The sequence below is a fragment of the Streptomyces sp. NPDC097640 genome (assembly GCF_040302705.1).
GTDB lineage: Bacteria > Actinomycetota > Actinomycetes > Streptomycetales > Streptomycetaceae > Streptomyces.
The window spans coordinates 114,271-170,460 of sequence record NZ_JBEOSB010000016.1 but is presented as its reverse complement, the minus strand read 5'-3'; the positions used below and the strand labels follow the sequence as shown (position 1 = coordinate 170,460).

Annotated in this window: 53 protein-coding genes (2 of these 53 cut by a window edge); 30 read left to right on the top strand and 23 right to left on the bottom strand. The window is 71.6% G+C overall.

All coding sequences use genetic code 11. The annotated features are described in order from the left end of the window. The 3 genes from qcrA to ctaE all read right to left on the bottom strand — a co-directional run. On the bottom strand, positions 1-702 hold the 5' portion of the coding sequence (gene qcrA, locus ABTY62_RS25355) for a cytochrome bc1 complex Rieske iron-sulfur subunit (RefSeq protein WP_352131726.1). It extends 354 nt beyond the left edge of the window; only the first 702 of its 1,056 coding nucleotides appear in the window; it begins with the start codon at positions 700-702; the stop codon falls past the left edge of the window. Then, on the bottom strand, positions 699-1,508 hold the full coding sequence (qcrC, locus tag ABTY62_RS25350) for a cytochrome bc1 complex diheme cytochrome c subunit (protein WP_352131725.1): 810 nt from the start codon (positions 1,506-1,508) through the stop codon (positions 699-701). Before qcrC ends, qcrA begins: the two co-directional genes overlap by 4 nt. Positions 1,509-1,576: 68 nt before the next feature. Further along, complete coding sequence (gene ctaE / locus ABTY62_RS25345) at positions 1,577-2,197, bottom strand: aa3-type cytochrome oxidase subunit III (protein WP_311724678.1); 621 nt, start codon at positions 2,195-2,197, stop codon at positions 1,577-1,579. Positions 2,198-2,444: 247 nt separating this feature from the next. On the opposite strand from ctaE, the gene ABTY62_RS25340 reads away from it, so the two are divergent. After that, on the top strand, positions 2,445-2,846 hold the full coding sequence (locus ABTY62_RS25340) for a hypothetical protein (protein ID WP_352131724.1): 402 nt from the start codon (positions 2,445-2,447) through the stop codon (positions 2,844-2,846). Positions 2,847-2,879: 33 nt separating this feature from the next. Here ABTY62_RS25340 and ABTY62_RS25335 read toward each other — a convergent pair whose 3' ends face one another. From ABTY62_RS25335 to ctaC, 4 genes are all read right to left on the bottom strand, one after another. Beyond that, complete coding sequence (locus ABTY62_RS25335; protein ID WP_352131723.1) at positions 2,880-4,133, bottom strand: L,D-transpeptidase; 1,254 nt, start codon at positions 4,131-4,133, stop codon at positions 2,880-2,882. 166 nt (positions 4,134-4,299) lie between these two features. Continuing rightward, positions 4,300-4,698, bottom strand: coding sequence for a cytochrome c oxidase subunit 4 (locus ABTY62_RS25330; protein ID WP_311724675.1), 399 nt, complete (start codon positions 4,696-4,698; stop codon positions 4,300-4,302). Beyond that, entirely contained in the window at positions 4,695-6,437 is a 1,743-nt protein-coding gene (ctaD, locus tag ABTY62_RS25325) for an aa3-type cytochrome oxidase subunit I (RefSeq protein WP_352131722.1), read from the bottom strand. The genes ABTY62_RS25330 and ctaD overlap by 4 nt, the downstream gene beginning before the upstream one ends. Continuing rightward, positions 6,434-7,396, bottom strand: coding sequence for an aa3-type cytochrome oxidase subunit II (gene ctaC / locus ABTY62_RS25320; protein WP_352131721.1), 963 nt, complete (start codon positions 7,394-7,396; stop codon positions 6,434-6,436). The genes ctaD and ctaC overlap by 4 nt, the downstream gene beginning before the upstream one ends. Before the next feature lie 243 nt (positions 7,397-7,639). Here ctaC and ABTY62_RS25315 point away from each other — a divergent pair, with 243 nt between their 5' ends. Beyond that, positions 7,640-9,049 (top strand): cysteine desulfurase/sulfurtransferase TusA family protein, encoded by a 1,410-nt coding sequence (locus tag ABTY62_RS25315; RefSeq protein WP_352131720.1) that lies wholly within the window; start codon positions 7,640-7,642, stop codon positions 9,047-9,049. 78 nt (positions 9,050-9,127) lie between these two features. Here ABTY62_RS25315 and ABTY62_RS25310 read toward each other — a convergent pair whose 3' ends face one another. Next, the gene (locus ABTY62_RS25310; RefSeq protein ID WP_352131719.1) at positions 9,128-10,105 is read right to left on the bottom strand and encodes a carbohydrate kinase family protein; all 978 of its coding nucleotides are present in this window, start codon (positions 10,103-10,105) and stop codon (positions 9,128-9,130) included. 239 nt (positions 10,106-10,344) lie between these two features. Here ABTY62_RS25310 and ABTY62_RS25305 point away from each other — a divergent pair, with 239 nt between their 5' ends. Beyond that, positions 10,345-11,850, top strand: coding sequence for a hypothetical protein (locus ABTY62_RS25305; RefSeq protein ID WP_352131718.1), 1,506 nt, complete (start codon positions 10,345-10,347; stop codon positions 11,848-11,850). Positions 11,851-11,933: 83 nt separating this feature from the next. Here the strand turns inward: ABTY62_RS25305 and ABTY62_RS25300 are convergent, their stop codons facing one another. Beyond that, entirely contained in the window at positions 11,934-12,287 is a 354-nt protein-coding gene (locus ABTY62_RS25300) for a HesB/IscA family protein (protein ID WP_311724667.1), read from the bottom strand. A 227-nt stretch (positions 12,288-12,514) separates the two neighbouring features. Between ABTY62_RS25300 and nadA the strand changes: the two genes are divergently transcribed. Further along, the gene (gene nadA, locus ABTY62_RS25295) at positions 12,515-13,714 is read left to right on the top strand and encodes a quinolinate synthase NadA (RefSeq protein ID WP_502997513.1); all 1,200 of its coding nucleotides are present in this window, start codon (positions 12,515-12,517) and stop codon (positions 13,712-13,714) included. Positions 13,715-13,811: 97 nt separating this feature from the next. Here the strand turns inward: nadA and ABTY62_RS25290 are convergent, their stop codons facing one another. Genes ABTY62_RS25290 through ABTY62_RS25275 form a run of 4 tightly spaced genes read right to left on the bottom strand, consistent with a single transcriptional unit; the run spans position 13,812 to position 16,880 of the window. Then, entirely contained in the window at positions 13,812-14,492 is a 681-nt protein-coding gene (locus ABTY62_RS25290; RefSeq protein ID WP_352131716.1) for a response regulator transcription factor, read from the bottom strand. Continuing rightward, on the bottom strand, positions 14,489-15,775 hold the full coding sequence (locus ABTY62_RS25285) for a sensor histidine kinase (RefSeq protein WP_352131715.1): 1,287 nt from the start codon (positions 15,773-15,775) through the stop codon (positions 14,489-14,491). Before ABTY62_RS25285 ends, ABTY62_RS25290 begins: the two co-directional genes overlap by 4 nt. Positions 15,776-15,804: 29 nt before the next feature. Then, a complete protein-coding gene (gene pspAA / locus ABTY62_RS25280) occupies positions 15,805-16,083 on the bottom strand; it encodes a PspA-associated protein PspAA (RefSeq protein ID WP_352131714.1) in 279 nt (92 codons plus the stop codon). A gap of 29 nt (positions 16,084-16,112) precedes the next feature. Continuing rightward, positions 16,113-16,880 (bottom strand): PspA/IM30 family protein, encoded by a 768-nt coding sequence (locus ABTY62_RS25275; protein WP_352131713.1) that lies wholly within the window; start codon positions 16,878-16,880, stop codon positions 16,113-16,115. 254 nt (positions 16,881-17,134) lie between these two features. Between ABTY62_RS25275 and ABTY62_RS25270 the strand changes: the two genes are divergently transcribed. Together ABTY62_RS25270 and ABTY62_RS25265 are read left to right on the top strand one after the other, a co-directional pair. Beyond that, entirely contained in the window at positions 17,135-17,731 is a 597-nt protein-coding gene (locus ABTY62_RS25270; protein ID WP_311724661.1) for a DUF3043 domain-containing protein, read from the top strand. A gap of 53 nt (positions 17,732-17,784) precedes the next feature. Continuing rightward, complete coding sequence (locus ABTY62_RS25265) at positions 17,785-18,519, top strand: class I SAM-dependent methyltransferase (RefSeq protein WP_352131712.1); 735 nt, start codon at positions 17,785-17,787, stop codon at positions 18,517-18,519. 23 nt (positions 18,520-18,542) lie between these two features. Here ABTY62_RS25265 and ABTY62_RS25260 read toward each other — a convergent pair whose 3' ends face one another. Continuing rightward, on the bottom strand, positions 18,543-18,752 hold the full coding sequence (locus ABTY62_RS25260) for a hypothetical protein (RefSeq protein ID WP_352131711.1): 210 nt from the start codon (positions 18,750-18,752) through the stop codon (positions 18,543-18,545). Positions 18,753-18,870: 118 nt separating this feature from the next. Here ABTY62_RS25260 and ABTY62_RS25255 point away from each other — a divergent pair, with 118 nt between their 5' ends. Beyond that, the gene (locus ABTY62_RS25255) at positions 18,871-20,070 is read left to right on the top strand and encodes a bifunctional adenosylcobinamide kinase/adenosylcobinamide-phosphate guanylyltransferase (protein ID WP_352131710.1); all 1,200 of its coding nucleotides are present in this window, start codon (positions 18,871-18,873) and stop codon (positions 20,068-20,070) included. 13 nt (positions 20,071-20,083) lie between these two features. Here the strand turns inward: ABTY62_RS25255 and ABTY62_RS25250 are convergent, their stop codons facing one another. Together ABTY62_RS25250 and ABTY62_RS25245 are read right to left on the bottom strand one after the other, a co-directional pair. Continuing rightward, on the bottom strand, positions 20,084-20,716 hold the full coding sequence (locus ABTY62_RS25250) for an NAD(P)-dependent oxidoreductase (RefSeq protein ID WP_352131709.1): 633 nt from the start codon (positions 20,714-20,716) through the stop codon (positions 20,084-20,086). Continuing rightward, the gene (locus ABTY62_RS25245) at positions 20,713-21,621 is read right to left on the bottom strand and encodes an EamA family transporter (RefSeq protein WP_352131708.1); all 909 of its coding nucleotides are present in this window, start codon (positions 21,619-21,621) and stop codon (positions 20,713-20,715) included. Before ABTY62_RS25245 ends, ABTY62_RS25250 begins: the two co-directional genes overlap by 4 nt. Positions 21,622-21,701: 80 nt before the next feature. Here ABTY62_RS25245 and ABTY62_RS25240 point away from each other — a divergent pair, with 80 nt between their 5' ends. Genes ABTY62_RS25240 through ABTY62_RS25230 form a run of 3 tightly spaced genes read left to right on the top strand, consistent with a single transcriptional unit; the run spans position 21,702 to position 25,573 of the window. Continuing rightward, entirely contained in the window at positions 21,702-22,592 is an 891-nt protein-coding gene (locus ABTY62_RS25240; protein ID WP_352131707.1) for a LysR family transcriptional regulator, read from the top strand. A 49-nt stretch (positions 22,593-22,641) separates the two neighbouring features. Further along, the gene (cobT, locus tag ABTY62_RS25235) at positions 22,642-23,751 is read left to right on the top strand and encodes a nicotinate-nucleotide--dimethylbenzimidazole phosphoribosyltransferase (RefSeq protein WP_352131782.1); all 1,110 of its coding nucleotides are present in this window, start codon (positions 22,642-22,644) and stop codon (positions 23,749-23,751) included. A gap of 43 nt (positions 23,752-23,794) precedes the next feature. Beyond that, positions 23,795-25,573, top strand: coding sequence for a phosphatidylglycerol lysyltransferase domain-containing protein (locus ABTY62_RS25230; RefSeq protein ID WP_352131706.1), 1,779 nt, complete (start codon positions 23,795-23,797; stop codon positions 25,571-25,573). A gap of 42 nt (positions 25,574-25,615) precedes the next feature. Here ABTY62_RS25230 and ABTY62_RS25225 read toward each other — a convergent pair whose 3' ends face one another. Beyond that, entirely contained in the window at positions 25,616-26,359 is a 744-nt protein-coding gene (locus ABTY62_RS25225; RefSeq protein WP_352131705.1) for a hypothetical protein, read from the bottom strand. Between the two features lie 33 nt (positions 26,360-26,392). Here ABTY62_RS25225 and ABTY62_RS25220 point away from each other — a divergent pair, with 33 nt between their 5' ends. The 6 genes from ABTY62_RS25220 (at position 26,393) to aceE (ending at position 36,294) form a co-directional block, all read left to right on the top strand. Then, the gene (locus ABTY62_RS25220) at positions 26,393-27,340 is read left to right on the top strand and encodes an adenosylcobinamide-GDP ribazoletransferase (RefSeq protein ID WP_352131704.1); all 948 of its coding nucleotides are present in this window, start codon (positions 26,393-26,395) and stop codon (positions 27,338-27,340) included. Positions 27,341-27,628: 288 nt separating this feature from the next. Beyond that, the gene (locus tag ABTY62_RS25215) at positions 27,629-29,167 is read left to right on the top strand and encodes a leucyl aminopeptidase (RefSeq protein ID WP_352131703.1); all 1,539 of its coding nucleotides are present in this window, start codon (positions 27,629-27,631) and stop codon (positions 29,165-29,167) included. Positions 29,168-29,476: 309 nt separating this feature from the next. Beyond that, a complete protein-coding gene (gene lpdA, locus ABTY62_RS25210) occupies positions 29,477-30,865 on the top strand; it encodes a dihydrolipoyl dehydrogenase (RefSeq protein WP_352131702.1) in 1,389 nt (462 codons plus the stop codon). Between the two features lie 50 nt (positions 30,866-30,915). Next, positions 30,916-32,697, top strand: a complete 1,782-nt coding sequence (sucB, locus tag ABTY62_RS25205; RefSeq protein ID WP_352131701.1) for a 2-oxoglutarate dehydrogenase, E2 component, dihydrolipoamide succinyltransferase — start codon at positions 30,916-30,918, stop codon at positions 32,695-32,697. 124 nt (positions 32,698-32,821) lie between these two features. After that, complete coding sequence (locus ABTY62_RS25200; RefSeq protein WP_089506224.1) at positions 32,822-33,445, top strand: GntR family transcriptional regulator; 624 nt, start codon at positions 32,822-32,824, stop codon at positions 33,443-33,445. A gap of 173 nt (positions 33,446-33,618) precedes the next feature. Then, positions 33,619-36,294 (top strand): pyruvate dehydrogenase (acetyl-transferring), homodimeric type, encoded by a 2,676-nt coding sequence (gene aceE / locus ABTY62_RS25195; RefSeq protein WP_502997518.1) that lies wholly within the window; start codon positions 33,619-33,621, stop codon positions 36,292-36,294. 65 nt (positions 36,295-36,359) lie between these two features. Here aceE and ABTY62_RS25190 read toward each other — a convergent pair whose 3' ends face one another. After that, positions 36,360-37,481, bottom strand: coding sequence for a methyltransferase domain-containing protein (locus tag ABTY62_RS25190; RefSeq protein ID WP_352131700.1), 1,122 nt, complete (start codon positions 37,479-37,481; stop codon positions 36,360-36,362). A gap of 467 nt (positions 37,482-37,948) precedes the next feature. On the opposite strand from ABTY62_RS25190, the gene ABTY62_RS25185 reads away from it, so the two are divergent. The 3 genes from ABTY62_RS25185 to ABTY62_RS25175 all read left to right on the top strand — a co-directional run bounded on the left by ABTY62_RS25185 (position 37,949) and on the right by ABTY62_RS25175 (position 41,094). Next, positions 37,949-38,683 carry an alpha/beta fold hydrolase gene (locus ABTY62_RS25185; protein ID WP_352131699.1) on the top strand — a complete coding sequence of 245 codons (735 nt, stop codon included), beginning with the start codon at positions 37,949-37,951 and terminating at the stop codon, positions 38,681-38,683. Positions 38,684-38,787: 104 nt separating this feature from the next. Next, positions 38,788-39,969: a helix-turn-helix domain-containing protein gene (locus ABTY62_RS25180; RefSeq protein ID WP_352131698.1), complete on the top strand. Its 1,182-nt coding sequence runs from the start codon at positions 38,788-38,790 to the stop codon at positions 39,967-39,969. Between the two features lie 120 nt (positions 39,970-40,089). Next, on the top strand, positions 40,090-41,094 hold the full coding sequence (locus ABTY62_RS25175; protein WP_352131697.1) for a helix-turn-helix transcriptional regulator: 1,005 nt from the start codon (positions 40,090-40,092) through the stop codon (positions 41,092-41,094). Here the strand turns inward: ABTY62_RS25175 and ABTY62_RS25170 are convergent. Next, on the bottom strand, positions 41,085-42,005 hold the full coding sequence (locus ABTY62_RS25170) for an SDR family oxidoreductase (protein ID WP_352131696.1): 921 nt from the start codon (positions 42,003-42,005) through the stop codon (positions 41,085-41,087). The genes ABTY62_RS25175 and ABTY62_RS25170 overlap by 10 nt on opposite strands. A 160-nt stretch (positions 42,006-42,165) precedes the next feature. On the opposite strand from ABTY62_RS25170, the gene ABTY62_RS25165 reads away from it, so the two are divergent. Continuing rightward, positions 42,166-42,684 carry a DUF4240 domain-containing protein gene (locus ABTY62_RS25165; protein WP_352131780.1) on the top strand — a complete coding sequence of 173 codons (519 nt, stop codon included), beginning with the start codon at positions 42,166-42,168 and terminating at the stop codon, positions 42,682-42,684. A 36-nt stretch (positions 42,685-42,720) separates the two neighbouring features. Here the strand turns inward: ABTY62_RS25165 and ABTY62_RS25160 are convergent, their stop codons facing one another. Next, positions 42,721-43,206: a GNAT family N-acetyltransferase gene (locus tag ABTY62_RS25160; protein WP_352131695.1), complete on the bottom strand. Its 486-nt coding sequence runs from the start codon at positions 43,204-43,206 to the stop codon at positions 42,721-42,723. Between the two features lie 88 nt (positions 43,207-43,294). Here ABTY62_RS25160 and ABTY62_RS25155 point away from each other — a divergent pair, with 88 nt between their 5' ends. Continuing rightward, the gene (locus ABTY62_RS25155; protein ID WP_352131694.1) at positions 43,295-44,203 is read left to right on the top strand and encodes a TIGR01777 family oxidoreductase; all 909 of its coding nucleotides are present in this window, start codon (positions 43,295-43,297) and stop codon (positions 44,201-44,203) included. A gap of 188 nt (positions 44,204-44,391) precedes the next feature. Continuing rightward, complete coding sequence (locus ABTY62_RS25150; RefSeq protein ID WP_352131693.1) at positions 44,392-45,768, top strand: NAD(P)/FAD-dependent oxidoreductase; 1,377 nt, start codon at positions 44,392-44,394, stop codon at positions 45,766-45,768. Positions 45,769-46,041: 273 nt separating this feature from the next. Here ABTY62_RS25150 and ABTY62_RS25145 read toward each other — a convergent pair whose 3' ends face one another. Next, positions 46,042-47,523: an NsdA family TPR-like regulatory protein gene (locus tag ABTY62_RS25145; protein ID WP_352131692.1), complete on the bottom strand. Its 1,482-nt coding sequence runs from the start codon at positions 47,521-47,523 to the stop codon at positions 46,042-46,044. Between the two features lie 226 nt (positions 47,524-47,749). On the opposite strand from ABTY62_RS25145, the gene lipB reads away from it, so the two are divergent. The 4 genes from lipB to ABTY62_RS25125 all read left to right on the top strand — a co-directional run bounded on the left by lipB (position 47,750) and on the right by ABTY62_RS25125 (position 50,698). Beyond that, positions 47,750-48,532 (top strand): lipoyl(octanoyl) transferase LipB, encoded by a 783-nt coding sequence (lipB, locus tag ABTY62_RS25140; protein ID WP_352131691.1) that lies wholly within the window; start codon positions 47,750-47,752, stop codon positions 48,530-48,532. Positions 48,533-48,633: 101 nt separating this feature from the next. Next, entirely contained in the window at positions 48,634-49,584 is a 951-nt protein-coding gene (lipA, locus tag ABTY62_RS25135) for a lipoyl synthase (RefSeq protein WP_352131690.1), read from the top strand. A gap of 222 nt (positions 49,585-49,806) precedes the next feature. After that, a complete protein-coding gene (locus ABTY62_RS25130; protein ID WP_311729996.1) occupies positions 49,807-50,007 on the top strand; it encodes an SCO2195 family GlnR-regulated protein in 201 nt (66 codons plus the stop codon). Between the two features lie 10 nt (positions 50,008-50,017). After that, positions 50,018-50,698 carry a DUF4191 domain-containing protein gene (locus ABTY62_RS25125; protein ID WP_311729997.1) on the top strand — a complete coding sequence of 227 codons (681 nt, stop codon included), beginning with the start codon at positions 50,018-50,020 and terminating at the stop codon, positions 50,696-50,698. A gap of 100 nt (positions 50,699-50,798) precedes the next feature. Here the strand turns inward: ABTY62_RS25125 and ABTY62_RS25120 are convergent, their stop codons facing one another. Continuing rightward, on the bottom strand, positions 50,799-51,266 hold the full coding sequence (locus ABTY62_RS25120) for an RDD family protein (protein ID WP_352131689.1): 468 nt from the start codon (positions 51,264-51,266) through the stop codon (positions 50,799-50,801). A gap of 267 nt (positions 51,267-51,533) precedes the next feature. Here ABTY62_RS25120 and glnA point away from each other — a divergent pair, with 267 nt between their 5' ends. Together glnA and ABTY62_RS25110 are read left to right on the top strand one after the other, a co-directional pair. Then, complete coding sequence (glnA, locus tag ABTY62_RS25115) at positions 51,534-52,943, top strand: type I glutamate--ammonia ligase (protein ID WP_352131688.1); 1,410 nt, start codon at positions 51,534-51,536, stop codon at positions 52,941-52,943. A gap of 250 nt (positions 52,944-53,193) precedes the next feature. Then, positions 53,194-53,694 (top strand): molybdopterin-binding protein, encoded by a 501-nt coding sequence (locus ABTY62_RS25110; RefSeq protein WP_352131687.1) that lies wholly within the window; start codon positions 53,194-53,196, stop codon positions 53,692-53,694. 25 nt (positions 53,695-53,719) lie between these two features. On the opposite strand, the gene eno is transcribed toward ABTY62_RS25110, so the two are convergent. Then, positions 53,720-55,003, bottom strand: a complete 1,284-nt coding sequence (eno, locus tag ABTY62_RS25105) for a phosphopyruvate hydratase (protein ID WP_352131686.1) — start codon at positions 55,001-55,003, stop codon at positions 53,720-53,722. Positions 55,004-55,079: 76 nt separating this feature from the next. Between eno and ABTY62_RS25100 the strand changes: the two genes are divergently transcribed. Then, positions 55,080-55,943: a winged helix-turn-helix transcriptional regulator gene (locus tag ABTY62_RS25100; RefSeq protein ID WP_352131685.1), complete on the top strand. Its 864-nt coding sequence runs from the start codon at positions 55,080-55,082 to the stop codon at positions 55,941-55,943. A 122-nt stretch (positions 55,944-56,065) separates the two neighbouring features. Further along, positions 56,066-56,190, top strand: partial view of a SpoIIE family protein phosphatase gene (locus ABTY62_RS25095; RefSeq protein WP_352131684.1) — the 5' portion only. Its footprint extends 2,380 nt past the window's final position; the window shows 125 of its 2,505 coding nt (coding positions 1-125); the start codon lies at positions 56,066-56,068; its stop codon lies beyond the right edge, outside the window.

The following is a 56,190-nucleotide window of genomic DNA, read 5'->3' as shown; positions in this document are numbered from 1 at the left end:
CGCCTCGCTCATGCCCTCGGGCATGGCGAAGGTGAGCGAACCGACCGAGATGTCCTCGGGGCGCAGCGCCCCACCCGTGTTGTAGTTCATCAGGCGCTTGCCCTTGGCCCACTTGGTGTGCCGGAGCTTGTCGCCCGGCAGCGGGCCGAGGTCGCGCAGCAGCACCAGGCCGGAGAGCGGCACCAGGGCCAGCGCGCCGAAGAGGGTGTTGCGGGCCAGCTTCCGCCGGCCGAAGCCGGACTCTTCCGCGCCGGCCCGGAAGTCCTCCAGGACCTTGGCCTTGACCTCGGGCTCGGCCTCGATCGGGTGGCGCTCGTCGGCGATCTCCACGTCCGACATCAGCGTGCGGGCCCAGTGGACCGCGCCCGCGCCGATGGCGAAGAGGGCGATGCCGAGGCTCAGGCCGAGCGAGAAGTTCAGCGCGCTGATGTGGCCGAGCGGGAAGACATAGATGATCTGGTCTACCGGGAAGGCCACATACGAGGCGATGAAGGCGATCGTCGCCAGCATCGAGACCGTGAAGAACAGCGCGACCGTGCGCTCGGAGCGCCTGGCGACCCGCTCGTCGATGTCCTGCTGACGGTGCTCGTGCGGGGGCAGACCCGGGTCGGCGAACGGGTTGTCCGCCGTCTCTACCGCGCCGCCCTGTCCCTGCCCGTGTGGCAGGTTGTCTTCTGTTTGTGAAATGTCGTGGCTACTCATGACTTCTTGGCCTTTGCGGTCCGGGCGGCGACCCAGATGGTCAGGGCGATCATGGCCCCCATGCCGAAGACCCAGCCGAACAGACCCTCACTCACCGGGCCCAGGCCGCCGATCTCCATACCGCCGGGGGTCGCGGTCTTGTCGCTGTTGACCGTGTCCAGGTACGCGATGATGGCCTTCTTCTTCTCCTCCGGCAGCGTGGTGTCCGGGAAGGAGGGCATGTTCTGCGGGCCGGTCTGCATGGCCTCGTAGAGGTGCTTCGCGGACACACCCTCCAGGGACGGCGCGTACTTGCCGTTGGTCAGGGCGCCGCCCTTGCCGACGAAGTTGTGGCACTGCGCGCAGTTGGTCCGGAAGAGCTCACCGCCCTCGGCGATGTCCGCGCCGGCCGGGTTGTACTGCTCCTTGGTCGGAGTCACCGGGCCGGGGCCGAGCGAGGCGATGTACGCGGACAGCTGCTGGATCTCGGCGTTCGAGTAGATGTTCCTCTTCTTCGGCACCTGGGCGCCGGGCTGCTGCGCGGGCATACGACCGGTGCTGACCTGGAAGTCCACGGCGGCGGAGCCGACGCCGACCAGGCTCGGACCGTCGGTCGTACCCTGACCGCCGGTGCCGTGGCAGCTGGCGCAGCCGACGGCGTAGAGCTTCTTGCCCTCCTCGATGGCGAGGGACTGGGCGGAGCTGTCGTCAGCCTTGGCCTCGCTCGGCGAGAACGCGGCGTACAGCCCCCCAGTGACCGCCAGCGCGAAGAGTAGGACGACGAGCGCAGCCAGCGGATGGCGCCGTCGTGCGGAGAGCTTTTTCACGGATTACCCCGGTGTCAGGATCTTCTGCGTCGATGCGATGAGGACGTGGTGCCGGTGCGGCGACCGGTTTACTTGATCAAGTAGATCGTGGCGAAGAGGCCGATCCAGACGACATCGACGAAGTGCCAGTAGTAAGACACCACGATGGCCGCCGTCGCCTGCTGGTGGGTGAACCTCTTGGCCGCGTACGTCCTGCCCAGGACCAGCAGGAAGGCGATGAGTCCGCCCGTCACGTGCAGTCCGTGGAAGCCCGTGGTCAGGTAGAACACCGAGCCGTACGGGTCGGACGAGAGCGACAGACCCTCGTGCTTGACCAGTTCGGTGTATTCGAAGATCTGACCGCCGACGAAGATCGCGCCCATGATGAAGGTGATCACGAACCAGGTGCGCAGCTTCTTCACGTCGCCGCGCTCGGCAGCGAAGACACCGAGCTGGCAGGTGAGGGAGGAGAGCACCAGGATCGTGGTGTTCGTCGCGGAGAACGGGAAGTTCAGCGCGGACGCCATTTCCTTCCAGTGCTCTGCGCCGGTCACCGACCGCAGGGTGAAGTACATCGCGAAGAGGGCCGCGAAGAACATCAGCTCGGAACTCAGCCAGATGATGGTTCCGACGCTGGTGAGGTTCGGCCGGTTGACCGTCGGGTGCGCGTGCCCGGTATCTACTGCTGTTGCTGTCGCCACGACCGACATTATGTCGGTCGCTTATCCAGCCCTCACTCCCGGGGGTACCGTTCGGAGTGTCAAGGGCATCGATGCTGCTCGTACGGCCGGTTGTGGCCGGTGGTACGCCGGCTGTCCCCGCGGTGGCCGGACGGACCCGCGGCCGGTCCGCGGCCGGTCCCTCGAAGGAGGGAGGGGCTTGCACGCCCCCTCCTCCCCAGGGCTGTACGGGAGTAGCATCCGCGCCAGGAGTCCACCCATGTAACGCGGAGGAACGATGCAGCCGACCGCCACGGTGCTGGTCTACAGCGATGACTCGGGCACCCGTCAGCAGGTGCGGCTCGCGGCCGGACGCCGGCCCGCCCCCGACGTCCCGCCCGTGGAGTTCGTGGAGTGCGCGACCCTCCCCGCCGTCCTCTCGGCCCTGGAGGACGGCGGCATCGACGTGTGCGTGCTGGACGGGGAGACGGCTCCCGCGGGCGGCATGGGGGTCTGCCGGCAGATCAAGGACGAGATCTTCCGCTGCCCTCCGGTGCTGCTGCTGATCGGCCGCCCGCAGGACGCCTGGCTGGCCACCTGGAGCCGGGCGGAGGCCGCGGTCACCCACCCGATCGACCCGGTGGCCCTCGCCGACGCGCTGGCGGGGCTGTTGCGCAAGCGGCTCGCCGTGGACGCCTGACGGGTCGGCTGCCACCGGGTCGGCTGCCACCCGTCACACCTGGGGACGGAGCCTGGCCGACTCGGCCGGGGCGCTGCCGTCGGGCGGTGCGGTGGCCACGGCACTGCCCGCGCGCCACTTGTCCCAGCCCACGTTCCAGTCGCCGAAGCCGTTGTCGAACGCCGTCATCATCGCTCCGCGGCTGTTGACGACCTTGACGATGTCGCCGAGGCGCACGGTGTCGAAGAACCAGCGCGCGTTGTCGTTACTCATGCCGGTGCAGCCGTGGCTGACGTTGGCCGCGCCCTGCGAGCCGGTGGACCAGGGCGCGGCGTGGACGTACTCGCCGCTCCAGGTCACCCGGGCGGCCCAGTGGACCAGCAGGTCGTAGGAGTTGCCGAGGCCGATGCTGGCGCCGGTCATCCGTACGGAGGACTCCTTGGCGAGGATCACCTTGATGCCGTTGCGGGTGTCGAAGCCGGGCATGCCGGTGGTGATGGGGATGGTGCGGATCGCCTGGCCGTTCCTCAGCACCGTCATCTGGTGGGTGCCGGAGTCGGTGATGGCCTCGAGGCGGTCGCCGGTGGTCAGCCGCAGCGGCTTGGAGTCCGCGCCGTAGATGCCGCCTGCGACCCTGATGCCCTTGAGGTTGGCGTGCACGTTGATCGTGGCGTGCGCGGGCCAGTAGTCACGCGGGCGGTAGTGCAGGTTCCGGTCGTCCACCCAGTGCCAGACGCCGTCCACCGCGGGCTGTGAGTCCACCTTCAGTGCGCGCTCCACGACGGCCCGCGCCGAGGCGTCCTTGACGGGCGCGCTGAGCTTCGCCGTGATGGGCTGTCCGACGCCGTAGGTGCCTGCCTCGGGGCCGAAGGTGACCTTCAGCCTGCTCTTGGCCTTCGACGTGTCGAAGCCGATGGTGCGGCGCCCTGGTGCCCCGCCGGAGTCCTCGGTGCTCACCCGCAGCGTGTAGTGGGTGCCCGCGGCCAGCGGCACGGTGCTGCGCCAGCGCTTGCCGTCGGGCGTCAACTCGCCGCGTACATAGCGGCCCGCGGAGTCGGTGGCCGTGACGTCGGTGAGGCGGCTGTCGTCGCCCTTGGCCGTGACCTCGAGTGGCTTGTCGGGGTCCGTCTTACGGGACTCGCTGACGCCGCTGAAGGCGACCTGGTCGGCCGCGTCGTACGGTTTGGCCGCCAGCGGGTCCGAGGAAGGGCCGCCGCATCCGGTGAGCCCTGTCGCTATCAGGGGTGCCAGCAGCAGAGCGCAGCCGAGCACCGTCCGGGATCGGGGTGATCGAGGTGTGTGGCTCATGGTCACAAGCTAGAAAACCCGGTTCCGGACGGCTCGTGGAATGAGGCAGTCGGGTGAACCGGGGCCTGACGGCACGGGGAAACGACGCAGCGGGGCCCGGACACCTGGAGAAGGTGTCCGGGCCCCGCTCGGGCCCCGGCTCAGCGGGGCCCCGGCGGCCTGTCGGTCACTGGTTCTGGTTCTCGCCGCGGTAGTACTCGAACACCCAGCCGAAGAGGCCGATCAGGATGATCGGGGTCGAGAAGTACAGCAGCCACCAGCCGAAGATCACGCCCATGAAGGCCAGGGCGCCACCGACGGCCAGGGAGAGCGGCTGCCAGCTGTGCGGGGAGAAGAAGCCCATCTCACCGGCGTCGTCGGCGACATCGGCGTCCTTGTTGTCCTGCGCCCCGATGTCCACCCGGCGGGCGGTGAAGGCGAGGTAGTAGCCGATCATCACGCTCAGCCCGAAGGCCAGGAAGAGCGCGGTGGTGCCGGCGGGCTCCTTCGACCACACCCCATAGACGATCGCCATGATGAGGATGAAGACGGAGAGCCAGATGAACATCCGGCCTTGGACCTTCACTTGCCGGCCTCCTTGCCACCTGCGAGGGCCTTGTCATCGGACGAGACGGCCCCGTAGTTCTCGAGCTGGTCGAGCGCCGCGATCTCCGGGTGGTGCAGGTCGAACGCCGGGGATTCGGAGCGGATGCGGGGCAGGGTGACGAAGTTGTGCCGCGGCGGCGGGCAGGAGGTCGCCCACTCCAGCGAGCGGCCGTAGCCCCACGGGTCGTCGACCTCGACCTTCTTGCCGTACTTGGCGGTCTTCCAGACGTTGTAGAAGAACGGCAGGATCGACAGACCGAGCAGGAACGAGCTGATGGTCGAGATGGTGTTCAGCGTGGTGAAGCCGTCGGCCGCCAGGTAGTCGGCGTACCGGCGCGGCATGCCCTCGGCACCGAGCCAGTGCTGGACCAGGAACGTGCCGTGGAAGCCGATGAACAGCGTCCAGAAGGTGATCTTGCCCAGGCGCTCGTCCAGCATCTTGCCGGTGAACTTGGGCCACCAGAAGTGGAAGCCGGCGAACATCGCGAAGACGACCGTACCGAAGACCACGTAGTGGAAGTGGGCCACCACGAAGTACGAGTCCGAGACGTGGAAGTCCATCGGCGGCGAGGCCAGGATGACACCGGTCAGACCGCCGAAGGTGAAGGTGATCAGGAAGCCGATCGTCCACAGCATCGGGGTCTCGAAGCTCAGCGACCCCTTCCACATGGTGCCGAGCCAGTTGAAGAACTTGATACCGGTCGGCACCGCGATCAGGAATGTCATGAACGAGAAGAACGGCAACAGCACGCCGCCCGTGACATACATATGGTGCGCCCACACCGTCACCGAAAGGCCCGCGATCGAGATCGTCGCGCCGATCAGCGAGATGTAACCGAACATCGGCTTGCGCGAGAAGACCGGAATGATCTCGGACACGATTCCGAAGAACGGTAGCGCGATGATGTACACCTCTGGATGGCCGAAGAACCAGAAGAGGTGCTGCCAGAGCAATGCGCCGCCATTGGCCGCGTCGAAGATATGCGCCCCGAATTTACGGTCCGCCTCCAGGGCGAACAGCGCGGCGGCCAGCACCGGGAAGGCCAGCAGCACCAGCACACCGGTGAGCAGCACGTTCCAGGTGAAGATCGGCATACGGAACATCGTCATGCCCGGAGCGCGCATGCAGATGATCGTGGTGATGAAGTTGACCGAGCCGAGGATCGTGCCGAAGCCGGAGAAGGCCAGACCCATGATCCACATGTCGGCGCCCACGCCCGGCGAGCGGACCGCGTCCGACAGCGGCGAGTACGCGAACCAGCCGAAGTCGGCGGCGCCCTGCGGGGTGAGGAACCCGGCGACCGCGATCAGCGAGCCGAACAGGTACAGCCAGTAGGCGAACATGTTCAGCCGCGGGAACGCCACGTCGGGCGCGCCGATCTGAAGCGGCATGATCCAGTTCGCGAAGCCCGCGAACAGCGGCGTGGCGAACATCAGCAGCATGATCGTGCCATGCATGGTGAACGCCTGGTTGAACTGCTCGTTCGACATGAGCTGCGTGCCGGGGCGCGCCAGCTCGGCGCGCATGAACAGCGCCAGAAGTCCGCCGATGCAGAAGAACGCAAACGACGTGACGAGGTAGAGCGTTCCGATCGTCTTGTGGTCAGTGGTGGTCAACCACTTGACGACGACGTTCCCTGGTTGCTTACGGCGCACCGGCAGCTCGTCCGCTTCCGCGGCGGCTGCGGCGGCACCCTGAGGTTCGTTGAGGATGCTCATCGGTTCTTGGTCTCCGCGTTCCTGGCAGCGTCCGTCTGCTCAATGCCCGCCGGGATGTAGCCGGTCTGGCCCTTCTTCGCCAGGTCCTTCAGGTGGTCTCGGTACTCCTTGGGAGAGACGACCTTGACGTTGAAGAGCATCCGCGAGTGATCCTGGCCGCACAGCTCGGCGCACTTGCCCATGAAGATGCCCTCCTTGTTCGGAGTCACCTCGAAGCGGTTGGTGTGCCCCGGGATGACGTCCATCTTCATCAGGAAGGGGACCACCCAGAACGAGTGGATGACGTCACGGGAGGTCAGGATGAACTGGACCTTCTCGCCCTTCGGCAGCCACAGGGTGGGGCCGGGGCTGGGGTTGTCCTTGGTCCACTCGCCCGGGGTGCCGGCCTCGTACACGCCCTCCGCGCCCTTGGGCACGGCCGCGAGCATGCGGTCCGGGATCGAGGCGACTTCCTTGGGGGTCTTCGCGGGCGTGGACAGGTTGCCGTCCACGTTCTCCATGTAGTTGAAGCCCCAGCTCCACTGGTAGCCCACGACGTTGATCACGTGATCGGGCTTCTTGGAGACCTTGAGGAGCGCGTTCTCATCGCGCGCGGTGAAGTAGAACAGCACCGAGACGATGATGATCGGAACCACGGTGTACAGCGCCTCGATGGGCATGTTGTACCGGGTCTGCGCGGGAACCTCGATCTTGGTCCTGCTGCGGCGGTGGAAGATGACCGCCCACAGGATCAGCCCCCAGACCAGCACGCCCGTGGCGAGCGCAGCCGCCCACGAGCCCTGCCACAGGGAGAGGATCCGTGGCGCCTCTTCCGTGACCGGCTTGGGCATTCCGAGGCGGGGGAAGTCCTTGGATGTGCAACCGGTGGCGGTCGCCAGGACCAAGCCCGCGGCCAGCGCCTGCAGCAGCTTCCGCCGCACCGGGCGCCGCGACGAGCGGTCGGAGCCGTTGGGACTCACGTAGCGCCTTCCCGAGAGTCTCGCCCGCACGGCCGCGGCCGTCTCTCAGGTCGGTCGCCGCCCCGGTGCGGGCAGGGGTTTGGATGTTTATGCGGAGCAAACCCTACTGGACGCCATTTAGGGCCGCGCGGGGAGGGTGCCCAACGCGCCGAGGGCCTCCCCGAAGAGGTGGAGGAACCTGTTCGAAGCGGCTTTCAAGAGGCGGAGCAGATACTTCCGCAGACGGGGACTAGCGTTCTGTATGTGCCATATTTCGACGCCGCTTCGTCCGCCCCGCTGCACCCCGTCGCCCGCCAGGCGCTGCTCGCCGCACTCGACGAGGGCTGGGCCGACCCGGCCCGCCTCTACCGCGAGGGGCGGCGCGCCCGGCTGCTGTTGGACGCCGCGCGGGAGGCGGCGGCCGAGGCCGTCGGCTGCCGTCCCGACGAACTCACCTTCACCCCTTCGGGTACCCGCGCGCTGCACGACGGGATCGCCGGAGCGCTCGCGGGCCGCCGCCGGGCCGGCCGCCATCTGGTCGTCTCCGCCGTCGAGCACTCCGCGGTGCTGCACGCCGCGGCCGCGCACCAGGCGGGCGGCGGCACGGTCGCCGAGGTGCCGGTGGACGGCGCCGGCCGGGTCGCGCCCGGCGCGTACGCCGCAGCCCTGCGCGACGCCCCCGGCCCGACCGCCCTGGCCTGTCTCCAGTCCGCCAATCACGAGGTGGGGACGCGGCAGCCGGTGGCCGAGGCCGCGCAGGAGTGCCGGGCGGCGGACGTGCCGCTGCTGGTCGACGCCGCGCAGTCGCTGGCCTGGGGCGCGGTCGCGGGCGACTGGTCGCTGCTGACCGCGAGCGCCCACAAGTGGGGCGGCCCGCCCGGCGTCGGGCTGCTGGCCGTCCGCAAGGGCGTGCGCTTCGCGGCCCACGGCCCGGCCGACGAACGCGAGTCGGGCCGCGCCCCCGGCTTCGAGAACATCCCGGCCGTCGTCGCGGCCGCGGCCTCGCTGCGCGCCGTACGGGAGGAGGCCGCCGCGGAGGCGGAGCGGCTGCGGGAGCTGGTGGACCGGATCCGCACCCGGGTGCCGCGGCTGATCCCCGACGTGGAGGTGGTCGGCGACCCGGAGCGGCGGCTGCCCCATCTGGTCACCTTCTCGTGTCTCTATGTCGACGGGGAGACGCTGCTGCACGAGCTGGACCGCGCGGGCTTCTCCGTCTCTTCCGGCTCCTCGTGCACCTCAAGCACCCTGACGCCGAGCCATGTGCTGCGCGCGATGGGCGTGCTGTCCGAGGGCAACGTCCGCGTCTCGCTGCCCCTGGGGACGCGCGAGGAGGACGTGGAGCGCTTCCTCGCCCTGCTGCCGGACCTGGTGAGCCGGGTGCGCGGCCAGTTGGGCGCGCCGCGGTCGGAGGAAGCGGCCGCGGCCGGCTCCGCGGGCGGCGGCGAGGAGGCGGAGTTGGTGGTCGACTCGCTCGGCAAGCTCTGCCCGATCCCGGTCATCGAGCTGGCCAAGGTCATCGGGGAGGTCCCGGTCGGCGGCCTCGTCACGGTGCTCGCGGACGACGAGGCCGCCCGGCTGGACATCCCGGCGTGGTGCGCGATGCGCGGCCACGAGTACGTGGGGGAACGCCCGGCCGACCGCGGCACGGCCTACCGCGTTCGCCGCCGGTCGTAGGCTCCGCGGGGCGGAGCCCCTCACGCGGCGGAGCCGCATATCGATGCTGCGGGAAGGGGCGGGTAGGGGAAAGCCGCCTCAGCCGCTGATGTGGGGCTGGATCTCGGAGGCCGCCTCCTGGCCGTACGCCTTGGCGAAGCGCTCCGTGAAGTGACCGCGCCGCAGCTCGTACTCCTGCGGGCCGAGGGTCTCGATGACCAGCGTGGCGAGCATGCAGCCGACCTGGGCCGCGCGCTCGAGGGAGAGGTCCCAGGCGAGCCCGGAGAGGAAGCCCGCGCGGAAGGCGTCGCCGACGCCCGTCGGGTCCACCTTCGCCTCTTCCTCCGGGGTGCCGACGACGATCGGCTGCTCGCCGGCGCGGTCGATCCGCACGCCCTGCGCGCCCAGCGTGGTGACGCGGGTGCCGACCTTGGCCAGGATCTCGTCCGCCGACCAGCCGGTCTTGGACTCGATCAGCGCGGCCTCGTACTCATTGGTGAACAGATAGGCCGCGCCCTCGACGAGCAGCCGGATGTCGTCGCCGCCCATCCGCGCGAGCTGCTGCGAGGGGTCCGCGGCGAAGGGGATGGAGCGCGTGCGGCACTCCTCGGTGTGACGGACCATCGCCTCCGGGTCGTCCGCGCTGATGAGGACGAGGTCGAGCCCGCCGACCCGGTCGGCGACGGGCTGGAGCTCGATCTGGCGGGCCTCGCTCATCGCGCCGGTGTAGAAGGACGCGAGCTGGTTGTGGTCGGCGTCGGTGGTGCACACGAAGCGCGCGGTGTGCAGAACCTCGGAGATATGGACGGACTCGGTGTCCACGCCGTGGCGGTCCAGCCAGGCCCGGTAGTCCGTGAAGTCCTTGCCCGCCGCCCCGACCAGGATCGGGCGCAGCCCGAGGACGCCCATGCCGTAGCAGATGTTGGGGCCGACGCCGCCGCGGCGGATGTCGAGGTCGTCCACCAGGAAGGAGAGGGAGACCGTGTGCAGCTGATCGGCGACCAGCTGGTCGGCGAAGCGGCCGGGGAAGGTCATCAGATGGTCGGTGGCGATGGAGCCGGTGACTGCGATACGCACGGCTGGTCTGCTCCTGCGGACGAAGGAGGAAAACGGACGCCTTACGCTATCGGCTCCGTCACCCCCGTACGAACGGATGAAACCCCCCGATAGTAGCCCTTTCCTTACCGCCTGCACGATGCATACGGTGGCCGTTACGGCGCCTGGAGGAACCACGTGCCACTTGGCTCCGTCTCAGCGACGTCCCCCTTGTAAGGGGTGGGACGGTACAGCTTGAGCGGAGCCGAAGGAGCGAAACGGTGAGCACCGACGACACCGACACCCCCAAGACCCCCGAGAGCGAGGATCCCCGGCCGCGGCGCCGTTCGCCACTGGCCGTCGCCTCGGTGGCGGCGGCGGTGCTGGTCGCCGGTGGCGGTGGGGCGTACTGGGCCTCGACCGCCGCGGGCGGCGGCACGCAGGACCCGGGCGCCGCACAGAAGGACGGCTCGCCCGAGCCACTCGCGCTGGACGGATACGGGTCCGCGGGCCGGCCGGGCGTCGCGCCCGGCGAGCCGAATCCGTACGGCCAGCGGTACAAGGCCGTGGGCAAGCTGCCCGAGGGGCCCGACTCGGCGGCGGTGTACCGAGCGGGCGACACGGTCACCAAGGCCGAGGTGGCGCGGCTGGCCAAGGCCTTGGACGTCTCCGGCAGCCCGCGCGTGGACCACGGCGTCTGGCAGGTCGGGGGCGCCAAGGACGCGATGGGCCCGGTGCTCCGGGTGAGCCGGAAGGCGCCGGGCGGCTGGTCGTACACGGCATACGGGTCGCCCGGCGGCACCTCGTGTGTGGAGCTGCCGGACACCGGCTCGGACCCGCAGTCCTCCGACGCGAAGGGGGGCTCCAAGAGCTGCCCCTCGTACCGCGACGGAGCCTCCGGGCCCAGGGGCTCCAAGGGGGCCAAGGGGTCCGGGAGCGACTCGGCCGTCTCGGAGCGCAAGGCGGAGCGCGCGGCCCAGCCGGTGCTGGAGGCGCTGGGACTGGACGGCGCGAAGCTGGACTCGACCCAGCTCTACGGCGCGGTGCGGGTGGTGAAGGCGGACCCGGTGCTGGACGATCTGCCGACGCACGGCTGGCAGACGAGTGTGCAGGTGGGCGCCGACGGACAGCTGGTCGGCGGCGCCGGTCTGCTGGCGAAGCCCGAGAAGGACGACACCTATCCGCTGATCGGCGCGGCCGAGGCGATCAAGGGGCTCAACAAGGGCCTCGACAAGGGCGACGACAAGGGCAGCGACAGCGGGCCCGCGGAGCCGCAGAAGGCCGAGAAGCCCGAGGAACCCGAGAAGGCCGAGAAGGGCGCCAAGGCCGCCGAGGTCCCGGTGCACAAGGCGACCCTGGTCCTCGCGGCGCGCTCGGTGGACGGGCGGCGGGCGCTGGTGCCGTCCTGGCTGTTCCAGGCCGGGCCGTCGGGGAACACGGTCAGCTACCCCGCGGTCGACCCGAAGTTCATCAAGGGGAAGTCCTCCGGCTCCGCCCCGTCCACGGGGACCGGCAGCGGCCGGGTCGACGACATCACCTCGTACAGCGTGTCCGGCAAGACCCTGACGGTGCGCTTCTGGGGCGGGGTGTGCGAGTCGTACTCGGTCTCGGCCGAGGAGTCGGCGTCGCAGGTGAAGCTGGAGATCAAGGGCAAGCGGCTGCACCCGGGCCGGCCCTGCATCCTCATCGCCAAGCTGATCGAGAAGAAGGTCGAGCTGGACAAGCCGCTGGGCGACCGCAAGGTCGTGGACGCCAGGACCGGCCAGGCCGTGCCCAAGCGGACATAGACTCACGCCGCGCTCGGACGCGCAACGCCGAAGGGGCGGCCCGGCCGGGCCGCCCCTTCGGCGTCTGTTCGGCTTCCGACAGCTCAGCTGAAGGAGTCGCCGCAGGCGCAGGAGCCCGTGGCGTTCGGGTTGTCGATGGTGAAGCCCTGCTTCTCGATGGTGTCGACGAAGTCGATCGAGGCGCCGTTCAGATACGGGGCGCTCATGCGGTCGGTCACGACCTTGACCCCACCGAAGTCCTTGACGACATCGCCGTCGAGGGAGCGCTCGTCGAAGAAGAGCTGGTAGCGCAGGCCGGAGCAGCCGCCGGGCTGGACGGCGACGCGCAGCGCGAGATCATCGCGGCCCTCCTGCTCCAGCAGGCCCTTGACCTTCGACGCGGCGGCGTCGGACAGGATGATGCCCTCGCTCGCGGTGGTCTCGTCCTGAACGGTCATCTGCTTCTCTCCCGGGTCGTACGGACTGCTTGCCGTCGGCTCAACCAACGGCGTCCCGGATTCATTCCGGGGGTGGGCGCTTTTCTCCCGCGCTGTTCATGCTCGCACACGCGGGCGGCGCTCCGGAATGCGTCACATCGACGCGATGGCCATCGTCAAAGTGACATGAAGCGGATATGATAGATAGCGTCATTTTGACGATTAAGGGTCCCCGTGAAGAAAGAAGGGTGCGTGACGTGACCACCGCCCAGCCCCTCGACGTCCAGCCGACACCGCTCGCCCTGCTCCTCCTCGGCCGGGAGGCCGACCCCAGGAGCGAGCGCGGTGTGGAGTGCCCCGGCGACCTGCCCGCGCCCTCCGACCCGGACCTGGTGGCGCGCGCCCGCGCGGCCAAGGCCGAGCTCGGCGACCGGGTTTTCGTACTGGGCCACCACTACCAGCGCGATGAGGTCATCGAGTTCGCCGATGTCACCGGGGACTCCTTCAAGCTGGCCCGCGACGCGGCCGCCCGGCCGGACGCCGAGTACATCGTCTTCTGTGGTGTCCACTTCATGGCCGAGTCCGCCGACATCCTCACCGGCGACAGCCAGCAGGTCATCCTCCCCGACCTCGCGGCGGGCTGCTCGATGGCCGACATGGCCACCGCCGAGCAGGTCGCCGAGTGCTGGGACGTGCTGACCGAGGCCGGGGTCGCGGGCGCTACGGTGCCCGTCTCCTACATGAACTCCTCCGCCGACATCAAGGCGTTCACCGGCAGGCACGGCGGCACCATCTGCACCTCGTCCAACGCGAAGCGGGCGCTGGACTGGGCCTTCGAGCAGGGGGAGCCCCGGCAGAACAAAGTGCTGTTCCTGCCCGATCAGCACCTGGGGCGCAACACCGCGGTGCGCGAGATGGGCCTGTCCCTGGACGACTGCGTGGTCTACAACCCGCACAAGCCGAACGGCGGCCTGACCGCCGACGAGCTGCGCGCCGCCAAGATGATCCTGTGGCGCGGCCACTGCTCGGTGCACGGCCGCTTCTCGCTGGACTCGGTCAACGAGGTCCGCGAGCGCGTCCCGGGCGTCAACGTCCTGGTGCACCCGGAGTGCAAGCACGAGGTCGTGGCGGCCGCCGACCACGTGGGCTCGACCGAGCACATCATCAAGACCCTGGAGGCCGCGCCGGCCGGGTCGAAGTGGGCGATCGGCACCGAGCTGAACCTTGTCCGACGACTGGCGAATCGTTTCGCCAGTGAGGACAAGGAGATCGTCTTCCTCGACCGCACGGTGTGCTTCTGCTCCACCATGAACCGGATCGACCTGCCGCACCTGGTCTGGTCCCTGGAGTCGCTGGTGGCCGGCAAGGTCGTCAACCGGATCCAGGTCGACAAGGAGACCGAGGCCTACGCCAAGCTCGCCCTGGAGCGCATGCTGGCGCTGCCGTAGCGCGCACCAGGCACAAGGCACAAGGGCCCGGGGTGACAAGCCCCGGGCTCTTGTCCGTGGTCCCTTGTCCCTCGTCGAGGCTGTCCCTCGTCGAGGCTCACGCCCGGGGCCGCACCAGCCCCGTCTCGTACGAGATCACCACCAGCTGGGCCCGGTCGCGGGCGCCGAGCTTGGCCATCGCGCGGTTCACATGCGTCTTGACCGTGAGCGGGCTGACCTCGAGCCGCGCCGCGATCTCGTCGTTGGACAGCCCGCCCGCGACCTGCACCAGCACCTCCCGCTCCCGCCCCGTCAGCGCGTCCAGCCGCGCCGCGTCATACGCGCCCGCCTCCCCGTCCCGCGAGCCGCTCTGCGCCAGGAACTTGGCGATCAGCCCCTTGGTGGCGGCCGGGGACAGCAGCGCCTCCCCCGCCGCCGCGATCCGGATCGCGGCCAGCAACTCATCGGGCTCGGCGCCCTTGCCCAGAAAGCCGCTCGCACCCGCCCGCAGCGACTCCACGACGTACTCGTCCACCTCGAAGGTCGTCAGCATCACCACCCGGACGTCCTCGAGCCGCGGATCCTCGCTGATCATGCGGGTGGCGGTCAGCCCGTCCGTACCGGGCATCCGGATGTCCATCAGCACCACATCGGCGCCGCGGTCGCGGGCGATCTCCACGGCCTCGGCGCCGTCCGAGGCCTCGCCGACCACCTCCATATCCGGCTCGGAGTCCACCAGCACCCGGAACGCGCTGCGCAGCAGCGCCTGGTCGTCGGCCAGCAGCACCTTGATCGTCATGAGACCCCTTCGCCCCCTGTTCCCCGTACTCCGCTCTGTTGACGCGACTCCCCTGTCCGCGCCTGCAAGGGCAGTCTCGCCCGGACCCGGAAGCCGCCCTGCGGCCGGGGTCCCGCCTCGCAGCTGCCGCCCAGCGCGGCGACCCGCTCCCGCATCCCGATCAGCCCGTGTCCGCCGCCGGGCTCCTCCGCCGCGGGCTGCTCCTCGGCGCAGGGGCCGTCGTCATCGACGGTGATCAGCAGCACGGCCGAGGTGCGCACGATCCGGACCTGCGCCTTGGCGTCCGGCCCGGCGTGCTTGTGCACATTGGTCAGGGCCTCCTGGACGATCCGGTACGCGGTGAGGTCCGCGGAGGCCGCGAGCGGGCCGAGCCCGTCCCGGGACACCGCCTCCACCTCCACCCGCAGACCGGCCCGTACGAACCCCTCGACGAGCTGGTCCAGCACCGCCAGCCCCGGGGCCGGCTCGGTGGGCGCGGCCGGGTCGCCGTACTGCCGCAGCAGCCCGACGGTGGCGCGCAGCTCGTCCAGCGCCGAGCGGCTGGCCTCCCGTACATGCGCGAGCGCCTGCTTGGCCTGGTCCGGGCGGCTGTCCATGACGTGGGACGCGACCCCGGCCTGGACGTTGACCAGCGCGATGTGGTGGGCGACCACATCGTGCAGCTCGCGGGCGATGCGCAGCCGCTCCTCGGCGACCCGGCGGCGGGCCTCCTCCTCGCGGGTCCGCTCGGCCCGCACCGCCCGCTCCTCGATGGCCGCGATATAGGCGCGCCGGCTGCGCACCGCGTCACCGGCCGCGGCGGCGAGACCGGTCCAGGCGAGGACGGCGAAGTTCTCCTGGGCGTACCAGGGGTGCACCCCGAAGAGCATCGCGGCCCCGGTGAGCACGGCGACGGTGGCGAGGCCGACCCGCAGCGTGGTGGGCCGGTCGGTGCCGGCGGCGACGGTGCACAGGGCCACCACGGCGCCGAAAACGATCGAGGTGCGGGGCGGCCCGTCCTGGGAGGTGACGATCTCCACCATGGTGATCGCGCCGGTGAAGCCGAGGACGCCGATCGGGAACCGGCGGCGCAGCACCAGCGCGGCGCCGGCCAGCGCGGCCAGCAGCACGAACAGCGGGCCGATCGGATGGCGTCCGGTGTGCGGGCTGGCCGCCGCGCCGATCAGGATCAGCGCGAAGGTGAACACGGCCAGCAGCGTGTCCAGAGCGTGCGGGTGCGCGCACAGCCAGCGGTACGGGCGGGCCAGACCCGGCCCGACGGCGAGGGGAGTCACGACACCCAACGGTAAGCGCTGCACCCCGCTGGCCGGCCTCAGCCCGGGATGAGGCCGTCGTCCCTGAGCATGGCCTGGACCTCCTGGAGCGTCGCGTCCGAGCCCGGCAGGATCAGCTCCGACGGCTCCAGCGCGTCGTCGGGCAGCGGCTCGCCCAGCGAGCGCACCGAACCCAACAGCGCGGCGAGCGTGCGCCGGAAGCCGTCCTCGTCGCCGCTCTGCACCTCGGCGAGCAGCTCGTCGTCGAGCTTGTTCAGCTCGGTCAGGTGGCCGTCGTCCACCCGCACCTGCCCCTCCCCCATGATCCGTACGATCATGACGACCTCCTTCGGGGCCGGGTGGACTTTTACTTGTCCAGATTGTGGCGGGGCTGCTCCTGCTCCTGCTTCTTCTCCCCGCTCTCGATGGCCTGCTGCGGGGCGCCGCCCGCCAGCTCGGCCTTCATCCGCTGAAGCTCCAGCTCCACGTCCGAGCCGCCGGAGATCCGGTCCAGCTCCGCGGCGAGGTCGTCCTTGGCCATGCCGGAGGGGTCGTCGAGCGCGCCGGAGGCCATCAGCTCGTCGAGGGCGCCGGCCCGGGCCTGGAGCTGCGCGGTCTTGTCCTCGGCGCGCTGGATCGCCATGCCGACGTCGCCCATCTCCTCGGAGATGCCGGAGAACGCCTCGCCGATCCGGGTCTGCGCCTGGGCCGCGGTGTAGGTGGCCTTGATGGTCTCCTTCTTCGTACGGAAGGCGTCCACCTTGGCCTGGAGCCGCTGCGCGGCGAGCGTCAGCTTCTCCTCCTCGCCCTGGAGCGTCTGGTGCTGCGTCTCCAGGTCGGTGACCTGCTGCTGGAGCGCGGCACGGCGGGACAGCGCCTCGCGCGCCAGGTCCTCGCGGCCCAGCGCGAGCGCCTTGCGCCCCTGGTCCTCGAGCTTGGTGGACTGCCCCTGCAACTGGTTGAGCTGGAGCTCCAGGCGCTTGCGGGACGTGGCCACGTCGGCAACGCCGCGCCGCACCTTCTGAAGCAGCTCCAGCTGCTTCTGGTACGAGTAGTCAAGGGTCTCGCGCGGGTCCTCGGCCCGGTCCAGGGCCTTGTTGGCCTTCGCGCGGAAGATCATCCCCATACGCTTCATGACACCGCTCATGGGCCTCGCGCGCCCCCTTCTGACGGACTACGGACTACCGGTTCCAGCACATCCAACAGACCCAGCCTACGGGCCCTGCATCCATTACCGCACTGTTCCGACCCGCTCGCGCTCCTCCTCCAGGACGATCGACTCCCCCGGCGCCTCCGGCGCAAGGAGGAGTGGGAGGAGTGGACCGCCGTTGCCGGATCGTTCCCCCTGGGGCTGGGGCCCACACCCGCAAACCCGTACCCTTGGGCTTTGTGTTCCGTAGCCGTTCAAAGGACGAGCAGGCCGCCACCGCCAAGGTGATCGCGGACCAGCCGCAGCAGACCCGTGACCCGCAGGCTCCCAAGGGCCGCCCGACTCCCAAGCGCAGCGAGGCCCAGTCGCAGCGCCGCAGCCTGGCGAACTCGCAGATGAGCCGCAAGGACGCCTCGCGGCGCCAGCGAGAGTCCCGCCGAGCCGACCTGGCGCGCCAGCGCGAGGCGCTGGCCGGTGGCGACGAGCGCTATCTTCCGGCCCGTGACAAGGGTCCGGTGCGGCGCTTCATCCGCGACTACGTGGACTCCCGCTTCCACGTCGCGGAGTTCTTCCTGCCGCTGGCCGTGGTGATCCTGGTGCTCAGCATGATCCAGGCCGGTGCCATGCAGACCTATGTGCTGCTGCTCTGGATGCTGGTCATCCTCCTGATCGTCGTCAACTCGATCGTCCTCTCCTTCCAGCTGAAGCGTCAGCTGCGCAAGCGGTTCCCGGACGAGAGTCTGCGCGGCGCGGTGCCCTACGCGCTGATGCGCACGCTCCAGATGCGCCGACTCCGGCTGCCCAAGCCGCAGGTCAAGCGCGGACAGCGGCCCTGAGCGGGTCCGGTTTCACCGGCGGGGCCGACAGCTGGCTGAGCGGCCTCGGGGGCTTGCGGAACACCGTCCGACAGGCGCTGGTCGCCCGTCAGCTCGACGAGCGGCTCGCGGCCCACTTCCCGGTGGGCCGCCGGCTGCGCGTGCTCGACGTCGGCCTCGGCCAGGGCACCCAGGCCCTGCGGCTGGCCCGGGCGGGCCACGAGATCACCGGGCTCGAGTCCGACCCGGCGATGCTGGACGCGGTCCGCGATGCCCTGTCGAAGGAGCCCGCGGGCATCCGGGAGCGGGTGCGCCTCATCGAGGGCGACGGCCGGGACACCGGCGCGCACTTCCTGCCGGGCGCCTTCGATGTCGTCCTGTGCCATGGCGTGCTGATGTACGTGCCCGAGCCCGACCCGATGCTCGCCGCCCTGGCCAGGGTCCTGGCGCCCGGCGGCCTGCTCTCGCTCCTGGTGCGCAACGCCGACGCGCTGGCGCTGCGGCCGGGGCTCACCGGGGACTGGGACACCGCGCTCGCCGCGTTCGACTCCCCCGTCTACACCAACCGCATCGGCCTGCCCGCCCGCGCCGACCGGCGCGAGACGCTGACCACCACGCTCACCGCGATCGGCGCGCCGCTGCACACCTGGTACGGCGTGCGGGTCTTCACCGACCTGGCCGCCGACGACGCCCCGGCCCCGGCCCCGGACGACTGGGACCGGCTGCTCGCCGCGGAGGACCGGGCCGGCCGCACCGACCCCTACCGCGCGGTCGCCGCGCTCCTCCACCTGTGCGGGGTGCGCGGCTGAGTCAGCCGCGCACCACCCTCACCTCACCCCTGCTCGGCCCGCAGACTCATCGGCCCGTAGATCTTCGACTCGTCCTCGAACAGGGTCACCTGCTCCGCCCCTCCCTCCAGCAGGGCTCTCCACTCCTCCCCGATCCACGACTCCGCGTCCCCTTGTGTCGTGAACTCATCGGGCTGCACCGCGGGCTTCGTCTCCGTGCCGTCGGACTTCTCGAACCGCCATGTCCACACCATGTCCGCCTCCTCCATCCCGCCGGTCACATCATGTCTGCCCCGCAGACTAGGGGACTGATCACTCCCGACGGGGTGACCTGAGCGCGCCCGCCGCATCAGGGCGCGAGACGATCAGGGCGTGGAACTCACTCTCCTGGGCACCGGCGCCCCCGACGGACTGCCCCGCCACGGCTGCCCCTGTGCGGCCTGCGCCGCCGCCGTGGGCGACGAGGCGCGGGCCGCGACCGCACTGCTGATCGACGGCGCGCTGCTGCTCGACCTCACCCCGGGCGCGGCCTTCGCCGCCGCGCGCGCCGGATACTCCCTGACCGGCGTCGTGCAGGTGCTCCTCTCACACCCCCACGAGGGCCCCGCCGTCGAGTTCCCCGCCGGGCTGCCCGCGCCGGGCCGGGTGCCGGACGGCCGCGAGCTGGCCCTCATCAGCGGCCACCGGGTACGCGCCCTCCCCCTGGACTCCCCCGGCACCGGCTACGAGGTCACCGGCCCCGACTCCACCCGCCTCCTCTACCTCCCGCCCGGCGCGGCCCTCGCCGGGCTGAACGGCCCCGCCGAGCCCTACGACATGGTGCTGCTCGACGTCCTCGGCCGCCCCGGCGCGCTGGCCCATCTCCGCGCCACCGGGGCGGTCGGCCCGACCACCGACGTCCTCGCCGTCCACCTCGACCACACCGTCCCGCCCGGCCCCGAGCTGCACCGCCGGCTCGCGGCCGCGGGCGCGCGGGCCGTACGGGACGGCGAAACCGTCGTCGTCGGCGAGTACCACGCGGTGCCGGACCTGCCCCGCCGCACCCTCGTCCTCGGCGGCGCGCGCTCCGGCAAGTCCCTGGAGGCCGAGCGGCGCCTCGCCGCGCTCCCCGACGTCCTCTACGTCGCCACCGGCGGCACCCGCGAGGGCGACCCCGACTGGGCCGCCCGCATCGCCGCCCACCGCGAGCGCCGCCCCGGCTCCTGGCGCACCACCGAGACCTGCGACCTGCCACCGCTGCTCGCCCAGGACGGCGGGCCGCTGCTGATCGACTGCCTCGCGCTGTGGCTCACCGACGCGATGGACTCCGTCGGCGCCTGGGACGACGACACCTGGGACCACGGCGGCAGGCGCGCCCTCCACGAACGCGTCGACGCCCTGATCGCCGCCCTCCGGGCCACCACCCGCACGGTGGTGGCGGTCAGCAACGAGGTGGGCTCCGGCGTGGTCCCGGCCACCGCGTCGGGGCGCCGCTTCCGCGATGAACTCGGCCGCCTGAACGCGGCGTTCGCCGCGGAGTGCGAACAGGTCCTCCTGATCGTGGCCGGCCAGGCCCTGTCCCTCCGCGGCTGAGGCCCCACCGGGCCTAGTAACCAACCGTGAAGTGCTTGTCCTCCCGCGGGTTCTCGAGCTCGTCGAGGACGGCCACGGCGAGGTCTTCGGCCGAGATCCGGGACGTGCCGTCGGTTGTGGCGATGAGCGTGGTGGTGCCGCGTCGGTACGTTCCGGTGCGGTGTCCGGGTTCGAGGACGGCCGGCGGGCTGAGATAGACCCAGTCGGCCGGGTGCGCCCGGCAGGCGTCCAACTGCGCGTGGCTGGCGGCGGCGATGGCGCGGTACGGCTCCGGCACGTACTCCGGGCTGTCGACGACGAGCCGGTCGGGGCTCCCCGGGAGCCGCAGGGGGGCGGCGCCGCCGACGACGAGGATGCGCTTCCTGGCCTTCGCGGCCGCGTCGAGCAGCGCCGTCGTGGCCGGGACGGCGGTGTGTTCGTGCCCGGGGGCGGGGCGGGTCGCGGCCACGATCGCGCCGGCGCCGTCGAACAGTGCGCTCATCCGGCCGACGTCGTGCGCGTCGCCCTCGACGGCGGTCACTCCGGCCGGCAGGGCGGCGGGCTGTCCGCTCCGGAACACCGCGACGAGGTCATGGCCCCGGCGCGCGGCTTCGTCGACCACGCGTGAGCCGACCATGCCCGCGGCCCCGACAACAGCGATCTTCATCGAGAGATCCTTTCCGATACGGGCGTTGAAACAGCGTCAGATGAGCGAGTGGGCGCGGGAAGCTGCCCCGCGACGATCGCGGCGAGGGCGAGGCCGAACCCCATGAGCTGGACCGGGCCGAGGGTCTGGCCGAGCAGCGCGGCGCCGAGCGTGGCGGCGACCAGCGGCGAGAGCAGGCCGAGGACCGCGACCGAGGTGACCGGCAGGGTGGCGATGCCCTGGAACCACAGGACGAAGGTGAGCAGACCGCCGACCAGCCCCAGCCACAGATAGCCGAGGGCGGCGGTCGGGTCGATCGCGGGAGGCGCTCCCTCGGCGAGAAAGGTGAGGGGCGCCAGGAACAGCCCTCCGGCGGTGAGTTGCCAGCCGGTGAAGGCGAGGGGGCTGACCCCTTCGGGGCGTCCCCAGCGCTTGGTGAGCGTCACGCCGAGGGCCATCGTGGCCGCGCCGGCGAGGCCGGCGACGATCCCGGCGGTGTCGAGCGCCGCGTTCGGCCCGATCACCACCAGGCCGACCCCGACGACGCCCGTCACGCCCCAGAACAGGCGCCGGGCGGAGAGGCGCTCGTGGAGCACGGACACGGCCAGGACGGCGACGATGAGCGGCTGGGCCGCCGACAAGGTGGCGGCGACGCCTCCCGGCAGCCGCTCGGCCGCGATGAACAGCAGCGGGAGGAACAGTCCGATGTTCAGCACGCCGAGCGCCGCGGCCTTCCCCCACCAGGCTCCGCGCGGCAGCGTCCGGGTGAACGCCAGCGCGATCAGTCCGGCGGGCAACGCGCGCAGGAGTCCCGCGAACAGGGGGTGTCCCGGCGGAAGGAGTTCGGTGGTGACGATGTAGGTCGTGCCCCACACCGCGGGAGCGAGCGCCGTCAGCGCGGTGCGGGGCAGGTTTCGGCTTGTCATGCTTCGCAGTCTCACCGCGGCACGATCGATGAGTCCAACACATGTTTGTCACTTCATCGATCTCGATTCAAGATGGATCCATGGAGCTCCAGCAGATGCGTTACGTCGTCGCCGTCGCCGAGACGAACAGCTTCACCCGGGCCGCCGAGCGGTGCCTGGTCGTGCAGTCCGCCCTCAGCCACCAAATCGCCCGCCTGGAACGGGAACTCGGCGCGAGGCTCTTCGAACGCACCAGCCGCCGGGTGCGGCTGACGCCGGCCGGTGAGGCGTTCCTGCCCGCCGCCCGCCAGTGTCTGGGCGCCGCCGAACGCGCGGCCGCCGAGGTCGCCGCGGCCGTCGGCGAGGTACGCGGCCGGCTCGCCGTGGGCCTGATCCCCACCGTCACCGCGGCCGACATCCCGGAGGCGCTGCGCGACTTCCGCGGCCGGTACCCGCAGGTGCGCATCAACCTGCGGGTGGGCGCGAGCGACGACCTGGTCGAGCAGGTCAGGCAAGGGTCCATCGACGTGGCGTTCCTCGGGCTGCCGACCACGGCGCGGCCCCAGGGCGTCGCCGCCCACGAACTCGCCCGCGGCCGGCTCATCGCGGTGGTCGCGCCGGACCATCCGCTCGCCGCCGAACCGGCCGTCGATCTTCGCCGGCTCTCCTCGGAGGTGTTCGTGGACCTGCCCGCCGGGACGGCCGGACGGGCCCAGACCGACCAGGCCTTCTCCGCCGCCGGCCTCGTCCGTGACGTCGCCTTCGAGGTGACCGCCGCCGACTACATCGCCCGGCTCGTCGGGCCGGGCCTCGCCGTGGCCATGCTCCCCGCCGCGTACGCGCCTCAGCTCAGCGGCGTCACCACCATCGAGGTCACCGACGCCCCGGACCGCGTCGAGTACGTCATCTGGAGCCGCTCCGGCCGCACACCGGCGGCGACCGCGTTCCTCGGCGTTCTCGACATCGCGACGGAAGATCGACAGGACGCATGAACCGAACCACGGGGCCGCCGCGCCGGGTAGGGTTCGGCCCGTGAGCGGTCTGAATCTCGATGACTTCGTCGACCTGATCGAGCGTCCCGACGGCGGTGTCCGGCGCGATGCCGAGGAGCGCCGGGAGCGGCTGGCGGCGCCCCCCGGGGCGCTGGGGCGCCTGGACGAGCTGGGTGAGTGGCTGGCCGCCGCCCAGCAGCGGGTGCCGGTCAAGCCCATCGAGCGGCCGCGCGTCGTGCTCTTCGCCGGCGACCACGGCGTCGCCGAGCTGGACGTGTCCGCCCGCCCGGCCGGCACCGCCGGCCGGCTCGTGCGCGCCGTACTCGACGGCGAGAGCGCCGTGGCCATCCTGGCCCGCCGCTACGGCGTACCCCTGCGCGTCGTCGACATGTCGCTGGACTGCGACCCCGATGAGCTGCCCAAGGAGATCACCCGCCACCGCGTCCGCCGCGGCTCCGGCCGCCTGGACGTCGAGGACGCGCTGACCCTCGAGGAGGCCGAGCAGGCGTTCCGCGCGGGCATGGCCATCGCCGACGAAGAGGCCGACGCGGGCACCGACATCGTCGTCCTCGGCGATGTGAGCGTCGGCGGCACCACCGCCGCCGGCACCCTGATCGCCGCGCTCTGCGGCACCGACGCCTCCGTGGTCACCGGCCGCGGCGGCGCGGGCATCGACGACCTCGCCTGGATGCGCAAGTGCGCTGCCATCCGCGACGGTCTGCGCCGCGCCCGCCCGGTCCTCGGCGACCAGCTCCAGCTGCTCGCGACCTGCGGCGGCGCCGACCTTGCCGCGATGACGGGCTTCCTGCTCCAGAGCGCCGTCCGCCACACCCCGGTCATCCTCGACGGAGTCGTCTCCGCGGCGGCCGCGCTCGTCGCGCAGCGCGTGGCGTTCCGCGCGCCCGACTGGTGGCTCGCCGGGCAGAACAGCGGTGAGCCTGCGCAGGAGAAGGCGCTCGACCGGATCGCGCTCACCCCGCTGCTCGACCACGGCGTCACCCTCGGCGAGGGCACGGGGGCGCTGCTCGCCCTGCCGCTCGTCCAGGCGGCCGCGGCGCTCGCGGCGGAGCTGCCCGAGCGGACCGATGCGGCCCCCGACGAGGCCCCCGACGAGGCAGCCGACGAGGAGACCTCCTCGGCCACCGACGACATAACCTGACCCGCCCACCCCCTTTCATCCCCTCTGCCCATATGCTCACGACATGGGAGAGGTCCGTTCGAAGTCCACGGAGGACGCCCGCCGCGGCCGCCCCTGGCCGCGTCGCTCCGCCGCCTTCACCGTCTGGTATCTGCGCGCCGTCACCGCGCTGAACTTCCTCGGCGCGGTGTGGGTGTCCTTCGGCAACGACATCAGGCGCCACAACGTCGACGAGTACTTCACCCCGTACCTCCTCACCGCGGGCTTCTTCTCCGGCGCCTTCTCGATGTTCCTGGCGATCACCATGCGCCGGCGCAAGCGGGCCGCCTGGATCCTGAACCTCGTCCTCGGCGGGCTGACCGTTCCCCTGCTGGCCCTCGCGCTGACCCAGCGGCCCGTCGCCCAGCACCCGCAGAACTGGGTCTCGCTCGGCCTCACCGCCGTCTTCGTGGTCGCGCTGCTCGTCGGGCGCCGCGAGTTCTACGCGAAGGGCGACCGCTCGAACCCGAAGCTCGCGGCCGCCGTCGCCGTCGGCGGGCTGCTGATCGGCTCGCTGCTGGCGGCCGCGCTGGTGACCGTCACCAACACCGCGCCCGACGACTACCGCTCCTCGTTCCTGGACCGCTGGCACTACGGCGTGCTGCGCCTGATCTCGCTCTCGGCCCTGGAAGGCCGCTTCGAGGGCATCGAGACCCCGGGCTGGGCGAATGTGGCCATCAACATCATGAGCACGGGGCTGCTGCTGCTCGTGCTGTACGCCGCCTTCCGCTCCCGCCGCGTCGTCGACCCGATCTCCGCGGAGGACGAACGCGGGCTGCGCGCGCTGCTGGAGCAGCACGGCGACCGCGACTCGCTCGGCTACTTCGCGCTGCGCCACGACAAGAGCGTCATCTGGTCGCCGACCGGTAAATCCGCCGTGACCTACCGGGTGGTGAGCGGCGTGGCGCTGGCCGCCGGCGACCCCATCGGGGACCCGGAGGCCTGGCCCGGCGCGATCGAGCGGTGGCTGGCCGAGGCCCGCGAGCACGGCTGGACCCCGGCCGTGATCGGCGCGAGCGAGGAGGGCGGCACGGTGTACGCGCGGCACGGCCTGGACGCGCTCGAACTCGGCGACGAGGCGATCGTCGACACCGAGGAGTTCACGCTGGAGGGGCGCGCGATGCGCACCGTGCGCCAGGCCTACAACCGGGTCAAGCGCGCGGGCTACACGGTGCGCATCCGCTACCACGAGGACATCCCCGAGGAGGAGATGGCCGAGCTGCTGCGGCTCGCCGACGACTGGCGGGACGGCGAGACGGAGCGCGGCTTCTCCATGGCGCTCGGCCGGCTCGGCGACCCCTCCGACGGCCGCTGCGTGCTGCTGGACTGCGCGGACCGCGACGGCAGGCCGCGCGCGATGCTGAGCTTCGCGCCCTGGGGCTCGCACGGGCTCTCCCTGGACCTGATGCGGCGCGACCGGGACTCGGACAACGGGCTGATGGAGTTCATGGTGCTGGAGCTGATCCAGCGGGCGAAGGAGGTCGGCGCCGACCAGATCTCGCTGAACTTCGCGGTGTTCCGGTCCGTCTTCGAGCGCGGGTCCAGGCTGGGCGCCGGGCCGGTCCTGCGGCTGTGGCGCTCGCTGCTCAGCTTCTTCTCCCGCTGGTGGCAGATCGAGTCGCTCTACCGTGCCAACGCCAAGTACCGGCCGATCTGGGAGCCCCGCTATCTGCTCTTCGAGAAGAGCACGGACCTGCCGCGGATCGGCATCGCCGCGGCGCGTGCCGAGGGTTTCCTGGAGGCGCCGGGGCTGCCCAAGTGGCTGAACCGCAAGCACCTGGAGACGACCGCGGCGCGCCGATAGCCGCGAGACCCGCAACCGCGGAGCCCGCCGCACCCCCGCCCGTCAGGACCCCGTCTCGGAGAACCCCCCGATCCAGTCCTGCAACCGCCGCCGCACCCCTCTCCAGCGGGCGTCGTGCCGCTCCGCGCGGTTCAGCGCCCGCCGCCGCGCCTTTGGCCTGCGGCGGTAGAAGCGCCGTGCCCAGGGCGACCCCGGCCGGGCCAGCCGGACCGCGCCGACGAGCGCCAGCACCGGCACCAGCACCCCGATCACCGCGGTCCGCGGCTTGCCCTTGGCCAGCGCGAACAGGGCGAACAGGAAGTTGACGCAGACGTTCACGATCACCGCGCCGCGGTCGTGGCGCTCGGCGGCCGACACCTCGTTCACCCCGAACGGCAGAAAGCCGCTCAGCACCAGGCCGACCAGGGCCGCGGTGATGACGACGACCTCGACGCTCTGCCGGCCCTGCTCGGTCCAGTACACGTCGTGCAGATGCAGGATCAGCGCGAACTCGTCGAGCACCAGCCCCGCCCCCACCCCGAACACCACGGCCGCGATGTACTCCCAGAAGCCGGCCTGCGCGCCGGCGATCGCGGCGAAGCCGCCGAGGACGGTGAGCACAACACCGGGGACGACGTGGTGGATGTGCAGCCCGCCGGGGGCGATATTGCGGAACGGCCCCTTGCCGGCCCTGATGAGCCGGGTGATGGTGCGCGTGATCGCGAACGAGAGGATGAACGAGGCCAGGGCGAGGAGCAGCGGCAGCTTGCCCGGTTCGACGATGTTCCGATACCACCAATGCCCCATGGCGTCTCAGGGTGCGCGATAGCCTGCGGCGCGATGGACACCACGCCGGAACAGTCCCCCGCACGCCCGCCCGGGCCCCCGCTGCCCGCGCAGCCCCCGAGGCCCGCGGACGACCAACCAGCGCCCCCGCCACCCCCGCCGACACCACCCACCCCTCCCACCCCGCCACCCCCGCCGAACCCGCCGAACCCGCCGGACCCCCCACGCGCCTCGTGGGAAGACGGCATCCGCTTCGCCTTCGGCACGCTCACCGCCCTCCCCGTACGTGTGACGCGCTGGGATCGCGAGGCGGCGCGCGGGGGGATGCTGTGCGCCCCGCTGGCCGGGCTCACGGTCGGGCTGTGCGCGGCGTCGGTGGGTGCGGCGCTGCTGCTCCTGGGCGGCGGCGCGCTGTTGGCCGCGGTGGGCACGGTCGCGGTGCCCGCCGCGCTGACCCGCGGGCTGCATCTGGACGGGCTGGCCGACACCGCCGACGGCCTCGGCAGCGGCAAGCCGGCGGAGGACGCGCTGCACATCATGAAGCGGTCGGACATCGGGCCGTTCGGGGTCGTCACCCTGCTGTTCGCGCTGCTCGCGCAGGTGGCCGCGCTGGCCGAGCTGTACGGGGCCGGCTGGGCGCACGGCGCGGTGGGGGCGGCCGCGGCCGGGATGGCGGCGCGGTGCGCGTTGACGCTGGCGGCGCGCGAAGGGGTGCCCGCGGCGCGGCCGGAGGGGCTGGGCGCGGCGGTCGCGGGGGCGGTGCCGTTCGGGCCCGCGCTGGGCGCGGCGGCGGTGACGGTCGTGGTGTGCGCCGTGGGCGGCGCGTCCTTCGGCGCGTACGGGGCGGTGCACCACGCGCTCGCCGTCCTCGCCGCGCTGGGCGCCGCGGAACTCCTCCTGCGCCACTGCCGCCGTCGCTTCGGCGGCGTCACCGGCGACGTCTTCGGCGCGCTCGCCGAGACGGCGGCCACGGCGGCCCTGATCGCCATGGCCCTCGGCTGACCGGTCGTACGGCTCGGCCTCCACGTCCACGGAGTGGACGCCCCGAATCCCGGCCAGGGGCCACCCCCGAACGGGTGCGCGAGAGGGCACCCGTGCCCGCCCGTACCCGCGAGCCCGCGCGCCGGTGCCGTCGGTGGAGTTACCCTCGCGATGGCCCGCGACAGCCCGCCGCTCGGGCACCTGGTGACCCGCGCATACGATGCCGATGGGCTCGGCCGGCCCGTCCCCCTCTCAGCGGGACACCCCACGTCGGCCGAGGAACTAATCCGGAAGAGGGACCCCATCACCGTGACTTCTCTGACTCTCAGCACCTCCTCCGCCGCGACGCTGCGCGCGGACGCCGTCGTCGTCGGCGTGGCGAAGGGGGCCAAGGGCCCCGTCGTCGCCCCCGGCGCCGAGGCCGTGGACAAGGCCTTCGGCGGGAAGCTGGCCACCGTCCTGGAGACCCTCGGGGCGACCGGCGCGGATGGCGAGGTGACCAAGCTGCCCTCCGCCACCGGCCTCAAGGCACCGGTCGTGCTGGCGGTCGGACTCGGCGACGCCCCGGCCAAGGGCGACGGTTACGACGCCGAGGCGCTGCGCCGCGCGGCCGGCGCGGCCGCCCGCGCGCTGTCCGGTTCGAAGAAGGGCGCCTTCGCGCTGCCGGTGGCGGACGCGGGGGATGCCGCCGCGGTCGCCGAGGGCGCGCTGCTCGGCGCGTACTCGTACAAGGCCGGCCAGAACAACGGCGACGCCAAGAACGCCAAGAACGGCAACAAGAAGAACGGCGCACCGCTCGCCGAGGTCGCCCTGCTCGGCGCCAAGCCGCGCGACAAGGAGTTCAAGGCGGCGGCCGAGCGCGCCATCGCCCTCGCCGCCGAGGTCAACCGCGCCCGCGACCTCATCAACACCCCCTCGAACCTGCTCAACCCCGCCCTCTTCGCCGCCGCCGTGCTGGAGGCGGCCAAGGAGCACGGTCTCAAGACCGAGGTGCTGGACGAGAAGGCGCTGAAGAAGGGCGGCTACGGCGGCATCATGGGCGTCGGCCAGGGCTCGCAGGCCCCGCCGCGCCTGGTCCGGGTCGCCTACTCGCACCCGAAGGCGGAGAAGACCCTGGCCCTGGTCGGCAAGGGCATCACCTACGACTCGGGCGGCATCTCCCTCAAGCCGGCCGGCCACAACGAGACCATGAAGTGCGACATGAGCGGCGCGGCCGCCGTGTTCGCCACGGTGGTCGCGGCCGCGAAGCTGGGCCTGCGGGTCAATGTGACCGGCTGGCTGGCGCTGGCCGAGAACATGCCGTCGGGCTCGGCCACCCGCCCCGGCGATGTGCTGACGATGTACAGCGGCAAGACCGTCGAGGTGCTGAACACCGACGCCGAGGGCCGGCTGGTGCTGGCCGACGCGCTGACCCGCGCCTGCGAGGAGAAGCCGGACGCGATCGTGGACGTGGCGACGCTCACCGGCGCGATGGTGTTCGCGCTGGGCCACCGCACTTTCGGGATCATGGCGAACGACGAGGCGTTCCGTACCTCCCTGCACGAGATCGCGGGGGAGGTCGGCGAGCAGTCCTGGCCGATGCCGCTCCCCGGCGACCTGCGCAAGAGCATCGACTCCCCGGTGGCCGACCTGGCGAACATGGGTGAGCGGATGGGCGGCGGCCTGGTCGCCGGGATCTTCCTCAAGGAGTTCGTCGAGGACGGCGCGGTCTGGGCCCACCTGGACATCGCGGGTCCGGCGTTCAACGAGTCCGGCCCGTTCGGCTACACCCCCAAGGGCGGCACGGGCTCCGCGGTCCGCACCCTGGTGCGGCTGGCCGAGCGTACGGCGGACGGCGACCTGGGCTGAGCCACCACGGCGCCGAGACCGGCCGGGTCCTTAGCGGGCCCGGCCGCTCCGCGCGGGCGCCGCGGATTTCGCCTTAAACGAAATCCGGCCACCCTACGCGGGTAGTACGCGCGAGTAACCCCTGAACAGGGCTTTGGAGATATGTCACACAGCGGCCCCGCGTCCCGCCTGTCGTCAACAAGTGCGAAGATGTTGTCTCGGCAGGACAGGGCCCCCGACACCAGGGCCGAAAGCAAGATGCGGCCGAACCACAGCCGCCGCCCGGTCACCGACGGCCGGCCCCGGCGCACCATGCATGGAGGACGTGACGTGGCGAACGACGCCAGCACCGTTTTCGACCTAGTGATCCTCGGAGGCGGTAGCGGCGGTTATGCCGCTGCCCTGCGCGCGGCGCAGCTGGGTCTGGACGTCGCCCTGATCGAGAAGGACAAGGTGGGCGGGACCTGCCTGCACCGCGGCTGCATCCCCACCAAGGCCCTGCTGCACGCCGGTGAGATCGCCGACCAGGCCCGCGAGGGCGCCGAGTTCGGCGTGAAGACGACCTTCGAGGGCATCGACATCGAAGGCGTGCACAAGTACAAGGACGGCGTGGTCTCGGGCCTGTACAAGGGTCTCCAGGGCCTGATCGCCTCCCGCAAGGTCACCTATGTGACCGGTGAGGGCCGGCTGTCCTCGCCGACCTCGGTCGATGTCGACGGCCAGCGCTACACCGGCCGCCACATCCTGCTGGGCACGGGCTCCGTGCCGAAGTCCCTGCCGGGCCTGGAGGTGGACGGCGAGCGCGTCATCACCTCCGACCACGCGCTGGTCCTGGACCGGGTGCCGAAGTCCGCGATCGTGCTGGGCGGCGGCGTCATCGGTGTCGAGTTCGCCTCCGCGTGGAAGTCCTTCGGAACCGACGTCACCATCGTCGAGGCGCTTCCCCACCTCGTCCCGGTCGAGGACGAGAACAGCTCCAAGCTGCTGGAGCGCGCCTTCCGCAAGCGCGGCATCAAGTTCTCCCTCGGCGCGCGCTTCTCGGGCGTCGAGCACACCGCCGACGGTGTGAAGGTCTCGCTGGAGAACGGCAAGACCTTCGAGGCGGAGCTGCTGCTCGTCGCCGTCGGCCGCGGCCCGGTCTCGCAGGGCCTGGGCTACGAGGAGGCCGGGGTCGCGATGGACCGCGGCTATGTCCTCGTCGACGAGTACATGCAGACCAACGTTCCCACCATCTCGGCCGTCGGCGACCTGGTGCCCACGCTCCAGCTCGCGCACGTCGGTTTCGCCGAGGGCATCCTGGTGGCCGAGCGGCTGGCCGGTCTGAAGACCGTGCCGATCGACTACGACGGTGTGCCGCGGGTCACCTACTGCCACCCCGAGGTCGCCTCGGTCGGCATCTCCGAGGCCAAGGCCAAGGAGCTGTACGGCGCGGACAAGGTCGTGGCCCTCAAGTACAGCCTCGCGGGCAACGGCAAGAGCAAGATCCTGAGGACCTCGGGCGAGATCAAGCTCGTCCAGGTGCGGGACGGTGCCGTCGTCGGCGTCCACATGGTCGGTGACCGCCTGGGCGAGCAGGTCGGCGAGGCTCAGCTGATCTACAACTGGGAGGCGCTGCCGGCCGAGGTCGCGCAGCTCATCCACGCCCATCCGACTCAGAACGAGGCGCTCGGCGAGGCCCACCTGGCACTGGCCGGGAAGCCGCTGCACGCCCACGACTAGTAGTCCCGAGCGCGAACAATCCGTACAGATCGTTAGGAGCAACCGAAACCATGGCGGTTTCCGTAACCCTGCCGGCGCTCGGCGAGAGCGTGACCGAGGGCACCGTCACCCGTTGGCTGAAGGCCGAGGGTGAGCGGGTCGAGGCCGACGAGCCCCTGCTCGAGGTCTCCACCGACAAGGTCGACACCGAGATCCCGGCCCCCGCGGCCGGTGTGCTCACCTCCATCAAGGTGGCCGAGGACGAGACGGTCGAGGTCGGCGCCGAGCTGGCCGTCATCGACGACGGCGGCTCGGCCCCGGCGGCCGCCCCCGCCCCCGCGGCCGAGCCCGCCCCCGTGGCGCAGCCCGAGCCCGCCCCGGCCCCCGTCGCCGAGGCCCCGGCCCCGGCGCCCGCTCCGGCCGTCGCCCCCGCGGGCGCTGCCGAGGGCACCGACGTCGTGCTGCCCGCCCTGGGCGAGTCGGTGACCGAGGGCACGGTCACCCGCTGGCTGAAGGAGGTCGGCGACTCGGTCGAGGCCGACGAGCCCCTGCTCGAGGTCTCCACCGACAAGGTCGACACCGAGATTCCGGCACCGGCCTCGGGCACCCTGCTCGAGATCCTGGTGGCCGAGGACGAGACCGCCGAGGTCGGCGCCAAGCTGGCCGTGATCGGCGTCGCCGGCGCCGCTCCGGCGGCCGCGCCCGCCCCCGCGGCTCCCGCCCCGGCCCCCGCCGCTCCGGCTCCGGCGCCTGCCCCGGCTCCGGTCGCCCCGGCCCCGGCCCCGGTGGCCGCCGCTCCGGCGCCCGCCCCGGCCCCGGTGGCGCCCGCTCCGGTCGCCCCGGCCCCGGTCGCGCCCGCCCCGGTCGCCCCGGCTCCGGTCACCCCGGCTCCGGCCGCCGGTGAGGGCGAGGGCGCGTACGTGACCCCGCTGGTGCGCAAGCTCGCCGCGGAGAACGGCGTGGACCTGGCCACCGTCAAGGGCACCGGCGTCGGCGGCCGCGTCCGCAAGCAGGACGTGATCGCCGCCGCGGAGGCCGCCAAGGCCGCCGCCGCCGCGCAGGCCCAGGCCGCCGCCCGGGCCGCCGCCCCGGCCGCGGCGCCGAAGGCCGCCGCCGCGGCCCCGTCGCCGCTGCGTGGCCAGACCGTCAAGATGCCGCGGATGCGCAAGGTCATCGGCGACAACATGATGAAGGCCCTGCACGGCCAGGCGCAGCTGACCAGCGTGGTCGAGGTGGACATCACCAAGCTCATGCGGCTGCGGGCCCAGGCGAAGGAGTCGTTCGCGCAGCGTGAGGGCGTCAAGCTCTCGCCGATGCCGTTCTTCGTCAAGGCCGCCGTCCAGGCGCTGAAGAGCCACCCGGTGATCAACGCCCGGATCAACGAGGACGAGGGCACCATCACCTACTTCGACGTCGAGAACGTCGGTATCGCGGTGGACGCCGAGAAGGGCCTGATGACCCCGGTCATCAAGAACGCGGGTGACCTCAGCCTCGCCGGTATCTCCAAGAAGACGGCGGAGCTGGCGGGCAAGGTGCGGGCCAGCAAGATCTCTCCGGACGAGGTGTCCGGCGCGACCTTCACCATCAGCAACACCGGCTCGCGCGGCGCGCTGTTCGACACGATCATCGTGCCGCCGAACCAGGTCGCCATCCTGGGCATCGGCGCGACCGTCCGCCGCCCGGTGGTCATCAACCACCCGGACCTCGGCGAGACGATCGCGGTGCGCGACATGACCTATGTGGCGCTCTCCTACGACCACCGCCTGGTGGACGGCGCCGACGCGGCCCGCTACCTGACCGCGGTCAAGGAGATCCTGGAGGCCGGCGAGTTCGAGGTCGAGCTCGGCCTCTGAGCCCTCGAGCCGGCACCCGCCGGCACGGCTGACAATGGCGCCCCCGCCCGGAGAGATCCGGGCGGGGGCGCCGTCGTCTGCCCGGCCGCCGTATTGTCATGTCAGTACCGTCCGGAGGAGTGTCATGGTCCATCCCGTCGTCCACTCGCTGCGCGAGCAGATCCGCGAGCACATCGTGGAGGGCATCGTCAGCGGGCGCTGGAAGCCGGGCGAGCGGATCGTGGAGCGCCGGATCGCCACCGAGCTGGAGGTCAGCCAGACGCCCGTCCGCGAGGCGCTGCGCGAGCTGGAGACCCTGCGGCTGATCGAGTCGGCACCCAACAAGGGCGTACGCGTCCGCAATCTGACCGCCGCCGACCTGGAGGAGATCTACCCGGTGCGGGCCGGTCTCGAGCAGATCGCCGCGGAGCTCGCCGCGCCCCGGCTGGCCGAGGACACCTCGGCGCTCGAGCCCGAGGTGGCGGCGCTGTACGAGGCGGACCGAAGATCCGACGGGGAGGCCCAGGTGCGGCACACCGTGGCCTTCCACCGCGAGCTGGTGCGGGCCTCGGGCAACAGTGTGCTGCTGCACACCTGGGAATCGCTGGGCATCGAGATCTGGACCACGCTGTCCATCCGCTGGCTCGGCACCCGCCAGGAGTCGTACGCGGAGGAGCACCAGGCCGTCGTGGACGCGTTCCGGCGGCGGGACCCGCGGGTGGCGGAGCTGGTCAAGGAGCACGTCCTGGGCTGCGCGCCGCGCGCCTGATACCCATCCGGCGCTGCACGCCGTGCCTTCTTTCGCGGCACGGAATGCCAATTTCGCCTTTCGGAGAAGTTTTTGGCCTCAAGTACTTTGATCGATCATCGATCAGAATTTACAGTCGAGACATGACCGACCTCGTCAACGGAGGGATGGCCGCAGCCACCCGGAAGCAGCCCATCCAGCAGCCCGTCCCGAAGCAGTCCAGCGAGCTCGACCAGCTCCCGGACCGCGACCCCGAGGAGACCGCCGAGTGGGGCGCGTCCCTGGATGCCGTCACCCGGGCCGCGGGCCCACACCGCGCCTCGTACCTGATGCGCCGCACGCTGGAGCGCGCCGAGACCGCCGGTCTCGGGCTGCCCCCGCTGCTCGAGACGGACTACGTCAACACCATTCCCACCGCCGCGGAGCCCTCCTTCCCGGGCGACGAGGACATGGAGCGGCGGATCACCTCCTGGAACCGGTGGAACGCCGCCGCGATGGTCACCCGCGGCAGCCGTGACGGCCTCGGCGGCCACATCGCCACCTTCGCCTCCGCCGCCTGGCTCTACGAGACGGGCTTCCAGCACTTCTTCCGCGGCAAGGAGACGGACCGCTCCGGCGACCAGCTCTACATCCAGGGCCACGCCTCCCCCGGCATCTACGCCCGCGCCTTCCTCGACGGCCGGCTGACCGAGGCCCACCTGGACAACTTCCGCCGCGAGGCGGGCGGCTCGGGCCTCCCCTCCTACCCGCACCCGCGGCGGCTGCCCTGGCTGTGGGAGTTCCCCACCGTCTCCATGGGCCTCGGCCCGATCTCCGCGATCTACCAGGCGCGCTTCAACCGCTATCTCGCGAACCGCGGCATCAAGGACACCGCCGGCTCCCACGTATGGGCCTTCCTCGGCGACGGCGAGATGGACGAGCCCGAGTCGACCGCGGCGCTCGCCCTGGCCGGCCGCGAGGGTCTGGACAACCTCACCTTCGTCATCAACTGCAACCTCCAGCGGCTCGACGGCCCGGTGCGCGCCAACTTCAAGATCGTGCAGGAGCTGGAGGCGCAGTTCCGCGCCGCGGGCTGGAATGTCGTCAAGGCCCTGTGGGGCTCCGCCTGGGACGAGCTGCTCGCCCTCGACACCTCGGGCGCGCTGCTGCGCCGGCTGCGCGAGGTCCCCGACGCCCAGTTCCAGACGTACGCGACGCGCGACGCCGCGTACATCCGCGACCACTTCTTCGGCGCCGACCCCGAGCTCGCCCGGCTCGGCCAGGGCCTCACCGACACCAGGCTCGCCGAGTGCTTCCACACCTCCCGGGCCGGCCACGAGCCCCGCAAGGTGTACGCGGCGTACCGCGCGGCCATGGAGCACAAGGGCGCCCCGACCGTCGTCCTGGCCCAGACCGTCAAGGGCTACACACTCGGCCCCGGCTTCGAGTCGCGCAACGCGAACCACCAGATGAAGAAGTTGAGCGGCAAGGAGTTCCGCGCCATGCGCGACCTCCTGGAGCTGCCCATCCCGGACAGCGCGCTGGACGACAAGCTGGTCCCGTACGTCCACCCCGGCGCCGACTCCCCCGAGGTGCGCTACCTCCAGGAGCGCCGCGCCGCCCTCGGCGGCCCCGCCCCGGCCCGCAAGGTCCACCCGGTCGCCCTGCCCGAGCCGTCGGCCAAGCCCTTCGAGACCCTGGCCAAGGGCTCCGGCAGCCAGGAGATCGCCACCACCATGGCGTTCGTCCGCCTGGTCAAGGACCTGATGCGGGACAAGGAGACCGGCCGCCGCTGGGTGCCGATCGTCCCCGACGAGGCGCGCACCTTCGGCATGGAGTCGCTGTTCCCGACCGCCGGGATCTACTCCCCGCTCGGCCAGACCTACGACCCCGTCGACCGCGACCAGCTGCTCTACTACAAGGAAGCGGCCAACGGCCAGATCCTCAACGAGGGCATCACCGAAGCCGGTTCGATGGCCGACTTCACCGCCGCCGCGACGTCGTACGCGACGCACGGCGAGCCGATGATCCCCTTCTACATCTTCTACTCGATGTTCGGCTGGCAGCGCACCGCCGACCAGATGTGGGCGCTGGCCGACCAGCTCGGCCGCGGCTTCCTGGTCGGCGCCACGGCGGGCCGCACCACGATGACCGGCGAGGGCCTCCAGCACGCCGACGGCCACTCCCACCTGATCGCCTCCACCAACCCGGCGGCGGTCGCCTACGACCCGGCCTTCGCGTACGAGGTCGGCGCGATCGTGCGGGACGGTCTGCGGAGGATGTACGGCCCGGACGCCGAGGACGTCTTCTACTACCTGACCGTCTACAACGAGACCAAGGTCCAGCCGCCCATGCCCACCGGCGAGGGCGTCGAGGAGGGCATCCTCAAGGGCCTCTACCGCTACAAGTCGGCCGAGCTGACGGACGAGGGCGCCCCGCGCATCCAGCTCCTCGCCTCCGGCACCGCCATCCACTGGGCCCTGGAGGCCCAGCAGCTCCTCGCCGACGACTGGGGCGTGGCCGCCGACGTGTGGTCCGCCACCTCCTGGAGCGAGCTGCGCCGTGACGCCCTGTCCTGTGACGCGGCGCAGCTCAACGGCGAAGACCGGGTCCCGTACGTCACCCGTGCCCTGGCAGGCGCACCGGGCCCGGTCCTCGCCGTAAGCGACTGGATGCGCGCCGTCCCCGACCAGATCAGCCAGTGGGTCGAGCAGGACTGGTACTCGCTCGGCACGGACGGCTTCGGCCTCTCCGACACCCGCGAGGCCGCCCGCCGCCACTTCGGGGTGGACGTCCCGGCGATCGTGGTCACCGCCCTGAGCCGGCTCGCCCGCCGCGGCGAGGTCAAGCCCACGGCGGCGAAGGAAGCAGCCGAGCGCTACGGCATCTGACCGCCCCGCGGAATGCGGAAGCCCCGCCCATGCGCCATGACGGCGTATGAGCGGGGCCGGTCGTTTCACAGAGTCCAGGAGTTCACGGAGTCGTCCAGCCAAGCGTGTGTCCCTTCGGCCGTGACCGTGAGACCGAACCGGGAGTGATCCGGTTCGCCATGGCTGACCCACCAGTGATAGGCGCTCTCCACCTCGCCCCACAACCGGCGAGGACCGGACTGGTAGACCTTGGCTTCCCTGCGGTCATCACGGAAGACGACGACCGCCCAGGACCTGTCCGAGCCGCCTCGAGTTCCGTAGAACCACACGGCGCGCCGACCATCCCGCTTACGGTCGGGGTTGTGCGCAACGTCAGGCACACGCAGGCCCAAGGCGAAACCGACCGCGTCGAAACTCCCGGTGCCACAGAGCTGCGCCTCAGTGAGCGTCGTGGTGGACGTCTCCGCAGCGTCCAGTGCCCCCGGCGGGACGTACTCGTCGTGCCGGGGCCACACGAACCGTTGAGAGCGCAGACGCATGAACGCCACGGGCCGGGTGAACGGCCCTGACGCGTTCTGTCCGTGCGGGGCGACCACGAGTCGGGCGGTCGCTTCGCCAGGACCGTAGTACGTCCCCCAGGGAACGAGGAGCACCCCGCCCGGTTTGGACTGCTCCACCCACGCGAACGGGATCTTCCGCAACCCGCATGTGGCGATGACGCGATCGTACGGAGCGCATGCGGGGTACCCGAGGAGCCCGTCCCCGTGCACCACCTGCATCGGTAGCCCGAAGCGGTCCAAGGACTTCCTGGCATCCGAGGCAACAGCACCGTCCACTTCCACGGTGACGACGTTCTCAGCGCCCAGACGATGCGCCAGCAAGGCCGCGTTCCACCCTGTCCCCGTACCGATCTCCAGCACCCGCTGTCCCGGCTTCACATCCAGGTCGGCCAGCATGGAGAACACCAGGCTCGGCATGGACGACGAGGAGCTGAAGGAATTACCCGGCCCGGGACCCTCGTGCGCGCCATCGTCCCATTGCGTGACGATGGGGTCGTCGGAGTCGGCGTGTTGCTGCCACGCTTCCGGATCCTGCTCTTTGTTGACCGTGGAGTATCGGCCGGTGGCCATGTCATGCGGCCATATCAGGGCGGGCAGGAAGCGGGAGCGCGGCACGGCCTCATAGGCCGGGGCCCACTCGGCCGACATGGCGCCCGTGTTGAGGAGGAGGCGGCCCAGCTCCTCACGAGTGGACCGCCCCGCCTGCTCAGCCGAGCTTGTCACTTCTTGTGCGTCCCATCGCCGGGAGGCGTCGAACCGTCCGGGTGGGGCTCGTCGGTGGGCGTCCACGGCTGTCCGGGGTGCCCGTCGCCTCCGTCCTCGTCCTTTCCGTGCCCGCCGCCTTGTGCGAATAAAATGCCGAATTGAACGCTCATCGCTTCCCCTCCCGAGATTCCGGATCTAAACCGTGCTGCCAGTACTGCCCCCGCGCACGGCTTCACCGGCTTCATGCTCATGATGCCGTATGTCCAGTTAACGACCATTTGAATGCGGGAACTTGCACATCGTTCACACTGAGACGGTCCGGCGGCTTTCATCACGACTCGCGGCGGTCAGTCGAACGTGGCACTGCCCGTGCCTCGATGGCCAAACGGTTGCCGACACAGTCATGACCGATGATTCTCATCGTTCCCGACGGTCTCAATGTTCCAAGAACGAAGCGGAGAGTACGAGGTATATGCATGTTTGTCTTGATTCCCGGGGCCGGGGGTGCGGCCTGGTACTGGCATCGTGTGGTGCCCGAGTTGCACGCCAGGGGGCACGAGGCGGTCGCTGTTGAGCTACCCGGCGCCGACGAATCCGCAGGGCTGCCCGAGTACACCGACGCGGTGGTTGCAGCGATCGGCGACCATGACGACGTTGTGTTGGTGGCCCAGTCGATGGGCGGCTTCACCGCCCCGATGGTCTGCACTCGCGTACAAGTAGATCTGTTGGTGCTGGTCAACGCGATGATCCCGCTGCCGGGCGAGACGCCCGGACAGTGGTGGGACAACACCGGATCGCCGGCGGCCCGCGTCGCGGCAGCCGAAGCAGGCGGGTACAGCCCGGAGTTCGACCTGTCCACCTATTTCCTGCATGACGTGCCGGCCGAGGTCGCCGCCGCCGGCGCGGCGCACGACCGGCCTGAGGCCGACGCCGCGTTCGGCCAGCCTTGCGGCATCGAACGGTGGCCGGATGTGACCACTCGCGTGCTTGCCGCAGCCGAGGACCGGTTCTTTCCCCCGGAGTTCCAGCGCCGAGTGGCCCGCGACCGTCTCGGGATCAACACCGACGACGTCCCCGGCGGTCACCTGGTCGCGCTGTCGCGCCCGGTCGACCTGGTCGACCGGCTGATCGAGTATCTGCGCTGACGAGCGGCGGGCCCTCCCCGTCTGACTACACCGCGTGCCGTCCTTTCCCATGAACAAGCACGAGCCCGCTGACAGGGCCTGTAGCCCCGAGGAAGACTGACGCTATGAGCACCACTGAGCTCGCCCCCGGCGCCAACATCGCCGTACTCCGCAAGGAGCGCGGCTGGAGTCAGATCCACACGGCTCGCAAGGCCGCCATCTCTGTGTCGCTCCTGTCCAAGATCGAGGTAGGAGACCGGACGCTGACGCCTGCCGTCGCCGCTGCCCTGGCTCGCGCCTTCGGCGTGACCATGGACGAGGTGCTTGGCCGTGTCCCTGTCACTCAGGAGGATCAAGCGCGTCTCTCCTCTCTCAGGGCCGCCATCAGGGACTACGACCTGCCGGACAGACGGCCTGTCGAGGAGCCGCGCATGAGTGCGGCTCTGGAGGCCGCTGGAAGGTACCGGGACGCCGTAGACGTGGTTGGGCTCAAGAAATTGCTCCCGAGTCTCCTGCGGGACGCTACGGCTCACGCGCACGCGGCCAACACCGCGGAAGCGTGGATGACGCTCGCAGAGGTCTACAGCTCCGTGTACTGGCTCGCCGCGCGGCATCGCTGGATGGACCTGGCAGCGTTAGCCGTGGCTCGACAGAGATGGGCTGTGGAGCAGAAATCCAACCCTCTTGGCGAAGCCATCGCGGCTCGGGACAGGGCCGGCACCTATCTCAACTTCGGTGACGTCGAGCATGGGCTGATGCTTGTGGATCGGGCGATTGCCAAGGCCCAGGCGTCGCTGAGCGGAACTGATCGCGACATAGCGGTATCCATCCTGAACCTCCGAGGGATGACCCTTGCTGGTCGGCTGACAGATAAGCGGGAAGCGAAGCGGGAAGCTCAGCGCCATATCGATTCCGCCCATAACGCCAACATCGGCATTGGCCGTGACCTGGACGTGCATGGTCTGACCGTGGGACCTCAGAACACGTTCACGCACGAACTCGCCACCTGTGTGGATCTTGGCAGGCCCCGGGAGGCGCTGAGGCTGGCCGATGACCTGCCTGCCGCCCTGGCGGGTCTGCCTCCGACACGGGTAGCCCCGACGCACATCAACTACGCCAGGGCTCAGCTCGACCTCGGGGACCGTGACGGGGCGCTGGAAAACCTGAGTATCGCCTGGGACGCGGCACCACAGATGGCCCGTATCCATCCGATGGGTCGGGAAGTGTTCCGGGTGGTGTCGTCCCTGCACCGGAGGAGCAACGCGAAGTTGTCGAAGCTCTCGAAGTTGGCGGGGATTGAGCTCTGACTCCACCGCCTCGCTCGCGGAACGACGAGGGCCTCAACTCCGGAGGCGTCGGTCCTGAGCACCGGGAGAGGGCCGGGAAGAACCCCGGCCCCGGGCCGCGCGCAAGGGCATGATGGACGCATGCGCGCCGCTCGGCTGATCCGTCTCTTGTTGCTGTTGCAGTCCCGGCCCTCCATGACGGGGGCCGACCTGGCGCGGGAGCTGGAGGTCTCGGAGCGTACGGTCACGCGCGATGTGGCCGCGCTCTCCGAGGCCGGGGTCCCGGTCTACGCGGACCGCGGCCGCACCGGCGGCTACCGCCTGGTCGGCGGCTACCGCACCCGGCTGACCGGCCTCGGCCGCACCGAGGCCGAGGCGCTGTTCCTGTCCGGGGTGCCGTCCGCACTGCGCGGCATGGGGCTCGCGGACGCCGCCTCCGCCGCCCGGCTGAAGGTCTCCGCCTCGCTCCTCCCCGAGCTGCGCGACGCCTCGCACACCGCGGCCCAGCGCTTCCACCTCGACGCCCCCGGCTGGTGGCACGAGCCCGAGACGCCCGAGCTGCTGCCCGCGGTCGCCGACGCTGTGTGGGACGACCGCCGGGTCACGGCCCGCTACCACCGCCGGGACGCCGAGGTGGAGCGGGAGCTGGAGCCGTACGGCCTGGTGCTGAAGGCGGGCGTCTGGTACCTGGCGGCACGGGTCGAGGGCGAGGGCGACTTCCGCGTCTACCGGGTGGACCGCTTCACCGCCGTCGGGCCGGCGGGCCCCGCCGACCGCCACGACCACCACGACCGCTTCGAACGGCTGGCGGACTTCGACCTGCCCGCGTTCTGGGAGGAGCGCGCCGCGCAGTTCGCCCGCTCGCTCCTGCGCGAGAAGGTCGTGCTGCGGCTGACCGGGGAGGGCGCGCGCCGGCTGCCGCAGGTGACGGACCGGACGGCGGGCCAGGAGGCGGTGGCGGCGGCCGGGGCGGCCGGGGACCCCGACGGGCAGGGACGGATCACCGTCACCCTGCCCGTGGAGTCGCTGGACGTGGCGTACGAGCAGCTGCTGGCGCTCGGCCCGGAGGCGGAGGTGCTGGAGCCGCCGGAGCTGCGCGAGCGCTTCGCCGCGGCGGCCGCCCGCGCCTCCGCGCTCTACCGGTAGTCCTCGGCCGTCCCCTCCTTCCCGCCGAAGACGACGTCCTGGAAGTAGCCCATGGCGTCCGGCCGGGAGCCGTCCAGGTCGGTGAAGCCGTAGGCCTTGGCCAGCTCTCCGCTGGAGAGCGACGTGCCGGACCACCGCGCCCGCTCCGGATCCGCGGCGAGCGCCGCGACCGCCCGCCCGATCAGGTGCGGCGACTCGGCGATGGCGAAGTGCGGCTCCCGCTCGACGGCGTCGCGCCAGTTCTCCTCGGTCACCCCGAAGTGGTCGAGCATCTGCTCGGAGCGCAGAAAGCCGGGGGTGATGGAGACCGCCGTGCCGCCGAACTCCTTCAGTTCCTGGGCGAGCCCGAAGGCCATCCGGATCGGGGCGTTCTTGGCGAGGTCGAAGAAGAGGTTCTCGCGGTAGGTCCTGTTGAACTCGGCGGTGCCGTCGGTCACCTCGACCACCAGCCCGCCCGGCCGCCGGGTCAGCAGCGGCAGCGCGTAGTAGCTGGTGATCAGGTGGGTCTCGACTCCCAGCCGGAGCATCCGCAGCCCGTTCCCGAGCTCCAGCTCCCAGCTCTTCTTGTCGAAGGTGACCAGGTGCTCACCGCCCCACACGTCGTTGACGAGCACATCCAGCCGCCCCTGCTCGTCCTCGATGCGCTCGATCAGCGCCCGCACCCGCTCGGGCTCCAGGTGGTCGACCGGCACCGCGATCCCCGTGCCGCCGGCGGCCGTGACCAGCTCCGCCGTCTCCTCGATGGTCTCCGTGGACCGCCCGACCTCGCTGACCGCGTCCCGCGTCGTACGTCCCGTCGCGTAGACGGTGGCGCCCGCCGCGCCAAGTTCCACGGCCATTGCCCGGCCGGCGCCGCGTGTCGCCCCCGCGACGAGTGCGACCTTGCCTGCCAGTGCGCCCTGTGTGCTCACGTCCGTGTGTCCCTTCGATGTGCCGCTTGCTATGGACACCCCGACCCTCCCAGCAAATCCCGTCATCTTCTGTCGCCTTTTCCGGAGCCTTCGTCCCAGCCGCCCTCGCGGGCCGCTCCGGCGTGCACAAGCGCGCACAAGGGCCGATGCTGGTCCCGTGATGGACGAGACGGAGTTCTGGGAGCTGGTCGACAGCGCTCGGGATGCCGCCGAGGGCGACCCCGAGGACCAGTCCGACCTGCTCGTCGACCGGCTGTCCCAGCTGGACCCGGACGCCGTCCTGGACTTCGCCCGCCACTTCGAGGCCCGCTCCAACCGCGCCTACCGCTGGGACCTGTGGGGCGCGGCCCAACTCCTGCTGGGGGATGTCGGCGACGACGCCTTCGACGCCTTCCGCTACTGGCTGATCGGCCAGGGCCGGGAGGTGTTCGAGGGCGCGCTGCACGAGCCGGACAACCTCGCCGAGCTGCTGGAGAGCTTTGACGAGCGGGTGGACGGGGACTGCGAGGACCTGGGCTTCGCGGCGGACGAGGCGTACGAGCAGCTGACCGGCGCGGTGCTGCCGGACCTGGGTCTGCCCTCGCGGACGGCCGAACCCGAGGGCCCTACCGTCGACTTGGAGGACGAGCGGGCGCTGGCGGAGCGGTTCCCCCGGCTGTGGGAACGCTTCCGGGTGTAGGTCCCCGGGCCGGCGGGTGACGGGCTCCGGGCCCGGTTACAGGGCGCGCCCCATCAGCACGTCGTCCACGTACTCCCCGTCCAGCAGGAACTCCCCCGGCAGCACGCCCTCCACCGCGAAGCCCTCGGACTCGTACAGCCGCCGCGCCGGCGCGTTGTGCCCGAGCACCCGCAGCGTGATGCGGACCGCCCCCTGGCGCCTGGCCTCCTCGTACGCGGCGCCGAGCAGCGCCCGCGCCACGCCCCGGCCGCGCGCCCAGTCGTCCACCGCCAGGCCCTGGATCGCGCGTACATGCGCGTTGCAGGCGAGCGGGGTCGGCGCGACGAGGCGTATGAAGCCCGCCGTCCGCCCCGCGGCCTCGGCGATCAGCAGGTGTTCGGGCCGGTTCCGGTCGGTGAAGAAGGGGGCGTCCGGGCTCGACGGCGGCTGTACGGAGTGCAGCGGGGACCAGGTGCGCCGGTCCAGATCGGCGAGTGTCGCGTCGTCGGCGAGGGCGGCGGGTCGAATGATCAGATCGGACATGCGGGTCACTGTGCCACGGTGGTCCGTTCGCCCGTGCGTTGAGCGGCGCATCCGGCATCCGGCGTGCGATGGGGGGCACGATGGCCTCATGCGTATCGCGATCACCGGTTCGTCCGGGCTCATCGGCACGGCTCTCGTCCGCTCCCTGCGCGCGGACGGCCACGAGGTGGTGCGGCTGGTGCGGCGCCCGCCGCGGGCGGAGGACGAGGTCCGGTGGGAGCCGAAGCGGCAGTGGGTGGACGCCGAGGGGCTCGCGGGCTGCGCGGCGGTGGTGCATCTCGCGGGCGCGGGCATCGGCGACCGCCGCTGGACCGACGCCTACAAGAAGGAGTTGCGGGACAGCCGGGTGCTCGGCACCGCCGCCATCGCCGAGGCCGTGGCCTCCCTCGACACCCCGCCGCGGGTGCTGGTGAGCGGCAGCGCGATCGGCATCTACGGCGACACCGGGGAGCGCGCGGTGGACGAGAGCGCGCCCCCTGGCGAGGGCTTCCTCGCGGGCCTGTGCCAGGAGTGGGAGGAGGCGGCCGGGGCGGCCCAGGACGCGGGCGTGCGGACCGTGTTCGCCCGCACCGGGCTGGTGGTGGCCGGGGAGGGCGGAGCCTGGGGGCGGCTCTTCCCGCTGTTCCGGTTCGGCCTCGGGGGCCGGATGGGCAGCGGCCGCCAGTACTGGAGCTTCATCGCCCTGGACGACCACATCGCCGCCCTGCGCCACATCCTGACCACCGAGGGGCTGGCGGGCCCGGTCAACCTCACCGCGCCCGAACCCGTCACCAACCGCGAGGTGACCGCCGCCATGGGCCGGGTGCTGGGCCGGCCGACGCTGCTGTCCGTCCCCGCGCCCGCGCTGCGGCTCGCGCTGGGCGAGCTCTCCAGCGATGTCCTCGGCAGTGTGCGGGCCGTGCCCCGGCGGCTGTTGGACTCGGGGTTCACCTTCGCCCACCCGGGGATCGAGGAGGCGCTGCGGGCGGCGCTGGCCGCGCGCGGGGGTCGCCGCTGATCGACCGCCGGGGGCCGATGTGCGACCGCTGTGCGCCCATGCTCGGTCGATGCGCGTCTGGCATCGACCGTTTTTGTCCGTACTGTCATGACGGGCCCAGGGAACCCGAGTTGTGGCACAGAGGCATCCGGGCTGCCGGTCGGGGGCACCAGGCCCCCTAGCGTACGCACCGACCTCGGGGAGGGCACGTGCTCACCAGCGCGCACCGCACGGACGTCGTCATCGTGGGAGCCGGACTGGCGGGGCTGGCCGCGGCCCACCAGCTGACCAGTGCGGGGGTCACGGTCAGCGTGCTGGAAGCCGCGCCCCGCGTGGGTGGCCGCATGGCCACCGATCTGATCGACGGCTTCCGGCTGGACCGCACCGGACAGCTCATCAACACCTCGTTCCCGGAGCTGCGGCGCACCCCCGGGCTCGGCGAACTCGTGCTGCGCCCCTTCGCCCCGGGCGTGCTGGTGCGCTCCGACGGCCGCACCCACCGGGTCGGCGCCACCGGGGCCGGCGGCTGGGGCACCAACGGCCGGAGCGCAAACGGCCGGGCCACGGGCAGCCGGAGCACGAGGGGCGCACTGACCACGGCGCGCGCCCTCGCGAACGCCGCCCGTGCGCCTCTCGGCGGCGCGCTCGACCAGGCCCGGCTCGGCTCGGCCCTCGGCAGGCTCGCCGCCCTGCCCGCCGACCGCCTCCTCACCCGCCCCGACCGGCCCGTCGCCGAGACCCTGGCCGGGCGCGGGCTGCCCGCCCGTACCGTCGAGGGCTTTCTGCGCCCGCTGCTCGTCTCGCTGCTCAGCGACCCCGGGCTGACCACCTCCAGCCGCTGCGCCGACCTGGTGCTGCGCGGCTACGCACGGGGCCGGCTGTGCCTCCCGGCGGGCGGCGCCTCGGCCGTCCCGGAGCTGCTGGCCGCGGCCCTGCCGCCGGGCACGGTCCACACCGGCGTACGCGCCGTGACGGCCTCCACCACCACCGTGGCCACCGCCGGACACGGCGAGTTCGCCTGCCGCTCGGTGCTGGTCGCCACCGGCGCGCGCGCCGCCGCGGACCTCCTCCCCGGGCTGCGGCTCCCGGACTTCCACCCGGTCACCGTGTTGCACCACACCGCGGACCGGTCGCCGCTGCGCGAGCCCGCGCTGGTGCTCACCGCCGGGGACCGCGGCCCGGTCGCGCACACCGCCGTCGCCAGCGAGGTCGACCCCTCGCGCACCCCGCCCGGCCGGGTCCTGATCACCTCCACGGTCCTGGGCGCCGCCGCGGCCCTGCCCGCCGCCGAGCTCGACCGGGCCGCCCGGGCCCAACTGGCCGCGGTCTACGGCACCTCCACCGCCCGCTGGGAGCTGCTCGCCGCCCACCACGACCCCAGCGCGGTCCCCGCCATGCCCGCCCCCCACGATCTGCGGCGCCCGGTCCGGCTGCTGTCCGGCCTGTATGTGTGCGGCGACCACCGCGACTCCAGCACGGTGCAGGGCGCCCTCGTCTCCGGACGCCGCGCAGCCCGCGCCATCCTGCACGACCTCGGCGCGCTCCCCGGCGCCGAGCCCTCGACCCCGGGCGCGGCGGCGGCCTGACCCGCCGGCCCGGAGGACCTGCGGGGCGGCGGGCCCAGCCCGCCGCCCCGCGCCCAACCACCCACGTCACGCCCCGGCGGGCGCGGGCTCCGGCCGGCGCGGCCCTCCGCCGTACGGAGCCCCAGCCCGCGCGGCGTCCCCGGCCCGCGCGGCGCCCGCGCCCTGCGCGAAGTCTCCGCCCGCGACATCGCCCGCGCCGCCGCCGCGATCGCCGGTCCCGCCCGCTCCCGCGTCCCGCGGGCCCTCGCCGCGGACCGCGCCTCCCCGCCCCGGCTACCCCAGCGCCGCCACCCGGTCCCGGTACCCCCGCACCGCCGCCGCGTCCCGGTACGGCTCGAGCCGCCGCTCGAAGTCCCGTACGTAGTCCGTGGCGCGCGCCGACCGCATCTCGGCCGCCTGCTGCGCCGCCTCCGCGCCCAGCGCGCACGCCTGCTCCAGCTCGCCGAGGCCCAGCCGCGCCGTCGCCAGCACCACCCGGCAGAACAGCCTGCTGCGCGCGTACGCCTTGCCGCGCAGCTGGAGCGAGCGCTCGGCGTGCTGGGCGGCGGCCCGGTACTGCTGGAGATCGCGGTGGCAGTGTCCGAACTCGTCGGCCAGCTGCGCCTCGTCGAAGAACCGCGCCCAGTAGGGCACATCGTCCCCCGGCCGGGCCGTCTCCAGCGCCCGCTCGGCGCGCGCCAGCGAGGCGGTGCAGGCCCGCACCTCGCCCATGACGGCGTGGCCCCGTGCCTCCACGGCGTGCAGCAGCGACTGGAGGGCGGGCGGGGCGCCGCCGCCCATGCCCTGCTGGGCCACCCGGGCCAGCTGGACGGCCTCCCGCCCATGGCCGAGATAGACGGCCTGGCGGCTCATCGTGACCAGCACATAGCTGCCGTACGGCCGGTCCCCCGCCGCCTGGGCGAGCCGCAGCGCCTGGACGAAGTACCGCTGGGCCAGGCCGTGGGCGGCGATGTCGTACGAGGTCCAGCCCGCGAGCCGGGTCAGATCGGCGATCGCGGCGAACAGCCGCCGCCCCGTCGCCTCCCCGTAGGTGCCGCGCAGCATCGGCTCGCCCTCGTGCTCCAGATACCGCACCAGGGCCTGCCGGGCGTGCCCGCCGCCGTACGTCTGGTCCAGGGAGCGGAACAGCTCGCCCACCGACCGCAGCGCGGCGATGTCCCCACCGGTGACCCGGTGGCCGGGGCCGCGCTGGCAGCGGTCCGTCTGCCGCTGCCGGGGCAGCGGCGGCCGGGCGCCCGGCCCGGCGGTCCTGCCCACCACCCTGACCGGCACCGCGCCCGGGGGCGGTGCGGGCGGCTCGCCGCGCGCCACCTTGTCGTCGGGCCGCCCGATCAGCCAGTCGCGGCTGGGGACCACCAGCCCCGCCGGGGTGAAGGCGATCTTCCGTAGCTCCGCCTGACTGCCGGAGTCCTTGCGCCACAGCCCGCTGACGATGTCCACCGCCTCCTGCGGGGTGGCGGCGAACTCCAGCCCGGCGTAGACCGGCGCACAGGCGTCGAGGCCCAGGTCCTGGGCGCTGAGCCGGCGCCCGAGGCGCCGGGTGAAGACCTCGGCGATGAGCGCCGGAGTGGTGCCGCGTGGCTGCTGTCCGCGCAGCCAGCGGGTCACGGATGTCTTGTCGTACCGCAGGTCCAAACCGTGCTCGAGGCCGAGCTGGTCCACCCGCCGGGCGAGCCCGGCGTTCGAGAAGCCCGCCTCCGCGATGAGCGCGGCGAGCTGACGGTTGGGAATGCGCTGCGGGGGTCGTTCCGTCATCAGCCTGCCGGTCTCCCTGATCGCTTCGTGGAAACGGCCCGAAAGTAGCCGCCGCCGGGCCACTGATCGTCTCGCTCGCCCGGCATTCATCCGATCGTGTGAGGGTCGGGTGAGAGCGCCCGGCGCAACGATCCGGCTGCGGGGGCCGGATCCGCCGGACGTAGAGTGGCTGAGGCGCACCGGACGGGCGCCGGAGCGCTGTACGAGGTCCGAAGGGATTGCCGCCGTGAGTGAGCTGCGCTTTGTCCATCTGGGATTCGGGGCGGACGCCGTCGACTACCAGGAGGCGTGGCAGGAGCAGCGGCGGGTGCACGCCGCGCGGTTCGCCGACGAGGTGCCGGACACCTGTCTGCTGCTGGAGCACCCGCCGGTCTACACCGCGGGCCGGCGCACGGCCGACAACGAGCGCCCCCTGGACGGCACCCCGGTCGTGGACGTGGACCGCGGCGGCAAGATCACCTGGCATGGGCCGGGGCAGCTCGTCGGCTATCCGATCCTCAGGCTGCCGCGTCCGGTCGACGTCATCGCGCATGTACGACGTCTGGAGGATGCCCTGCTCCTCACCTGTGCGGAGTTCGGCCTGGAGGCCACCCGGGTCGAGGGCCGCAGCGGGGTGTGGGTGCTGGGGGACCCGCTGGAGGAGCGCCGCGCGCTGGGCGGGCTGAATCTGGACTTCGATCCGCGCGTCGCCGACGAGGAGTTCGACCCCCGGCTGAACGGCCCGGAGTACGCCCCGTCCAACGCCGGCCAGCGCCGCGAGGACCGCAAGCTCGCCCAGATCGGGGTGCGGATCGCCAAGGGCGTGACGATGCACGGCTTCTCGCTCAACTGCAATCCCGATACCACCTGGTTCGACCGGATCGTGCCGTGCGGCATCCGCGACGCGGGTGTGACCTCGCTCTCGGAGGAGCTGGGCCGCGAGATCAGCGTGGCGGAGGTGGTTCCGGTGATCGAGAAGCATCTGCTGGCCGTCCTGGAGTCCGCCGTGCCGCTGCCCCGCGCCGTCTGAGGACCTTCGGTTGCCCTGGGCGTAAGGGCGTACGAATGACGGGCGTACGCTGGGGTTCGCCAAAGATTCGATGCCTCTCCAAGCACTAAGGAGTGCCGGACGTGTCCGCAGTCGCACCCGACGGACGCAAAATGCTGCGCCTTGAGGTCCGGAACAGCCAGACGCCCATCGAGCGCAAGCCGGAGTGGATCAAAACCCGGGCGAAGATGGGGCCCGAGTACACCGCGCTCCAGGGCCTGGTGAAGCGCGAGGGCCTGCACACCGTGTGCCAGGAAGCGGGCTGTCCGAACATCTACGAATGCTGGGAGGACCGCGAGGCGACCTTCCTGATCGGTGGCGAGCAGTGCACCCGGCGCTGTGACTTCTGCCTGATCGACACCGGCAAGCCGCAGCCCCTGGACCGCGACGAGCCGCGCCGCGTGGCCGAGTCCGTCCAGTCCATGGAGCTGAAGTACGCGACGATCACCGGGGTCGCCCGCGACGACCTCGAGGACGGCGGCGCCTGGCTGTACGCGGAGACGGTCCGCCAGATCCACGCCCTGATGCCGGACACCGGCGTCGAGCTGCTGATCCCGGACTTCAACGCGGTGCCCGAGCAGCTCGCCGAGGTCTTCTCGTCCCGCCCCGAGGTGCTCGCGCACAACGTCGAGACCGTTCCGCGGGTCTTCAAGCGCATCCGCCCCGGCTTCCGCTACGAGCGCTCGCTCGAGGTGATCACCAGGGCGCGCGAGGCGGGTCTGGTCACCAAGTCCAATCTGATCCTGGGCATGGGCGAGGAGCGGGCGGAAATCAGCCAGGCGCTCCAGGACCTGTACGACGCGGGCTGCGAGCTGATCACGATCACGCAGTATCTGCGGCCGTCCGTCCGGCACCACCCGGTGGACCGCTGGGTCAAGCCCCAGGAGTTCGTGGAGCTGAAGGAGGAGGCGGAGGAGATCGGCTACGCCGGTGTCATGTCCGGCCCGCTCGTCCGCTCCTCGTACCGCGCGGGCAGGCTCTATCAGCAGGCGATCGAAAAGCGCGGTGCCGTGGTGGCCGCGCAGGCGGTATGACCACCGGATGTGACCAACACGCTATGTGAGTACGGGCACACCCACGCGCCGCGCCTTGAGGGACGTCGCAGGTCAGAGCAAGATCGTCGGCTTTTCAAGGCTTCATCGGTGTTTGACCGGCCGGTCACGCACTGGTAACACCTTTGGGTAACGATTAAGCCACACAACGTTCTGTGTGTGAGCTTCGATCACACGGTTATTCGCCGCTCCCGAGGGGGACCCATGTCGGCCGCGCCCGTACGTCCGCCGTCCGTCACCGATGCGCTGCTCGCTCTGGAGGGTCTGCTGCTGGGCGGCGGGCAGCGCACCGCCCGCCGCAACGCATGGACCGCGGTGCTGGAGGACCGTCGCCGGGCGAAGGACCGGCACGAGGCCCAGCACGTCCTGGAGGCCGTGTCCACCGGGGCTTCCCAGGCCACGTAAACTTCGCTGTATGGCGAGGAAGGAAAACTCCGAGAACCCCGGGCGTCTGAAGCAGATCGCCCTGACCTACAAGATGACCAAGAAGGTCGACTCGAAGGTCGGTCTTGTCGTCGCCGCGGTGGGAATCGTCACGTTCGGTGTCTTCCTCGCGATCGGCTTCTGGATCAACCACCCGATCTTCCTGGGCATCCTGGGCTTCGTCCTGGCTTTCCTCGCGATGGCGATCGTTTTCGGCCGCCGGGCCGAGCGGGCGGCCTTCGGGCAGATGGAAGGACAGCCGGGCGCGGCGGCGGCAGTGCTCGAGAACGTGGGCCGCGGCTGGTCGGTGACGCCCGCGGTGGCGATGAACCGCAACCAGGACGTCATCCACCGGGCCGTCGGCAAGGCGGGCATCGTGCTGGTCGCCGAGGGCAACCCGAACCGGCTGAAGTCCATGCTGGCCGCGGAGAAGAAGCGGATGGCGCGCATCGTCGCGGACGTCCCGGTGCACGATGTGATCGTGGGCACCGGCGAGGACCAGGTGCCGATCAAGAAGCTGCGCACCAAGCTGCTGAAGCTGCCGCGGGTGCTGCCCGGCGCGCAGGTGACCGCGGTCAACGACCGGCTGCGGGCGCTGGGCGACCTGATGAGCAACATGCCGATCCCGAAGGGCCCGATGCCCAAGGGGATGCGGATGCCGAAGGGCCGCTGAGATCCCGCTCCACTCCGCACACGACCGCATACGACTGGGCGGCCCGGAACCTCGGTTCCGGGCCGCCCAGTCGTTTGAATCGTCTGGTGGATCCAGGGGCTCAGATCCGGATCTGCACCGAGCCGGAGAGCCGGTCGTGCAGACCGCGGGTGTCCCGGTCCCAGACCACGGCGGGGATCACGAGCAGCACCAGCACGGCGCGCAGCACCACGCGCGGCAGGCCCAGCCGGCCGCCCTTCTCGGAGATCACGCGCAGCTTCAGCAGCAGCTTGCCGGGGGTGCAGCCGACCGTGCCGACGAAGACCACACTCACCGCGAAGAAGACGACCAGCGCCCAGTTGCCCGCGGCCTGTGCCTTGCCTCCGGACAGCAGCGCGTAGGCGACGAGCAGGCACAGTCCCCAGTCGATGAGCAGCGCCCCCACGCGGCGTCCGAGGGGTGCGATGGAGCCCGGCCCGCTCTCCGGCAGCCCCAGTCCCTCGCCCCGGTAGCCCAGGTCGACGCCCATGTCCTCGGCGGTCGCGCGCGGCCCGGAGAGCCATGATCCGATTGCTTGCCTATTGTCCACCCGACCACGTTACTGCGACCGCATACGTTCCCCGTGGAGCGGGGCCCGCTTCCCGCGTGGCTCTCCCCCGGGCCGCCCCCGCGCGGACCGGGCCCCCGCCTCACACACCCCCCGCACATCTCACGTATCCCGGTTAACCTGGGTGAAACAAATGGGTCATGCCCGGGAAATCCCGTCTGCCTATGGTCGGCCACAGCGCGTCAGCCGCACATGAGCCGCGCGACCGAACAAATCCCCGTCCCCCGCGGCCGGGCTAGGAGGAGTTGGATGTTCCAGAACGCCGACGACGCTCGGAAGTTCATCTCGGACGAGGACGTCAAGTTCGTCGACGTCCGGTTCTGTGACCTTCCCGGCGTCATGCAGCACTTCACCGTACCGGCGGAGGCGTTCGACCCGCACGAGGAGCTTGCCTTCGACGGCTCGTCGATCCGCGGCTTCCAGGCGATCCACGAGTCGGACATGGCCCTGCGTGCGGACCTGTCGACGGCCCGTGTCGACCCGTTCCGGCGGGACAAGACGCTCAACATCAACTTCTTCATCCATGACCCGATCACGGGTGAGCAGTACAGCCGCGACCCGCGCAACATCGCCAAGAAGGCCGAGGCCTACCTCGCCTCCACCGGCATCGCCGACACCGCGTACTTCGGCCCCGAGGCCGAGTTCTACGTGTTCGACAGCGTCCGCTTCGAGACCAAGTCGAACGAGGCCTTCTACCACATCGACTCCGAGGCGGGCGCCTGGAACACCGGTGCGCTGGAGGACAACCGCGGTTACAAGGTCCGGTACAAGGGCGGCTACTTCCCGACCCCGCCGGTCGACCACTTCGCCGACCTGCGCGCCGAGATCAGCCTGGAGCTGGGCAGGTCCGGCCTCCAGGTCGAGCGCCAGCACCACGAGGTGGGCACCGCCGGCCAGGCCGAGATCAACTACAAGTTCAACACGCTGCTCGCCGCGGCCGACGACCTTCAGCTGTTCAAGTACATCGTCAAGAACGTGGCGTGGAAGAACGGCAAGACCGCGACCTTCATGCCGAAGCCGATCTTCGGTGACAACGGCTCGGGCATGCACGTCCACCAGTCCCTGTGGCTGGGCGGCGAGCCGCTCTTCTACGACGAGCAGGGCTACGCGGGCCTGTCGGACATGGCGCGCTACTACATCGGCGGCATCCTCAAGCACGCCCCGTCGCTGCTGGCCTTCACCAACCCGACGGTGAACTCCTACCACCGTCTGGTCCCGGGCTTCGAGGCCCCGGTCAACCTGGTGTACTCGCAGCGCAACCGCTCCGCCGCGATGCGTATCCCGATCACCGGCTCCAACCCGAAGGCCAAGCGCGTCGAGTTCCGCGCCCCGGACTCCTCCGGCAACCCGTACCTGGCCTTCTCCGCGCTCCTCCTCGCGGGCCTGGACGGCGTCAAGAACAAGATCGAGCCGGCCGAGCCGATCGACAAGGACCTCTACGAGCTCGCCCCCGAGGAGCACGCGGGCGTCCCGCAGGTCCCGACCTCCCTCCCGGCCGTCCTCGACTCCCTCGAGGCCGACCACGAGTTCCTGCTCCAGGGCGATGTGTTCACCTCGGACCTGATCGAGACCTGGATCGACTACAAGCGCACCAACGAGATCGCTCCGCTCCAGCTGCGTCCGCACCCGCACGAGTTCGAGCTCTACTTCGACGTGTGAGCCGAATTCGTCCGACGTAGCGTCAGACGCTGAACGGTGAAGGCCGCCACCCGGGTCCGGGTGGCGGCCTTCACCGTTTCCGCGTCTCTCTCCGCCACCATCGCGGATCGCATCTGCGAGGCATTAGTGGCCATTCAAGCCGCATCTGCGACTTCATTCCCCCATTGGGCTCGCATATGCGGATTAGCGTCAGCGCGGGGCGGGCATAACGGCAGGATTGGCGTGCGATTCCCGCGGAGGTGGAAAGCCCATGAGCAATTCACCCCTACCCGTCAGCCCCGCCCCCTCCGGTGAGCCCGCCTCCGGGGCGTTCGCCGTGGTCCGGCTGGTGGGGGATCTGGCCCGGCCGGCTCGGCTCCGGGTGCGTGATCTGGGTGCCTGGCCTCAGCACCGGGCCCGGGTCAGCTTCGAGTGCGCGACCAGCGGGGTGCAGCACCACCGCTTCGAGGGCCCGCTGCTGCACGATGTGCTGTACGACGCGGGGCCCGGCTTCGACCCGGCCCGCCGCAAGGACCGGCTGCGTTTTCTGATCGACGTCACGGGGGCGGACGGGCACCGCGCGGTGCTCTCCTGGGGCGAGATCGATCCGGACTTCGGCCGCGCGCCCGTGCTGCTGGCGACGCGCATCGACGACACCCCGCTGGACCGGGCCGGGCCGCAGCTGGTGCTGCCGCAGGACCGGTGCGGGGCCCGGCACATCAGCGGGATCACCGCGATCCACGTCGACGGGCACTACACCGCCCGGGCGTGAGCGGCGCGGCCCATCGGCCGCCGGTCTATCGGCGCAGCCCGAGGGCGTCCCGGCCGGCGTAGCGGGCCTGGGCGCCGAGTTCCTCCTCGATGCGGATGAGCTGGTTGTACTTGGCGGTCCGGTCGGAGCGGGACATCGACCCGGTCTTGATCTGGCCGCAGCCGGTGGCCACCGCGAGGTCGGCGATCGTGGTGTCCTCGGTCTCGCCGGAGCGGTGCGACATGACCACCGTGTAGCCCGCCTGGTGGGCGGTGCGGACGGTGGCCAGGGTCTCGGTGAGGGTGCCGATCTGGTTGACCTTGACCAGGATGGAGTTGGCCACTCCGTCGACGATGCCCTCGCGCAGCAGCGTCTCGTTGGTGCAGAACACGTCGTCGCCGGTGAGCTGGCAGCGGTCGCCGAGCCGGGCCATCAGCAGCCGCCAGCCGTCGAGGTCGTTCTCTGCCATCGCGTCCTCGATCGAGGCGACGGGGTAGCGGTCGACCAGCCCGGCGAGGTAGTCCACGTGCTGCTCGGGGGTGCGGCGCACGCCCTCGCCCGCGTAGTCGTAGACCCCGTCCCGGAAGAACTCGGAGGTGGCGGGGTCCATGACGACGGTGATGTCCTCGCCGGGCTTGTAGCCGGTGCGCTCGACGGCGCGGACGACGAAGTCCAGCGCCTCGTCGGCCGTGCGCAGGGCGGGGGCGAAGCCGCCCTCGTCGCCGACGCCGGTGCTGTGGCCGGCGGTGATGAGGTCGCGGCGCAGGGTGTGGAAGACCTCCGAGCCCATGCGTACGGCCTCGGCGAAGGTGGCCGCGCCGATCGGGGCGATCATGAACTCCTGGAAGTCCAGCGGATTGTCGGCGTGCGCGCCGCCGTTGACGATGTTCATCATCGGCACCGGCAGCCACCGCGCGTCCACCCCGCCGACGTACCGGTACAGCGGCAGCCGGTGCGCGGCCGCGGCCGCCTTGGCCACGGCGAGCGAGACGCCCAGGGTGGCGTTGGCGCCGAGCCGGGACTTGTTGGGGGTGCCGTCCAGCTCGATCAGGGCCGTGTCGACCGCGGACTGGTCCTCCGCGTCCAGGCCGACCACGGTGTCCGCGATGGTCTCGTTGACGGCGTCGACGGCGCGGCGTACGCCCTTGCCGTGGTAGCGGGCCGGGTCCTCGTCGCGCAGCTCCACCGCCTCCCGCGCCCCGGTCGAGGCCCCGGACGGCACGGCGGCGCGGCCGAGCGAGCCGTCGGACAGCTCGACGTCCACCTCGACGGTGGGGTTGCCGCGGCTGTCGATGATCTCGCGTGCGACGACGCGGGCGATGGCGGTCATGGTGCAGCTCCTCACATGCGCTGAATGTTTCCTGATGAAACAAAGTGAGTTCCGAAAAGGAACTTACTATGGGGGCATGAGGATGCACAACGCCGACGCGACCTGCGGCATCGCCCAGGCCGCCACGATCGTGGGCGACTGGTGGAACGTACTGATCCTGCGGGAGGTCGCCCGCGGCCAGGTGCGCTTCGACGCCCTCGCCGCCGAGTTGGGCCTGTCCCGCAAGGTCCTCACCGAGCGGCTCGGCCGCCTCGTCGCCGCCGGTGTGCTGAGCCGCGGCCTCTACCAGCGCCGCCCGGTGCGCTACGAGTACCTGCTCACCGACTCCGGACGCGCGCTGCTGCCGGTGCTGGTGGCCATGCAGGACTGGGGCGACCGCTGGGCCCTCGGTGACGGGAGCCTGACCGCCACGGCGGCGGAGGACGGCGCCGAGCACGCCCGCGTCCATGGGCTGGCCGGCACGCGGCTGCCCGAGGGGCTGCTGCTGCCCGCCACAGGCGGCGCCCCGCTCGACGTGGTCGCGCCGGACGCCGCCGCGACCGTCCTGTTCAGCTATCCGGCCACCGGCGTCCAGTGGGAGGAGCCACTGCCCGGCGCCGCCGGCAGCACCCTGGAGAACCGCCTCTTCCGCGACGCCTGGCCCGCGCTGCGGGACGCGGGCGTGGCCGTCCACGGCGTCAGCACCCAACTCCCGGACGAGCAGGCGGCCTTCGCCCGCGCCGAGTCCGTGCCCTACCCGCTGCTGTCCGACCACCGGCTGAGCCTCGCCGCCGCCCTGCGGCTGCCCACCTTCCACGGCGCGGGCAGGCTCCGGCTCAAGCGCGCCGTCCTCGTCCTCGACCCGCGGCGGACCGTCCGGCATGTCCGCTTCCCCGTCGGCGACATCTCCCACGCCGTGGACGAGGCCCGGCGGCTCGCGACCGCACTGGCGCACGGCTGAGCCCCGGCCCAAACCTGCCTCCGCACCCCGCTGGTTCCGCGCCGGCTATGCCATCCTGATGGTGTGAGCGCCCTCGCTTGTCCGGGCGGGCACACGGGCGCGCCAGGAGGTGGAATGGCGCAATGGCCGGCCAAGGCGGCTCCGGAGTGGACCTCACGGTGGAGGGCGCCGTGACGGAGCAGGCCCTGGTGTTCGCCACGGCGGCGCTGACCGCCGTGTACGTACTGTCCCCGGACGGCGACGAGCT

Excerpts from the sequence above, each read along its gene's own strand:
- ctaE (WP_311724678.1), bottom strand. The coding sequence starts at position 2,197 with ATGTCGGTCGTGGCGACAGCAACAGCAGTAGATACCGGGCACGCGCAC.
- ABTY62_RS25340 (WP_352131724.1), top strand. The coding sequence starts at position 2,445 with ATGCAGCCGACCGCCACGGTGCTGGTCTACAGCGATGACTCGGGCACC.
- ABTY62_RS25335 (WP_352131723.1), bottom strand. The coding sequence starts at position 4,133 with ATGAGCCACACACCTCGATCACCCCGATCCCGGACGGTGCTCGGCTGC.
- ctaD (WP_352131722.1), bottom strand. The coding sequence starts at position 6,437 with ATGAGCATCCTCAACGAACCTCAGGGTGCCGCCGCAGCCGCCGCGGAA.
- ABTY62_RS25300 (WP_311724667.1), bottom strand. The coding sequence starts at position 12,287 with ATGACCGTTCAGGACGAGACCACCGCGAGCGAGGGCATCATCCTGTCC.
- ABTY62_RS25290 (WP_352131716.1), bottom strand. The coding sequence starts at position 14,492 with ATGACGATCAAGGTGCTGCTGGCCGACGACCAGGCGCTGCTGCGCAGC.
- pspAA (WP_352131714.1), bottom strand. The coding sequence starts at position 16,083 with ATGATCGTACGGATCATGGGGGAGGGGCAGGTGCGGGTGGACGACGGC.
- ABTY62_RS25275 (WP_352131713.1), bottom strand. The coding sequence starts at position 16,880 with ATGAAGCGTATGGGGATGATCTTCCGCGCGAAGGCCAACAAGGCCCTG.
- ABTY62_RS25260 (WP_352131711.1), bottom strand. The coding sequence starts at position 18,752 with ATGGTGTGGACATGGCGGTTCGAGAAGTCCGACGGCACGGAGACGAAG.
- ABTY62_RS25250 (WP_352131709.1), bottom strand. The coding sequence starts at position 20,716 with ATGAAGATCGCTGTTGTCGGGGCCGCGGGCATGGTCGGCTCACGCGTG.
- ABTY62_RS25245 (WP_352131708.1), bottom strand. The coding sequence starts at position 21,621 with ATGACAAGCCGAAACCTGCCCCGCACCGCGCTGACGGCGCTCGCTCCC.
- ABTY62_RS25240 (WP_352131707.1), top strand. The coding sequence starts at position 21,702 with ATGGAGCTCCAGCAGATGCGTTACGTCGTCGCCGTCGCCGAGACGAAC.
- ABTY62_RS25230 (WP_352131706.1), top strand. The coding sequence starts at position 23,795 with ATGGGAGAGGTCCGTTCGAAGTCCACGGAGGACGCCCGCCGCGGCCGC.
- ABTY62_RS25225 (WP_352131705.1), bottom strand. The coding sequence starts at position 26,359 with ATGGGGCATTGGTGGTATCGGAACATCGTCGAACCGGGCAAGCTGCCG.
- ABTY62_RS25220 (WP_352131704.1), top strand. The coding sequence starts at position 26,393 with ATGGACACCACGCCGGAACAGTCCCCCGCACGCCCGCCCGGGCCCCCG.
- sucB (WP_352131701.1), top strand. The coding sequence starts at position 30,916 with ATGGCGGTTTCCGTAACCCTGCCGGCGCTCGGCGAGAGCGTGACCGAG.
- ABTY62_RS25200 (WP_089506224.1), top strand. The coding sequence starts at position 32,822 with ATGGTCCATCCCGTCGTCCACTCGCTGCGCGAGCAGATCCGCGAGCAC.
- ABTY62_RS25190 (WP_352131700.1), bottom strand. The coding sequence starts at position 37,481 with ATGTCGGCCGAGTGGGCCCCGGCCTATGAGGCCGTGCCGCGCTCCCGC.
- ABTY62_RS25185 (WP_352131699.1), top strand. The coding sequence starts at position 37,949 with ATGATTCTCATCGTTCCCGACGGTCTCAATGTTCCAAGAACGAAGCGG.
- ABTY62_RS25180 (WP_352131698.1), top strand. The coding sequence starts at position 38,788 with ATGAGCACCACTGAGCTCGCCCCCGGCGCCAACATCGCCGTACTCCGC.
- ABTY62_RS25175 (WP_352131697.1), top strand. The coding sequence starts at position 40,090 with ATGCGCGCCGCTCGGCTGATCCGTCTCTTGTTGCTGTTGCAGTCCCGG.
- ABTY62_RS25165 (WP_352131780.1), top strand. The coding sequence starts at position 42,166 with ATGGACGAGACGGAGTTCTGGGAGCTGGTCGACAGCGCTCGGGATGCC.
- ABTY62_RS25160 (WP_352131695.1), bottom strand. The coding sequence starts at position 43,206 with ATGTCCGATCTGATCATTCGACCCGCCGCCCTCGCCGACGACGCGACA.
- ABTY62_RS25155 (WP_352131694.1), top strand. The coding sequence starts at position 43,295 with ATGCGTATCGCGATCACCGGTTCGTCCGGGCTCATCGGCACGGCTCTC.
- ABTY62_RS25145 (WP_352131692.1), bottom strand. The coding sequence starts at position 47,523 with ATGACGGAACGACCCCCGCAGCGCATTCCCAACCGTCAGCTCGCCGCG.
- ABTY62_RS25130 (WP_311729996.1), top strand. The coding sequence starts at position 49,807 with ATGTCGGCCGCGCCCGTACGTCCGCCGTCCGTCACCGATGCGCTGCTC.
- ABTY62_RS25125 (WP_311729997.1), top strand. The coding sequence starts at position 50,018 with ATGGCGAGGAAGGAAAACTCCGAGAACCCCGGGCGTCTGAAGCAGATC.
- glnA (WP_352131688.1), top strand. The coding sequence starts at position 51,534 with ATGTTCCAGAACGCCGACGACGCTCGGAAGTTCATCTCGGACGAGGAC.
- ABTY62_RS25110 (WP_352131687.1), top strand. The coding sequence starts at position 53,194 with ATGAGCAATTCACCCCTACCCGTCAGCCCCGCCCCCTCCGGTGAGCCC.
- eno (WP_352131686.1), bottom strand. The coding sequence starts at position 55,003 with ATGACCGCCATCGCCCGCGTCGTCGCACGCGAGATCATCGACAGCCGC.
- ABTY62_RS25100 (WP_352131685.1), top strand. The coding sequence starts at position 55,080 with ATGAGGATGCACAACGCCGACGCGACCTGCGGCATCGCCCAGGCCGCC.